The organism is Streptococcus mitis (assembly GCF_047459985.1).
Classification (GTDB): Bacteria; Bacillota; Bacilli; order Lactobacillales; family Streptococcaceae; genus Streptococcus; species Streptococcus mitis_DZ.
Genome location: NZ_JASHHD010000004.1, coordinates 1 through 57671 on the forward strand (window position 1 = coordinate 1; position 57671 = coordinate 57671).

Consider the following 57671-nt stretch of genomic DNA (forward strand, 5'->3'; position numbering starts at 1 on the left):
TATTGTATAGAAACCATATTGCTTACGGTTATAATCAGGTTTTTCTTTGTGAAACATAGGGAACACCTCACAACTTTTCTTACCTCTATTATACGACTTTACAAAAAGAAAAGCCCTTAGAAACTTGGGTTCTAAGGACTTTGTCTTCAATCTGAAAAGAACCTTTGCAAAGGTTCTTTTGTCTACTAGTTAGTGACTTGGCAACCAGCTAAGGGTGAAGGTTAGCTGTTCAGCTTTTAAGAGGTCTTGATGTTGAATGCTAGTTATAGAGGTATTATCTAGTCGGCATTCTTTGACAAAGTTGAAGTGGCTGTGGTTTTGTTTAGTATGGATATCCAGCCATTTATCTTCTTTAGCCAGATAGACTCGTAGATGGTCAAAGAGTGGAATTCCAAGGTCATAAATAGCTTTTCCTGGGCAGGTCGGGTAAAGTCCAAGGGCAGACCAGACATACCAAGCCGATAAACTACCGTTATCCTCATCTCCTGGATAAGCATCCCAGCCAGCTCGAAAGGCTTTTTGACGGAGAGTCTTGATTAAGAGACTGGTGTACTGAGGATAATTACTGTAACGGAACAGATAAGGGATGTGGAAACTTGGTTGGTTTGAAATGGCTAGTTGACCAAATGGTGCTGTTGCCATTTCGCTCATCTCGTGAATTTCATATCCATAACCCGTCGTTTCAAAGAGTGGGAGACTTTGACAAACTTTTAAGAGATAGTTGCTAAAGGCTTCTTTTCCACCCATTAGTTGACCAAGTCCAGAAATATCATGTAAGACGCCTAGGCTTGCTTGAATGGCTGAACACTCAGTGTAATCACGGCCCCAACTATAAGGAGAAAAGTCAGGACGGAAGTTGCCATCTACATCACGCGCCCTCATATATCCTGTCACAGGATCAAATAGATTCTGATAGTTTTTAGAATAGTGGGCATAGGTTTGTGCCAGCTCTTTTTGACCTAATTTTGCTGCGCAAGTAGAGATACAAAAATCACTGTAAGCATAGTCTAGGGTATGGCTGACACTTTCGTGGTGGTCTGTGGATAAATAGCCCAGTTCTTGGTATTGAGTAAGGCCGTGTCGTCCGTTGATAGCTTTTGGATCTGCCTTGGTCGCAGTTTCAATCATGGCTTTGAGAAATTCCTCCTCAAGATCAGGTGCCATGCCTTTACAAGCACTATCGACAATAAGACCATCAATCAAGGTGCCAGGCATCATGCCTCTTTCATCAGGAGCCAGCCACTTAGGGAGATACCCAGTGTCTCGATAGCTATTGAGGAAGCCTTCAAGAAACTGACGATAGCGTTTCGGAATAATCAAGGCAAAGAGTGGGAATGAAGTACGGAAGGTATCCCAAAAGCCATTGTTGGTAAAGAGTAGCCCAGGTTTGATAGTTCCTGAAGCTAGGTCTATATGGATGTTTTCACCTTGCTCATTTACCTCATAGAAGGTTTGTGGGAAAAGGAAGAGTCTGTATAGGCAGTGGTCAAAAAAGGTCCGATCAACTGGACCAGTTTCCACGACCTCAAAACGGCCTAGAAGGTCTTCCCAACTTTCTTTGGCGACTGCTTTTGTTTCTTCAAAATCCTGTTTAGGAAGATTAAAGAGGGCCTGTTCTTTGGAAATAAAAGAAGTTGCTAGTTGAACTTGAGCATCCGATTCGTCTAAGTCAATTCGCCAGTCCTGTCCCTCTTGCGTAATAGAAAGGATTTCTACAGAAAATGCGAGAGCAGTATACATGACGAGGGGACGTTTATTGGTTTCGGTTTCTCCTGCTTGTCTCAGGGCCAGAGTTCGCTTATCCACTTGTTCGACTGTCAGTTCATCTGTTGCGTGAAGATAGAGGGAGAGTTCTTTTCCCTGTGTTTGTCTTAGTTGAATAGAAGCCCCGTAGCAAGTAGGACTTAGCTGCGTTTCAATCTGGTAGCGTTCAGAAAAAATTTTTAGAAAATGAGGATTGAACGTAGCGCGCTCAAGATTATAGGAGGACTGACGATGGAAGAGAGTGTCACCTCTGATTTCTCCTGTAACAGGAGTCAGTAGCAACCAAGAATAATCGCCAATCCAAGGGCTAGGCTGGTGGGTTAGTCGAACACCCTGAAATATGGGAAGATGGGGATCAAAAAACCAAGATCCTTCCTGATCACTCGTTTGTGGAACAAAGTAATTCATCCCAAAAGGCACTCCAGTGTATGGTAGTGCATTACCTCGTGAAAAGGCATGCTTGCTAGCAGTACCAAAGCGGGTATCGATGGTTTCAAGTATCGTTTTCATAGAATATCCTTTAGTTGTTTTCTACATTATATCAGAAAAGATAGCCTTTACAAAAGGAGTTTCAAATATAACAATTTTGTAGAATAATGACTAACATTTGTGTATATATTTTCTGGACTAAAAGCTATATACTGAAAATGAAAATCTGTTTGAAAGAGGCAAAATAGTTTATGGTTTATTCAAAAGAAATTGTCAGAGAGTGGCTAGATGAGGTGGCAGAGCGTGCTAAAGATCATCCTGAATGGGTAGATGTCTTTGAGCGTTGCTATACAGACACTTTAGACAATACAGTTGAAATTTTAGAAGACGGCTCAACTTTTGTACTAACTGGGGATATCCCAGCTATGTGGCTTCGTGATTCAACTGCTCAGCTTAGACCATACCTTCATGTGGCAAAAAGAGATCCTCGTTTGCGCCAGACCATTGCTGGTTTGGTTAAACGCCAGATGACTTTGATTCTCAAGGATCCCTATGCCAACTCTTTCAATATTGAGGAGAACTGGAAAGGCCACCACGAGACAGACCATACAGACCTCAATGGCTGGATTTGGGAACGCAAGTATGAGGTGGATTCGCTTTGCTATCCTTTGCAGCTGGCTTATCTCCTTTGGAAAGAAACTGGCGAGACTAGCCAGTTTGATGAGACTTTTGTCACAGCGACTAAGGAGATCCTTCATCTTTGGACGGTAGAACAAGACCACAAGAATTCACCTTATCGCTTTGTTCGAGATACCGATCGTAAGGAAGACACTTTGGTAAATGATGGTTTTGGTCCTGACTTTGCCGTGACAGGCATGACCTGGTCAGCCTTTCGCCCGAGTGATGATTGTTGTCAGTATAGCTACTTGATTCCATCAAATATGTTTGCGGTGGTTGTCTTAGGTTATGTCCAAGAAATCTTTGCAAAATTGAATCTGGCTGATAGCGAGAGCATTATTGCTGATGCCAAACGTCTACAAGCTGAGATTCAAGAAGGAATTGAAAACTACGCCTACACCACCAACAGCAAGGGCGAAAAGATTTACGCCTTTGAAGTGGATGGTCTAGGAAATGCTAGCATCATGGATGATCCAAATGTACCAAGTCTGCTGGCTGCACCTTATCTGGGCTACTGTTCGGTCGATGATGAAGTTTATCAAGCCACTCGTCGTACCATTCTGAGCCCAGAAAATCCATACTTCTACCAAGGAGAATACGCTAGCGGTCTCGGAAGTTCTCATACCTTCTATCGCTATATCTGGCCCATCGCCCTTTCTATCCAAGGCTTGACAACGACTGATAAGGCAGAGAAGAAATTCTTGCTGGATCGGCTGGTTGCTTGTGATGGTGGGACAGGTGTTATGCACGAAAGTTTCCACGTAGACGACCCAACGCTCTACTCTCGTGAATGGTTCTCTTGGGCCAACATGATGTTCTGTGAGTTGGTCTTGGATTACCTGGATATCCGCTAAGAAGCACGCTTTCGCTCAACTGATTCTAGGAAAGAATCACAAATTTACATTTAAAACATTAACAATAAAAATTTAAATTTAGAATGAGGTTTTACTTCATGGAAAATGTTGTCGTACATATTATCTCACATAGTCACTGGGATCGTGAGTGGTACTTGCCTTTTGAAAGCCACCGTATGCAGTTGGTGGAATTATTTGACAATCTCTTTGATCTCTTTGAAAATGATCCTGAGTTCAAGAGTTTCCACTTGGATGGCCAAACCATCGTCCTTGATGATTATTTAGAAATTCGCCCTGAAAACCGTGACAAGGTGCAGCGTTATATCGACGAAGGCAAGCTTAAGATAGGTCCATTCTATATCTTGCAGGATGATTACTTGATTTCCAGTGAAGCTAATGTCCGCAATACCTTGATTGGACAAGCGGAATGTGCCAAATGGGGCAAATCAACTCAAATCGGCTACTTCCCAGATACCTTTGGAAATATGGGACAGGCTCCTCAAATCCTTCAAAAATCAGGGATTCACGTAGCAGCCTTTGGTCGCGGTGTCAAGCCAATTGGATTTGACAACCAAGTCCTTGAAGATGAACAGTTTACCTCTCAATTTTCTGAGATGTACTGGCAAGGGGCTGATGGTAGCCGTGTCCTGGGTATTCTCTTTGCTAACTGGTACAGTAACGGAAACGAAATTCCAGTGGATAAAGACGAGGCTTTGACTTTCTGGAAGCAAAAATTAGCAGACGTCCGTGACTATGCATCTACTAACCAATGGTTGATGATGAACGGTTGCGACCACCAACCAGTTCAACGAAACTTGAGTGAAGCTATTCGTGTGGCAAACGAACTCTTCCCAGACGTGACCTTTATTCACAGCTCCTTTGATGAATACGTTCAAGCAGTGGAAAGTGCACTTCCTGAACACCTATCAACAGTTACAGGGGAGTTGACTAGCCAAGAAACAGATGGTTGGTACACTCTTGCCAATACCTCTTCTTCACGTATTTACCTCAAACAAGCCTTCCAAGAAAATAGTAACTTGCTCGAGCAGATCGTGGAACCATTGACCATTCTCACAGGAGGTCATAATCATAAGGAACAATTGACCTATGCTTGGAAAACTCTTTTGCAAAATGCGCCGCATGATAGTATCTGTGGCTGTAGCGTGGACGAAGTTCACCGTGAGATGGAAACTCGTTTTGCCAAGGTCAACCAAGTAGGAAATTTTGTTAAGAGCAATCTTCTTAATGAATGGAAGGGCAAGCTAGCTACCCAACATGCGCAAAGCGAACACCTCTTCACCGTTGTCAACACAGCTTTACATGATAAGGTTGATACCGTCAGTGTTGTGGTGGATGTTGTTACCTGTGATTTCAAAGAATTGCATCCGACTGAAGGCTACAAGAAGATGGCAGCCTTGACCTTGCCAGAGTACCATGTTGAAGATTTGGATGGCCATGTCATTGAAGCGAAGATTGAAGACTTGGGGGCAAGTTTTGGCTATACTTTACCAAAGGACAAGTTCCGCCAACCTTACATTGCTCGTCAAGTACGCGTGACAATCCCAGTTCATCTTGCTCCACTTTCTTGGGCAAGCTTCCAATTGGTTGAAGGCCAAGTAGAATACCGAGATGGTATTTATCAAAATGGAGTTATTGATACACCGTTTGTAACTGTGAGTGTAGACCAAGGAATCACAGTCTATGACAAGACTACAAACGAAGCTTACGAAGATTTTATCCGCTTCGAAGACCGCGGTGATATTGGAAATGAATACATTTACTTCCAACCAAAAGGAACTGAGCCAATCTATGCTCAATTGAAAGGAAACGATGTCCTAGAAAACAATGCTCGCTATGCTAAAATCTTGCTCAAGCATGATTTGACGATTCCAGTCAGTGCAGATGAAAAATTGGATGCTGAACAAAGAGGCATTATTGAGTTTATGAAACGTGACGCAGGTCGTTCAGAAGAGTTGACAACTATTTCTCTTGAAACTGAGATGACCGTCTTTGTGGACAATCCACAGATTCGCTTCAAGACTCGCTTTACCAACACAGCCAAGGATCACCGCATCCGTCTCTTGGTGAAAACTCATAATACTCGTCCAAGCAATGCTTCTGAAAGCATCTATGAAGTTGTGACAAGACCAAATAAACCAGCAGCTTCTTGGGAAAATCCTGAAAATCCACAACACCAACAAGCCTTTGTCAGCTTGTATGATGATGTCAAAGGAGTAACCGTATCCAATAAAGGATTGCACGAGTATGAAATTCTTGGAGACGATACTATGGCTGTAACCCTTCTTCGTGCTTCAGGTGAACTCGGTGACTGGGGCTATTTCCCAACACCGGAAGCTCAGTGCTTGCGTGATATCGAAGTTGAATTTGCAGTAGAATGTCACCAAGTAGGGGAACGCTTCTCGGCCTTCCGTCGTGCAAAAGCCTTCCAGGTGCCATTTACAGCTCTTCAAGTTGCAAAACAAGAAGGTAGCGTTGCAGCAACAGGTAGTCTCTTCAACCATCCAGCGCTTAGCTTGCCACAAGTCTGCCCGACAGCCTTTAAGGTGGCTGAGAATGAAGAAGGATACGTCCTTCGTTACTACAATATGAGTCAAGAAAATGTTCGCGTGTCTGAAAAACAACAAACTATTCTTGACTTGCTGGAACGCCCATACCCAGTCCATTCAGGACTATTGGCACCACAGGAAATTCGTACAGAATTGATTCAAAAAGAAGAAATTTAATTTCAAAAAGTAAACATAAACAGAAAGGGGGAGCGAGAAAGTAAGAACCAACTGCTGATTCGCTCCTTTTTGCAGGTGAAAGCAATGACCATTGCAACGATTGATATCGGAGGAACTGGCATTAAGTTTGCTAGTCTAACTCCTGATGGAAAGATTTTATATAAGACCAGTACCCCAACTCCAGAAACTCTAGAAGATTTATTGGCTTGGTTGGACCAACGCTTGTCAGAACAGGACTATCGTGGGATTGCTATGAGTGTTCCAGGAGCGGTCAATCAAGAAACAGGAGTGATCGAGGGAATTAGTGCTATTCCTTATATCCATGGTTTTTCATGGTATGAGGTCCTTGCTCATCACCAGCTACCTGTCCATCTAGAAAATGATGCCAACTGTGTTGGACTCAGTGAACTGCTAGCTCATCCTGAGATTGAAAATGCAGCCTGTGTCGTGATTGGTACAGGAATCGGTGGGGCTATGATTATCAATGGGAAACTTCACCGAGGCCGTCATGGTTTGGGTGGAGAGTTTGGTTACATGACAACCCTTGCCCCTGCAGAAAAGCTCAACAACTGGTCGCAACTAGCGTCAACTGGAAATATGGTGCGATACGTTATTGAAAAATCTGGTCAGAGTGATTGGGATGGCCGTAAGGTTTACCAAGAGGCGACAGCAGGCAATGCCCTTTGCCAAGAAGCTATTGAACGCATGAATCGTAATCTTGCTCAAGGACTACTCAATATTCAGTATCTGATCGATCCAGATGTCATTAGCCTAGGTGGTTCTATCAGTCAGAACCCAGATTTTATAAAAGGTGTGCAAAAAGCAGTAGATGCTTTTGTCGAAAGATATGAAGAGTATACAATTGCACCAGTCATCCAAGCCTGCACCTATCACGCAGATGCCAATCTCTACGGTGCCCTTGTCAACTGGTTACAGGAGGAAAACCAATGGTAATTTTTACCGGAATTAGCAGTAAACAACAGCAAGCTTTAGAGTTGCTTCAAAATCACATTTCCCTACCAGATGTAGAGGTAGCAGTTGCTCAGTCTGACCAAGCATCTATCTCTATCAAGGGTGAGGGCGGAAAGTATCAATTGACTTATGACAAACCTCACCAACTCTACCGCGCCTTGTCAGTGCTAGCAACAGCTTTAGCAGAAGGCGATAAGGTGGAGATTGAGGAGCAGGCGGCTTATGAAGAGTTAGCCTACATGGCAGATTGTTCACGAAATGCGGTTCTAAATGTTGCATCTGCTAAGCAGATGATTGAGGTCTTGGCTCTCATGGGCTACTCAACCTTTGAACTCTACATGGAAGATACTTATCAAATCGAGGGGCAACCTTATTTTGGCTATTTTCGTGGAGCTTATTCAGCTGAAGAGTTACAGGAAATTGAAGCCTATGCCCAGCAGTTTGATATGACTTTTGTTCCTTGTATTCAGACCTTGGCCCACTTGTCAGCCTTTGTCAAATGGGGTGTCAAAGAAGTCCAGCAACTTCGTGATGTAGAGGACATCCTCCTTATCGGCGAAGAAAAAGTCTATGATCTGATTAATGGCATGTTTGCGACTCTGTCTAAACTGCAAACTCGCAAGGTCAATATCGGCATGGACGAAGCCCACTTGGTTGGTTTGGGACGCTACCTCATTCTAAATGGCGTTGTCGATCGTAGTCTCCTTATGTGCCAACATTTGGAGCGTGTGCTAGATATCGCAGATAAGTATGGTTTCCACTGTCAGATGTGGAGTGATATGTTTTTCAAGCTCATGTCAGCAGATGGCCAGTACGACCGTGATGTGGAAATTCCAGAGGAAACTCGTGTTTATTTAGACCGTCTCAAAGACCATGTGACCTTGGTTTACTGGGATTATTACCAGGATAGCGAGGAAAAATACAATCGCAACTTTCGTAACCACCACAAGATTAGTCAGGATATCGCCTTTGCAGGTGGTGCTTGGAAGTGGATTGGTTTCACACCCAACAACCATTTCAGTCGTCTCATCGCTGTTGAAGCAAATAAAGCCTGCCGTGCCAATCAGATTAAAGAAGTCATTGTGACTGGTTGGGGAGATAATGGTGGTGAAACAGCCCAATTCTCTATCTTACCGAGCTTGCAAATCTGGGCAGAACTCAGCTACCGCAACGATTTAGAGCGCTTGTCTGCTCATTTCAAGACCAATACAGGTCTATCGGTTGAGGACTTTATGCAACTTGACCTCGCCAATCTTTTGCCAGATCTACCAGGCAATCTTAGTGGGATTAACCCCAACCGCTATACCTTTTATCAGGATGTGCTTTGTCCAATTCTTGACAAGCACATGACACCTGAACAGGACAAGCCTCACTTTGCCCAAGCAGCTGAGACTCTTTCTGACATTAAAGAAAAAGCTGGCGCCTATGCTTATCTTTTCGAAGCTCAGGCTCAGTTGAATGCTATTTTAAGCAGCAAGGTTGATGTGGGACGACGCATTCGCCAAGCCTATCAAGCAGATGATAAAGACAGCTTGAAACAAATTGCCAGAGAAGAATTGCCAAAACTAAGAAGTGAGATTGAAAACTTCCACAAGCTCTTTAGCTACCAATGGCTAAAAGAAAACAAGGTCTTCGGTTTGGATACGGTCGATATCCGTATGGGTGGACTCTTGCAACGGATTAAGCGAGCAGAAAGTCGTATTGAAGACTATCTAGCTGGTTCTATCTCGCGTATCGACGAACTAGAAGTAGAGATTCTGCCATTTACTGACTTTTACGCTGACAAGGACTTTGCAGCTACGACAGCCAACCAATGGCATACTATTGCGACAGCTTCGACGATTTATACGACCTAAAACAAGAACACCTTGCCTTATGCAAAGTGTTTCTCGTGAAACATCCCTTTCTTCAAAAGTACTCCACATAAAATAATTTGTGGAGTTTTTTCTATAATTAGTAGTTTAACCTAACCTTCAAATAGGAGTATACTAATAATGTAATCGTTATCAAAAGTCTAAAAAGGAATTTTTAGATGGATATCAAAATAAAAAGGGAGGAAATTATGAATAAGTTTTCAAAAACCTTGAGAGACAACTGGATCTTTCTCTTGATGGTTTTGCCAGGGGCACTCTGGTTGATTCTATTCTTCTACATTCCAGTATTTGGGAACGTGGTTGCCTTTAAAGACTACCATATGACCAGTAATGGATTTATAGATAGTATCGTGAATAGTAAATGGGTCGGACTCGATAACTTCAGATTCTTGTTTAGTTCAAAAGACGCCTTTATTATCACACGAAATACCGTCCTCTACAATCTTGGCTTTATCTTTGTTGGCTTGATTGTATCAGTAGGGATTGCGATTATCCTCAGTGAACTCCGTTCTAAGAGAATGGTTAAAATCTTCCAAACTTCCATGTTGTTCCCTTACTTCTTGTCTTGGGTTATCATCAGTTTCTTTACAGATGCCTTCCTAAACATTGATAAAGGGGTGTTCAACCATTTCCTAGAGTCTATCGGAATGAAGGAAATCAATTTCTACGCTGACTTAGGTATCTGGCCATATCTCTTACTTTTCCTAGGTATTTGGAAAGGTTTTGGATATAGCAGTGTCATGTACTATGCGACAATCATGGGAATTGATCCAACCTACTACGAAGCAGCGACAGTGGACGGAGCCAGCAAATGGCAACGGATTCGCAATGTAACTATTCCGCAGTTGACACCATTGGTGACTGTATTGACCATCCTTGCAGTCGGAAATATCTTCCGTGCAGACTTCGGTCTCTTCTACCAAATCCCCCACAATGCTGGTCAGCTTTATAACGTAACCAATGTCTTGGACGTATATGTATATAATGGCTTGACTCAGACAGCAGATATAGGGATGGCTTCAGCGGCAGGTCTTTACCAATCAGTTGTCGGCTTGATTTTGGTTATCCTATCAAACTTACTTGCAAGACGAGTTGATCCAAACTCAGCCTTGTTCTAGAAAGGAGGAGAATATGGCAGAAAAGAAAATTAAAAAAGAAAAAATTGATAATGTCGGCATTCACTCCTTCAGTAAGAAAGCAGATATCTTCTTCAGTACCATTTCTGGTTTGATTGCCCTCTCTTGTATCCTACCCTTCGTATTCGTTATCATTATTTCGGTGACAGATGAAAAGAGTATCCTCCAAAATGGATATAGCTTCTTCCCATCCCAATTTGGATTAGACGGTTTTGAATTTTTGGCACAGTTTAAGGATAAAATCCTCCAAGCTCTCTTCATCTCAGTCTTTGTAACAGTGGTGGGGACGATCACAAACGTGTTTATCACAACAACCTATGCCTACGCCATCTCACGGACAACCTTTAAGTATCGCAGATTCTTTACGATCTTTGCCCTTCTTAGTATGTTGTTCAATGCTGGTTTGGTACCAGGCTATATCGTGGTAACTCGTTTACTTCAACTTGGTGATACAGTTTGGGCCTTGATTGTTCCAATGCTTCTCTCACCATTTAACATCATCTTGATGCGTTCCTTCTTCAAGAAGACCATTCCAGAAGCCATTCTAGAATCCGCTCGTATCGATGGTGCTAGTGAAGCCCGGATTTTCTTCCAAATCTGTTTGCCATTGTCACTACCAGGTATCGCAACCATCACGCTCTTGACAGCTCTTGGTTTCTGGAACGACTGGTTCAACGCCCTTCTTTACATTAAGAGTGACAACTTGTACCCATTGCAATATTTGCTCATGCAAATCCAGCAAAATATGGACTACATCGCAAAAGCAGTCGGCCTATCTGGTCAACTGGGAGTTGCTCTACCAAAAGAAACAGGACGTATGGCCATGGTTGTTGTTGCAACCCTTCCAATCGCGATTTTGTATCCATTCTTCCAACGCTACTTTGTAAAAGGTTTGACTATCGGTGGTGTGAAAGAATAGTGCTTATTGAGAAAAACATTTCTCGTTTCCAAACTTCCCTTGCGTGAAGTTAAGATCATTACATTGTTTATAAGTTTAAAAATAAAAAAAGGAGTTTTTGTCATGAAAAACTGGAAAAAATATGCTTTTGCATCTGCTAGTGTAGTCGCTTTGGCTGCTGGTCTCGCTGCTTGTGGAAACCTTTCAGGTAACAAGAAAGCTGCTGACTCAGCTTCAGGTGAAAAAACTGTTATCAAAATGTACCAAATTGGTGACAAACCAGATAACTTGGATGAATTGCTAGAAAATGCTAACAAAATCATCGGAGAAAAAGTTGGTGCTAAATTGGATATCCAATATCTTGGATGGGGTGACTATGATAAGAAAATGTCAGTTATCACATCATCTGGTGAAAACTATGATATCGCCTTTGCATCTAACTATGTTGTAAATGCTCAAAAAGGTGCCTATGCTGACTTGACTGACTTGTACAAGAAAGAAGGGGCAGAACTTTATAAAGCACTTGACCCAGCTTACATCAAAGGTAACAGCATTAACGGTAAAATTTACGCAGTTCCAGTTGCAGCCAACGTTGCATCATCTCAAAACTTCGCCTTCAACGGAACTCTTCTTGCTAAATACGGTATCGATATTTCAGGTGTCACTTCATACGAAACACTTGAACCAGTCTTGAAACAAATCAAAGAAAAAGCTCCAGATGTAGTGCCATTTGCGGTTACTAAGAACTTCATCCCATCTGATAACTTTGACTACCCAGTTCCAAATGGACTTCCATTCGTTATCGACCTTGAAGGAGACACTACTAAGATCGTAAACCGTTACGAAGTACCTCGTTTCAAAGAACACTTGAAGACACTACACAAATTCTATGAAGCTGGATACATTCCAAAAGACGTAGCAACAAGCGATACTTCATTTGACCTTCAACAAGATACATGGTTCGTTCGTGAAGAAACAGTAGGACCAGCTGACTACGGTAACAGCTTGCTTTCACGTGTTGCTAACAAAGATATCCAAATCAAACCAATCACTAACTTCATCAAGAAAAACCAAACAACACAAGTTGCTAACTTTGTAATCTCTAACAACTCTAAGAACAAAGAAAAATCAATGGAAGTGTTGAACCTCTTGAACACTAACGCAGAACTTTTGAACGGTCTTGTTTACGGTCCAGAAGGCAAGAACTGGGAAAAAATTGAAGGTAAAGAAAACCGTGTTCGTGTCCTTGATGGCTACAAAGGAAACACTCACATGGGTGGATGGAATACTGGTAACAACTGGATCCTTTACATCAACGAAAACGTTACAGACCAACAAATCGCAGATTCTAAGAAACAATTGGCAGAAGCTAAAGAATCTCCAGCGCTTGGATTCATCTTTAACACTGACAATGTGAAATCTGAAATCTCAGCAATCTCTAACACAATGCAACAATTTGATACAGCTATCAATACTGGTACTGTAGATCCAGACAAAGCTATTCCAGAATTGATGGAAAAATTGAAATCTGAAGGTGCCTACGAAAAAGTATTGAACGAAATGCAAAAACAATACGATGAATTCTTGAAAAACAAAAAATCATAAGAACAATTGATTTCGTGTATTCATTCCTAATTCCTAAAAATTGAATCACTGTTTTCCTCAGGTTTATCTGGGGAAGGCAGTGATTTTTTGAAACAAAAACATAGATATTTCTGTTTCCTTATTTCCCTTACTTCAATACTCAATGAAAATCAAAAAGCAAACTAGGAAACTAGATGTAAGCTGCTCAAAACACGGTTTTGAGGTTGTAGATAAGACTGACGGAGTCAGTCACATATATAATACAAGGCGAAGCTGACGTGGTTTGAAGAGATTTTCGAATAGTATAACCATTCAGGAAATCTCAAGCATCATTTATCCTTCCTATGAGGTGCATGTGATCAATAATATTGTAGCGACCCTACCATTTCTGCTGACTTTTTTACATAGGGTGTGGTAAAATACTGGCACGAGAGTAAGAATTATAATTTATCAAGTATTTCAGGAGGAAAATAAGAATGACACTATTAAAATGGTTTGCAGGAGGAAGCGAACGGCGTTGTGAAGCTCTGGCTATCATTGATTATCTACTGGAAGATATAAAGGATGCGCCTCAACTGACTCTCCTGAAAAATCAGGTAGTGATTTATAAAAGACGATTAAAGGACGATGGAACTTCGACTCCGTTTATATTGAGTCAAATGAACGTTGACATCTCACGTGTGTTGATTGATAATAAGTTGATTTTGTCAGAAAATCAATCCGAGCAGATCAAAAAATTGAGGGAATTATCGGCGATTCGCTATGGTTACTAATGAAATGTAGGGATAAGACACTTTCTACAATTTCCAGTCAAATAAATTGCATTCGTTTTCTCAAGCAGGTATACTAGTATAGTTAGATGAAAAATTCTGAAAATTTAAGAATAGAAAAGAGAACAAATCTTATGGCAAAAGATATTCGTGTCTTACTTTACTACCTCTATACTCCAATTGAAAATGCAGAACAATTTGCTGCAGACCACTTGGCTTTCTGTAAATCAATCGGCCTTAAAGGCCGTATCCTAGTCGCTGACGAAGGAATTAATGGAACAGTTTCAGGTGACTATGAAACAACTCAAAAATATATGGACTACGTTCACAGCCTTCCAGGAATGGAAGACCTCTGGTTCAAGATTGACGAAGAAAATGAACAAGCCTTCAAGAAGATGTTTGTTCGCTACAAGAAAGAAATTGTCCACCTTGGTTTAGAAGACAACGACTTTGACAATGACATCAACCCACTTGAAACAACAGGTGCCTACTTGTCTCCAAAAGAGTTCAAAGAAGCCCTTCTTGACGAAGATACCGTTGTCCTTGACACACGTAACGACTATGAGTACGACCTAGGACATTTTCGTGGGGCTATCCGCCCAGATATCCGCAACTTCCGTGAGTTGCCACAGTGGGTCCGTGATAACAAAGAAAAATTCATGGACAAGCGTGTTGTGGTTTACTGTACAGGTGGAGTTCGCTGTGAGAAATTCTCAGGCTGGATGGTCCGTGAAGGCTACAAAGATGTCGGCCAATTGCACGGAGGAATCGCAACTTACGGTAAAGATCCAGAAGTTCAAGGTGAGCTTTGGGATGGAAAAATGTACGTCTTTGACGAGCGTATCGCCGTCGATGTCAACCATGTCAACCCAACCATCGTAGGGAAAGACTGGTTTGATGGAACACCATGTGAACGTTATGTCAACTGTGGAAATCCATTCTGTAACCGTCGTATCTTGACATCAGAAGAAAATGAAGACAAGTACCTTCGTGGATGCTCACACGAGTGCCGTGTTCACCCACGTAACCGCTATGTTTCAGAAAATGAATTGACACAAGCTGAAGTTGTAGAGCGCCTAGCCGCTATCGGTGAAAGCTTGGATCAAGCAGCTACTGTATAAGATCAAACAGTCCTTAGGGGCTGTTTTTCTATGCTTTTTACTCAAAAATCTAAAGTTTGTTTCTGTATCTTTCAGGAAAATAAGGTATACTATATGTAAACGATTTCAAAGGAGTTCAGTTATGACGAAAACATTTTTTATTCCAAATAAACAGAGTATTTTAGGAGAACAGGAGATTTTGACTGCCAAGTCTATCTTGGCCTTGGTAGATGGCTTGGAGTCGCATAGTTATGATGCGGTCTATCTCCATCAGCCTCTTAACCGCCTTGAGTATATCGAGTGTGCGATAGTGGGTCAATCACAATTTCTTTTTAAGGTCAGTTATGCTGATGCTCAAAAGGCTTACCGTGTCGATCTTCCTGATCTGCTAACGCAGACAGACTGGCAGATTATCAAGTCATTTTTAGATGCTCTGCTTGCTTATACAGGAACTGAGATTGAAGGACTAGATGGTTTTGACTTTGAATCTTATTTCCAAGCAAGTATTCAAGCCTATCTGGCAGACACTGCAGCCCGTTTTACGATTTGCCAAGGAATTTTTAATCCTGTTTTCTTTAGTCATGAGGACTTGAAAAGATTTTTAGAGGAAGATGGCTTGGCACAGTTTGAAGCGCGTGTGCGTGCGGTTCAAGAGACAGATGCCTACTTTGCAAGAGTTTCCTTCTATCAGGATGGAGAAGGCCAAGTGCACGGTGTTTACCATCTAGCTCAAGGTGTCAAGACCGTTTTGTCGATAGAACCATTTGTTCCTGCAGCCTATATGGAGCAATTGGTGGGTAAGGAAGTCAAGTGGGAGATTGACTTGGTTCAAATCACAGGAGATGGCTCTAAACCAGAAAACTATGAAGCCATCGCCCGCTTGGACTATGCAAAATTCCTAGAGTCACTACCATCAGCATCTTACCACCAACTAGATGCCAATCAATTAGAAGTACAACCCATCCTAGGACAAGATTTTAAAATATTAGCACAAGAAGAGTAAAGCAGGTCAACTTCTATTTAGAGTTCGAAAGATAGTTTAGCGTAGTTAAGTTGTGCAATATGAAATTTCAAAAATTGCTTAGTTTGTTAAAAATTAGTACAATATAAAAAAATATAATATTGTTGGGTAACTAATTATCAGGAGATCGAGGATATGGATATTAAGAAAGAAGTAGGCAAAAGAATCCGAATGTTGCGAGAGATGAAACATCTCACTCGAGAAACTCTTTGTGATGATGAAAGCGAGATAACAGTACGCCAATTAGCACGGATTGAATCAGGTCAGTCTTCACCGAGTTTATCCAAGGTAGAGTATATAGCTCACAATCTAGGCTGTCCAATTTCACATATAGTAGATATGGATCATATGATTTTACCCTCAGAGTACTTGATATTAAAAGATAAACTCATTAAATTTCAAACTTATGGAGATGATGACAGAATCAAGCTTAAGGAAGAGTTGTTTGACAGAGTTTACGAACACTATTATGACAGTCTGCCTGAGGATGAGCAGATTGCAGTTGGTGCTTTACAAGCTAGTTTTGATGTCTTTGTAAGTGAAGATGCAGGTTTTGGCGATGCTTTACTTGATGAATATTTTGAACAAGTAAAGATAAAGAAAAACTATTCGGTCAATGATTTGCTTCTCATAAAATTGTACTTCACAACATGTGTAGCTAGGCCAAATGTATATGATAGAGAGGTGTTTTGGAATCTTTCCCATAAAGTTCTTAGGGTAACGAATACTTCTAGTTTGGATACAAACTATATGCTAAAACAAGTTATTATCTCGTCACTTACCATTCAATGGATGGAAAAGTCCTACTCTACTTTTGAGCCTTATGTTAAGGCAATGAATAGATTGATGATTTTATCCCAGGACTTTCAAAAGAAACCAATCGTAGATATGCTAGAAGCTATGTGTACCTTATTTCATAAACGGGATAAAGAAAAAGCCATCCGCTTATACGATAGAGCCATTATCTGCGCTCAAGCATTTGGAGACCAAGTATTAGAAGCGCGCATCTCTGGAGAGAAAGAAAGAGATTTAAAAACTTTTGAGGAAATGAAGAGCTAACATGACATTTTTGTCATGTTTTTTTCTTTTTGAAAGCGTTAAACTAGAGATGTAATGAAGGGTTAATTGAGTTATTTAGAGTAGGAGGAAGAGATGGAGAATCTTAGTATCTCGCTAGAGACTTTTACACAGACTCGCCACAGTTTGGTGTTTCGAAATAACATGACTGAGCAAAAGTTGGTAGAGATAGCGATAAATAACGAAGTCCTTCGCCTAGCTATTTTAGATGCAGGCGAAGAGCGAGTTTTAATTCTGCCTGAAGAAGTTACAGATGTTAGGAATTTTGGGATTTCAGAGGTGGAGGACAATCCATGATGCTCAAAAGATACAATGAACGGAGAGAAACTATGAATCGTGTGATTTTAAGTCTTAAAAATATCGATAAAACATATGGAAAAGAACAGGTTCTCCATAATATTTCCTTTGATATTGAGCAAGGGGAAATATGTGGTCTTATCGGTGAAAATGGTGCTGGAAAGACAACATTAATGAGAATTCTCTTAGGCCTAATTCAAGCTGATAAGGGAGAAATCAAGAGTGTTTCTCAGCATAAGATTGGCAGTATTATTGAATCACCTGCCCTTTATCCAAACTTGACTGGACGTCAACACCTGCAATATTATAAAACAAGATTTGGTTTAAAGACAGATATCACAAAAATGTTGGAATTGGTTCGTCTGCCCAAACCATCATGGGATAGAAAAGTAAAAAACTATTCCCTTGGAATGAAGCAGAGGTTATCGATTGCGATTGCGCTTTTGGATAATCCAGAGCTTATTATCTTAGATGAACCCGTGAATGGTTTAGATCCTCAAGGGATTTCAGATTTAAGAAAAATGATTTTGAATTTAAGGGATCAGTTGGGAGTTACTTTTTTAATCTCCAGCCATATCTTATCAGAGTTGGAGTTTATAACAGATAAGTATATCATCATGAAAAAAGGAAAAATTCTAAATGTGATGAGTTCAAAAGAGCTAGCAAATGATTTGTCGGAAAAGCTCTTCCTTAAGACGAGTGATAATCAGATTCTAAAAATGTTTTTAGAAGAAGAGGACATTGTTCATTTTGAGCAGGATGACTATCTGGTTGTGCCAGAAAAGGATAAATTAATGGCTATCTTGGAATATAGTGTTGCTTTAAATCTAGTGATACAGGATATTTATATTAAGAAGGAACGCTTTGAGGACTACTATTTGCGCAATATTATCTGATGATTTAAGAAAGGAGGGGAGTCATGAATTCTCTTAAAGCAGATATGTATAAATTTTACTGGGAAAAAAGAGGAGTGCTTCCTAGTTTGTTGATAGGATTATTGATTTTGTTATTCTCCTTATTTTTTAAGTCATCGAATGAAGATGAACCAGCATTTCGAGTATTGATTTCAAATGTGAGTGGTTTTATTCCTTTGCTTTTCATCTCTGCTAATTTATTTTTCTGGGGGGAAGATTATAGTTTCCGCACGATCAATATTCTGCTCACAAAAGAAAAACAACGATGGAAGTTATTTTTATATAAAACTTTGGGAACCTTTTGTTTGTCTTTCCTATATGTAACTATTTTTTATAGTTTAACAGCTCTTGTTTATTTGGAGGGAGACTTGGTGTTGATTGTTTCGACATTTTTACACCAACTACCATACTATTTGGTTATTATCAGTATCTCCTTATTGATTTTTCAAATATTTGATAAGGTTTATGAATCATGTATGATTTATACACTTTACATTTTACTATTTGATAACCTACTGGTTTATGTTCTTCCAAACTCTGGTGAGAGTGTGAGAGACTATTTACTAATGACTTTAAATTTGAAAGTATCACCAAGTTTTAGTCAATTTACCCTTACAAACGTATGCTATCCTATAGTGGCAAGTCTAGCAGTAATCATGCTTACGTTTGTTGTATTCAGTAAAAAAGAATTTAAATAGGAGGACTAGCGATGAAAAAAATAGGAATAGCAATTGGGCTGTTGTTACTGTTTGTAGTAGCTGGAATTTTATTAACCCTAAAGCGGGGAGAGACGACAATCAGTGTGAAACAATCATGGACTCTCTCTTCTAAAAGTATTAAAACGTTAGAGTTTTATGGATCAAAGCAAGCAATTGATGTTAAAGTTGTCAAGAGTGAATCAGATGAAACAAGTGTTCAAATAGAAGGAAAAGTTTCCGAAGAATCAGTGAATAACATAACTAAAAACGTTAAAATGAGTTCAGATAGTCTATATATTCCATTTTCACAACATGGCTTTAATTTGGCTTTGAGTTCACAAGGGAAAGACAAGTTATATGTAACCATTTCTTTAGGGAAAAATGCGACTTTCGAAAAAATTTTTGTAGATACACTTGTTGGAGATGTATCTATTACAGTTCCTGAAGACTTTGATGGAATCTATACTTTGCATACAAACAATACAGGAGAAATTTTAAGGGTTCCTACCACAAATCAAACTTCGAATAGCATCATTGAAGTTGATGGCTATAGTAAGATAAGTGTTGAAAAAGGAGAAAATAATGGTTAGTCACTATAAACAAGCAACTTTGCTGGATTGTGGAATGGCTTGTGTAAAGACAATCATTTCTTACTATTTCCCAAAATTAGAACATTTAGATAGTCTACAATTTGATAACGATAACCACCAAGGACTGTCTTTGTTTGATATAGAAGATATACTAAAAAACTGTGGTATTGATGCGGATTCTTATCAAATTGAGACTCCTAGTTTGTATAATATTTGGAATAACGAACTTCATAGCAACGTTATCATACTACGGAACTCTAGGAATACAACCCATCCTAGAAAAAGATTTTAAAACATTAGCACAAGAAGAGTAAAGCAGGTCAGTCGACTTGCTTTTTAACATAGAAAAAATCCTGCCATGGATGACAGGATTTAATTTTAAAGAAAGGCCAAGATACGAAGGTAATCCCCAATCAGTGCCACTTCAGCTACAAAGAAGAGGAGGATAATGACTCCGTTCACAAGGACAGATAAGAATAACTGATAGAAGGAGTCGGTTTCACTTGTTTGACTTGGTCTTGTAATGATATGGAGACTAGCAAGCAGAATGATTCCAATGCTAATCACACACAAGAGGGCTGTAAATCGCAGGCTGTCAAAGAAGGCAAAGAAACTAGCAATGGCAGTGAGAAAAATTGGAATGGCCAAGAGTTGGCTATATTGTTGAAGACCCTTTTCTAGCGTCCAGTCCTTTTCTTGGTGGATAAATCGTCTCACCACGAAACTACCCAAGAGGAATGAAAAGAAGAAGAGTGTTGTCGCTACTAGGATAGAGATGATCGAAAAGAGATTTAATGAAGCAAATTGCTCAGGGAAGTGATTATGCATAGTTGCTATATGTCCATAGTAGGCTTGTTTGATGTGGTAGACACTAAAGAAAAAGGAAGATGCAGAAAATAGAATGAGCAAGATAAAGGCCGTGTAACTATGTTTGCTACTTGTTTCAAGCTTGCTTGTTGGAGATTTGAGAGCTGCCACTAGCCAAGACCAAAAATCAAGCACTTGCTCTTTCCATCTATCCGCAGATTTTGGAGCTTGGTCGGGGATATAAGGACTTTCTAAGGATTTGCTGATAAGAAGGGGTTCTTTGGTGGTTGTTTTTTGTTGCGGAAGTGCTTCTTGGCTTTCTTCAGCTATAGTGACTTTTTCTGTTTCTTTAGAAAGGTCTGGCTCTTCTTCAGTAGAATTGGATGCCTTCTTTTCTTCTATTTCTGTTCTCGCTTCACTGTCTTCAGGAGTTTCAAATTTCTCTTCTTGCTGGCTTTTCAGTTCGGCGTCAGCTTGAGAGACTTCCTCCTCTACTTGAGTATTTTTTTCAATTGGCGTATTAAGATCGGCTATAGCTTCTTCAGCCTTGTCTGCAAGATCTTGGGGCTGTTCATCAGGCTTGTTTTTGCTTGTTGTTTTTACAAAATCATTACTTTCAAACCATTCTTGTTTCATGGTAGAACCTCCTTTTTAGTTAGATAAATATGCTTCCATAGTAGCAGATGTAAGCGCTTTTGTCAACGTCTGTTTGGTATGGATACTAGCTCAATATTATTATCAGCTCTAGCAATGAGTTGATCCTTGACATCGGTTTTTTCAGTTTTGTAAGGGTTGCTTAATTCCGTACCTCTTGATTCAGGCTCTTCTCTTGTGAATTGGTGGATAGAACCATAGTTGCTTGAGATGTCCCAGTTAATTCGTTGGTTCTCTTTCTGGTCTAGGATGATTCTGAGATACTTTTTGGCAGTCAGTTCAACCTTACCATGGACTTGGATATTTTCAGCGTGGAAGTGCTTCTCTGTTGACTCTAGCTGACTATCTGTAAGGTCTGTATCAAAAATATTGACGATATTGGGGGTTGTGAGTTTGCTGTTTTTGATTCGACTTCCTTCAATTCGGAGGAGATAACCATTTGTATTAAGGGTCGCATTTTCAAGACTAGCATTAGTAATACTAGTTTGTCTACGATTGGCTGAAATGTTGATTCCTTTTAGAGTTCTTCCTTTTGGCAGTTGGAGGATAACTTCATCAAAACGACTAGAGTAGCTACTTGCGATATGGAGAATCCCACCAATTCCAGAAGAGAGAAATGGAGTTTCAGACAGTTTCTTATCAGTGATATTCAGAGTTTTATCGTTGTGATTTGTGACAAGATCATGGTGAGCAGAAAGAGATGGATGGTAAGAAATGTGGATTTGATCATCGAAAGAGTCTGTGATGGTGAGCGCGTGTTGGTGAAGAGTGATTTCTAGGTTTTCGACTTCCTTGCCAAAGGTCAGCTCTTCCATCCGACTATCATAGACAGGCTCCTTGGACATGGCAAGTAGGCTCTTGATCCCGTCAGATTGGATACCTACAAAGAGCAGGATAAATCCGATAACGGTAGTCACAACACCAAAGATAAGAAATCCTTTTGTCAATTTACGCATGCTGGTCACCTCTCTTTCCTTTTTTTAGAACAAATTGCACCAGACGAACAATGAGTAGACCGAAGAAGCGAGCTACATAGGAAATACCTAGTAAGACTAGTGAAGAAGCACCGATAGCCAGTAAGCCAGAACCGAAAATCAAGATAAAGGCTGATTTGGCTTGGGCGAGGATACTAAAGCTCTCTACGATAAAGAGTCCGCCCAGTAGGATACCTGTCACAGAGATGGTAAAGAAGGCTAGAATGACGGAGGCAGATGCGATAAAAAGCGCAATAATGGTTAAGATAATTGCAATTCCAACAGGAATTCCGATAGGGGCTGCAAGGAGGGCTAACAAGGCGATATGCAAAATTTGTCGGTTATTCTTTTGAGCAGGCGCTTCATTGATTTTTTTATCGAGAAGATTTGCTAGAACCTCGTGGGCTGCTTCCTTAGGAGTTCCCAAACTAGCGATGAGTTCTTCCTCTCCTTCGACTCCAGCATCGTCAAAGAGTTCTCTGAAATAGTCCATGGCTTCGATGCGGTCAGCTTCAGGCAGTTTTTTGAGATAGAGTTCTAGCTGAGTCAGGTATTCAGTTCTTGTCATGGCGGATACTCCCTTCTATGATGCCATTGATGGTGTCTGTATAGAGTGTCCATTCATCTTTTAGGGTCAAGAGCTGTTCTATACCACCATTTGTCAAGGAGTAGTATTTGCGCATGCGACCTTGGAACTCTCTAGAATAGGTTGTCAGAAAGCTATTGCTTTCCAATTTTTTTAGGATAGGATAGAGTGTAGATTCTTTGATATTAGCGATCAGCTTAATGGTTTGGCTAATCTCATACCCATAAGAATCACCCTGCTCCAGTACGGCCAAGATGAGAAATTCAATCAAGGCAGAGGATGTTGGAAAGTACATGGGAAACCTCCTTTTCTAATGTATAATACTCTTCGAAAATCTCTTCAAACCACGTCAACGTCGCCTTGCCGTAGATATATGTAACTGACTTCGTCAGTCTTATCTACAACCTCAAAGCAGTGCTTTGAGCAACCTGCGGCTAGTTTCCTAGTTTGCTCTTTGATTTTCATTGAGTATAAAATTTTTATATATAATTTTTCTACATATACATTGTACATCTAAAAGAAAGCCCTGTCAAGAGAAATGTGTAAAATTTTTATATATAAAAAACTTCTAGGCAAAACTAGAAGTTTAGAGGATTTTATCGGCTCTGTCCACTTTAAAGAGGGCCACAGTCATCAGGATATCGACGAGCAAGAGGGCAGCTACAGCTGGCACCCAAGAGTGGAAAAGGTCAAAACTGTAACCAAAGAGGGTTGGCCCAAAGGCTGCTAGAATATAGCCTCCTGTTTGAGATAGGCCGGACAATTGGGCTGTCTTTTCAGGAGCGCTTGTCTTGAGTGAAAAGTTGACCATGAGATAAGGGAAGAGGGCGCTGGTTGCGGTTCCGATGAGGAGATGGATGGCAAGCCAGTAAAAGAAATTACCGACTGGGAAAAAGAGCATGGAAATGCCGACCACGCCAGCTAGTGAAACCAGAGTGAGCATGAGCTGACGATTGCGAGTAGATAAGCTGGTTGTTAGGCTTGGGATGGTCATTGAAAAAGGAATACTAATCAGAGAGAAGATAGAGGTCAGCAAGCCAGCTTCGTGACTGGATAGGCCTGCGTGGATGGCCATTGTAGGTAGCCAGGTCATAGCTGTGTAAAAGAGCAAGGATTGAAAACCTGCAAAGACAATCACTGCCCAGACCTGTTTATTACGCATGACCTTTGTTTTGCTTTTTTGTTTGGTTTGTGGAGCTAATCTGTGATTATAGCGGTGATTAGGGAGCCAGACCAAAAAAGTTGCTAGACAGAGCAGGGTAAGGAGGATGATAAGTCCTTTCCAAGAACTGGCCTGTGTAATAGGCACAGCTAGATAGGAAGCCAGAGCTGTTGCAATCCCCATAGAAGTTACATATAAGGTGGTCAGAAAACCAATCTTCTTTGGCTGATTAGCTTGGATAAGACTAGGAAGTAGAACATTGATGACTGCGATACTTGCCCCAACCATCAAGGTTCCTAGATAGAGCAGGGGCAGATTGATTAGTCTAATCAGAGAACCGATAGTCAAGAAGAAGAGGCTGTAGGTAAAGAGATGTTCTAAGCCAATTTTCTGAGCCAGTCGGGTAGAAAATAGCGAGAAGAGGGTAAACATAAGGAGGGGAAGGCTGGTTAGGACACCAAGCGAACTAACTTCTACTCCTAGACCTTGCGAAATATCTCCCAAAATAATGGGTAAAACAGTAAAAGGAGTCCGCAAGGAAACACCAATCAGGATAATTCCTGGAACAAAAAAGAGTGATTGCTTTTTCATATAATACCTCTTCTAGCTGATTTTAATAACAGCTTATTTTAAGGCTTTTTCCCTATAATGTCAAGTCAGGTTTTGGGCTTTCAAGATAAAAATAGGAAAGTCTTGAAAATTATGATAAAATAGTGGAAGGAAATCTATACATTGGAGAAAAACTGTGTCTGAAAAGCAAAAAATCAGCGTATTGATGTCGGTCTATATCAAGGAAAATCCGATATTTTTAAAGGATGCTATTGAGAGTGTTCAAAATCAGACCTTGAAACCGAGCGAATTGGTTTTGGTTGAGGATGGGCCTTTGACTCCTGAGCTCTATCAGGCATTAGACCAGCTTGAAGCTGAGTCTGATATTCCAGTGAGACGCTATCCTCTTGAGCAGAATCAAGGTTTGGGTCTGGCTCTTCGACAGGGTGTTTTGCAGTGTCAGTATGATATTATTGCCCGTATGGATACGGATGATATAGCTGTTCCAGACCGTTTTGAGAAACAGGTTCAACTAATGGAGAAGGACAACCTCGACCTATTAGGTGGACATATTGCAGAGTTTATTGATAATCCTGATGAGATTGTTTCCTACCGTCGTGTTCCGACTCAACATGCAGATATTGTGGCTTATCAAAGGATGAGAAGTGCCTTTAACCACATGACTGTCATGTTCAAGAAGGATATGGTTCTCAAGGCTGGCAATTATGAAGATGGCCTTTATATGGAGGATGACCTCCTCTGGCTCAATATGATTGCTGCAGGAGCTAGGACTGGAAATCTGGATCAAATCTTGTGTCAGGTTCGTGTCGGAGCAGGGATGTTTGAGCGTCGTGGGGGACTGCGTTATCTCAAACTCTATCGTCAAGCTCGTCAGCGGATGCTGAAGCGAGGACAAATTTCTTACATGGAGTATGCCAAGAGTGTTGCGATTCAGATGGTGGTTGCCCTTTGTCCAGGATTTGTCCGACAGTTTATTTTTATGAAACTGTTAAGAAAAAGCAAGTAAAAGATTGTAGCAAATCGTAAACTAGAGAAAAAGTGTTATAATAACAATATAACTATTCAGCTCTTTTAAGGAGGAGTAAATTTCTATGAATAAAAAACTCACAGATTATGTGATTGATCTGGTGGAAATTTTAAATAAACAACAAAAACAGGTTTTCTGGGGAATATTTGATATTTTGAGTATGGTGGTTTCCATCATTGTATCTTATATCTTATTCTATGGCTTGATTAATCCAGCACCTGTTGACTACATTATCTATACGAGTTTGGCCTTCCTGTTTTATCAACTGATGATTGCATTTTGGGGATTGAACGCTAGTATTAGTCGTTACAGCAAGATTACGGATTTCATGAAAATCTTTTTTGGTGTGACTGTTAGCAGTGTCTTGTCATATAGTATATGCTATGCCTTCTTGCCCCTCTTTTCAATCCGTTTCATCATTCTCTTTATCTTGTTGAGTACCTTCTTGATTTTATTGCCACGGATTACTTGGCAGTTAATCTACTCTAAACGCAAACAAGGAAGTGGGGATGGAGAACACCGTCGGACCTTCTTGATTGGAGCTGGCGATGGTGGAGCTCTCTTTATGAACAGCTACCAACATCCAACTAGTGAATTAGAACTTGTTGGTATTTTGGACAAGGATGCTAAGAAAAAGGGTCAAAAGCTTGGTGGTATCCCTGTTTTAGGCTCTTATGACAATCTGCCTGAATTAGCCAAACGCCATCAAATCGAGCGTGTGATCGTTGCGATTCCGTCACTTGATCCGTCAGAATATGAGCGTATCCTGCAGATGTGTAATAAACTGGGTGTCAAATGTTACAAGATGCCTAAGGTTGAAACAGTTGTTCAGGGACTTCACCAAGCAGGTACTGGGTTCCAAAAAATTGATATTACGGACCTTTTGGGTCGTCAGGAAATTCGTCTTGACGAATCGCGTCTGGGCACAGAACTTACGGGAAAAACAATCTTGGTTACAGGTGCTGGTGGTTCAATCGGTTCTGAAATCTGTCGCCAAGTTAGCCGCTTTAACCCTGAACGCATCGTTTTGCTCGGTCATGGGGAAAACTCAATCTACCTTGTTTATCATGAATTGATTCGTAAGTTCCAAGGGATTGATTATGTACCTGTGATTGCGGACATTCAAGACTATGACCGTTTGTTGCAAGTCTTTGAGCAGTACAAGCCAGCTATTGTTTATCATGCGGCTGCCCACAAGCACGTTCCTATGATGGAACGCAATCCCAAAGAAGCCTTCAAAAACAATATCCGCGGAACCTACAATGTTGCTAAGGCTGTTGATGAAGCCAAAGTACCTAAGATGGTTATGATTTCGACAGATAAGGCGGTTAATCCACCAAATGTTATGGGAGCAACCAAGCGCGTGGCGGAGTTGATTGTCACTGGCTTTAACCAACGTAGCCAATCGACCTACTGTGCAGTTCGTTTTGGGAATGTTCTGGGGAGCCGTGGTAGTGTCATTCCAGTCTTTGAACGTCAGATTGCTGAAGGTGGGCCTGTAACGGTGACAGACTTCCGCATGACCCGTTACTTTATGACTATTCCAGAAGCTAGCCGTCTGGTTATCCATGCTGGTGCTTATGCCAAGGATGGAGAAGTCTTTATCCTTGATATGGGCAAACCAGTCAAGATTTATGACTTGGCCAAGAAAATGGTTCTTCTAAGTGGGCACACCGAAAGCGAAATTCCAATCGTTGAAGTTGGAATCCGCCCAGGTGAAAAACTCTACGAAGAACTCTTGGTATCAACCGAACTCGTTGATAACCAGGTTATGGATAAGATTTTCGTTGGTAAGGTTAATGTCATGCCTCTAGAAGCCATCGATCAAAAGATTGAAGAGTTCCGAACTCTCAGTGGAGATGAATTGAAGCAAGCCATTATTGCCTTTGCCAATCAAACCACCCACGTTGAATAAAAAAGAAAAACGCATATTATCAAGTCTTGGAGAACCTTGGTAATATGCGTTTTGTTATGTAGAAACTTCTTCAGTTTCTTCTGAAATGGAGTGGTTGCCAAGTCTATGTTATACTCAATGAAAATCAAAGAGCAAACTAGGAAACTAGCCGCAGGTTGCTCAAAACACTGTTTTGAGGTTGTAGATAAGACTGACGAAGTCAGTCACATCTATACGGCAAGGCGACGTTGACGTGGTTTGAATTTGATTTTCGAAGAGTATTATTGAAAATACTCCAAAACTTCTAAGGGTTTGTGGGCCATATAATCGGGTTGATAGTTTAGCAAGTCTGCTTGCTCTCCAAATCCCCAAGTGACGGCCAATTTCTGAATACCTGTTTCTTGAGCTCCTAGCATATCAAACTTGGTATCTCCGATGATGATGGCTTGTTCTGGTGCTAGTTGATGTGCCTGTAAGGCTTGGCGAATGACATCGGCCTTATGAGGTGTTTCAGGGCTGGAACCATAAATTCCATCAAAGAAATGATAGATTCCCAAGTTTTTAGTCATATCTTGAGCGGTAGGGGTATTCTTTGTAGTGGTGATATAAAGAGGATATCTGCTTGATAACTTCTCAAGCAAGTCTACAATCTGAGGGAAGAGTTGAGCTTCATAGATGCCTTTTTCCTTATAGTAAGAACGGTATATCTGCACAGCCTCAGAAATTTGTTCTTTGGGCAGGCAGGTCGCAAAACTACTTTCAAGGGGCGGTCCCATAAAACCACGAATGGTTTTGGCATCAGGACTAGGCACCCCCAGCTCCCTAAAAGTATGGGTAAAGGCATTGTGAATCCCGATAGAACTGTCAACGAGGGTCCCATCCAGATCGAAAAAGATAGCTGTGATAGAGGTCATGATTTCTCCTATTTGATAAGCTTATTCTCCGAAAATTTCTTTTTGGAGGCGACGACCAGTAGGGGTGGCAGCGAGTCCACCTTCAGCTGTTTCACGAAAGGCAGTTGGCATGCTTGAACCAACTTGGTACATGGCATCGATAACCTCATCCACAGGGATTTTAGATTCGATACCTGCCAAGGCCATGTCTGCTGCGATGAAAGCAAAGCTGGCTCCCATGGCATTGCGTTTAACGCAGGGAACTTCGACCAAACCTGCAACAGGGTCACAGATGAGGCCCAGCATATTTTTAATGACAAAGGCAATGGCTTGACTGGCCTGATAAGGTGTCCCACCTGCAGCCAGAGTCAAGGCGGCAGCACTCATAGCAGAGGCCGAACCAACTTCGGCCTGGCAACCACCTTCAGCGCCTGAGATAGAGGCGTTATTTGCGATGACTAGTCCAAAGGCGCCCGCAGCAAAGAGGAAATCCAGCTGCTGCTCGTGGCTGAGGTCTAATTTTTCAATAGCAGCAGTGAGAACGGAAGGGAGACAGCCAGCACTTCCAGCGGTCGGAGTAGCGCAGACCAAGCCCATTTTGGCATTGTGCTCATTGACTGCAATGGCATTTCGGGCAGCAGAGAGAATCGTGTAATCTGATAGAGTTTTTCCGCTTTTGATGTAGTGATCCAATTTGGCAGCATCTCCACCTGTCAGGCCACTACGAGATTTATTTTCATTGAGGCCGAGTTGGACAGAGGCTTTCATGACTTCTAGATTTCGTTCCATGAGAAGGAGGACTTCTTCACGTTCGCGACCGGTCAATTCAAACTCTGTTGTAATCATGAGTTCTGCGACATTCCCTTGAAAGTCTAGATCTGCTTGCTCGACCAATTCTTTGATAGAATAAAACATGCTTCCTCCTATTTAAAGAAATTGACATTGTGGAGATGAGGAATTTTTCGAATATCTTCGATGGCCTCATCACAGTTGCGACTGTCAACTTCGATAATCATAATAGCTTTTTCACCAGCTTTTTCACGAGTGACATTCATCTGGGCGATATTGATATCATAGCGGGAAAGTGCCTCTGTTACGAGGGCAATCATACCTGGAATATCTTGATGAACGATGATGATAGTCGGTGTATTCATATTGAGAGAGACGGCAAAGCCATTGAGTTCGGTGACCTGAATATTCCCTCCACCGATTGAAATACCAGTCACGCTGATGGTCTTGTGAGCATTTTTGACAGTAATTTTAGTGGTGTTGGGGTGAGGGGCATTGCTGTTTTTCTGAATGGTCCAGACAATCTTAATACCACGTTTGTGGGCAATTTCCAGGCTGTTTGGGATTTCAGGATCATCTGTATCCATGCCCAAAATACCTGCGACAAGGGCTAGGTCTGTCCCGTGACCACGATAGGTCTTGGCAAATGAGTTAAAAAGTTGGAATTCGACTTCTGTTGGAGTATCATCAAAAATGGAAGAGACAATCTTCCCAATACGAACAGCACCAGCGGTATGGCTACTAGATGGGCCAATCATAACCGGTCCGATGATATCAAAGACAGATTGAAAACGAAGTGATTTCATCAGTTTCCCCTTATAAAAATTCTTATCTCTATTATATCAAAGAATGAGGCTCTTGGCTTTAATTGCGGATGAAAACCTTTCTAATACCTTAAATAGCATAAAAATAGTATCCTTTATGACAAAGAATAGCTTGTTTAGGGAAATAAAAAATAATTTTGTAATATTTCTACATAAAAGTGTCAAGAAACGGTAATATTTAAAGGGTATGATAGAACTATAGAAAGAAGGAGAATTTTCAAATATGAAATCAACAACTAAAAAGATTAAAACAACTCTTGCAGGAGTAGCTGCCTTGTTTGCAGTATTTGCTCCATCATTTGTATCTGCTCAAGAATCATCAACTTACACTGTTAAAGAAGGTGATACACTTTCAGAAATCGCTGAGACTCACAACACAACTGTTGAGAAATTGGCAGAAAACAACCACATTGATAACATTCATTTGATTTATGTTGGTCAAGAGTTGGTTATCGATGGCCCTGTGGCGCCTGTTGCAACACCAGCGCCAGCTACTTATGCAGCACCAGCTGCTCAGGATGAAACTGTTTCAGCTCCAGTAGCAGAAACTACAGAAGTAGCAGAGGAAGCAGCTCCAGTGGCAAGCGCACCTGCAGCAGAAGAAACAGTTGCTTCAACTGTAAGCGGATCTGAAGCAGAAGCTAAAGAATGGATCGCTCAAAAAGAATCAGGCGGTAGCTACACAGCTACAAACGGACGTTACATCGGACGTTACCAATTGACAGATTCATACTTGAACGGTGACTACTCAGCAGAAAACCAAGAACGTGTAGCAGATGCCTACGTTGCAGGACGTTACGGTTCATGGACAGCCGCTAAAAACTTCTGGCTTAATAACGGCTGGTATTAAGAAATAGAAAAAGAGCCTTTGATGGCTCTTTTTGTGTACTATTATTTCTATTTGATGAAAGATAATTTTTAAATATTAGTGATAGTAGGTTTATAAAGGCTCTGACAAGTTTATGGATTGTCTGCATCTGAATTAGTCGGTTGATGACTATTTGTACCGCTATCTTCAGCATTATTACTATTGGTATTAGCCTCTGCTTGATCTCCTGTATTGACAACGTTATTTCCACCACTACCAGATGAATAATGCTCAGCTGCAGGTGCTTGGGAATTATTGATGCTTCCATATAATTCAGTGTAGGTTGGAGTGTAGTTACTATCTTCTGAATTGTAGGTTTCTACTCCCTGAACGCTACTAGTCGTTTCAGTCTGGTTAGACTTTTCTTCTTTTTTAGTCAAGACTTCAACTTGCTTTTGGAATTTAGAAATCAGTTCTTGAATTGGTTTTATTTTTTCATCAATAGTGGATTGTTCGCTTGTAGAATTGACACTTTTAATGATTTCTAGTATTTTTTGTAAGGAAGTGATGGCTGTTTCAAGTGTTTGTTTATCTTCAAACTGGCTATCGGATTCCTTTATATCCATTTTTAAAGCTTTTTCGCTATAATGATTGGTGATTTTATCAGCAGTAGTAGCAAGAAAGTCTGCTAATGTTTGCTTGCCTTCGTCAGTAGTTGGTTTTAATTCTTGAATTTTTTTCCAATCCTCTATAATCGTTTCAGAATCGATATTAAAATCTTTGATGGCTTTTTTTACTTGTTCGATATCTTGTTCATTTTTTTGCCGTTTGAAGAAAGCAATATTGCCTCTTTCTGTTAAGATGTTTTCTTGATGAATGACTAAACCTATTAAAAGTCCAAGACTTGCGACAATGATAATAGTAAAAATGGTGTTTTTTGATTTTAGAATATCTTTGTAGTTTTTCACAATCGTTCTACGTACATGGATGGTAGTATCTTTAAGGGATCATGTAAGTATTCCTCCTCATTACAGTATATCATTTTTAGTTTATTTTATAAATAAGATAATAAGCAGTAGAGGGATTACGGTATAAATTACCCTCTTTTTAAACAATTATATATGTAATTACAGAGAGGTTGCAAGATTCCTAGCCTCTTTCTTGTCTTCTCCAGACAAGCGTGTTATAATGAATACTGCTCAAGCGACCTTCAATCGTGAAGCACACACGACCTTCAATCGTGAATAAACGAATAGATGGGAGATTTACCATGAGTGATAACTCTAAAACACGTGTTGTTGTGGGGATGAGTGGTGGTGTTGATTCGTCGGTGACGGCTCTTCTTCTCAAGGAGCAGGGCTACGATGTGATCGGTATCTTCATGAAGAACTGGGACGACACAGATGAAAACGGCGTCTGTACGGCGACCGAAGATTACAAGGATGTGGCTGCGGTGGCAGACCAGATCGGCATTCCCTACTACTCTGTCAATTTTGAAAAAGAGTACTGGGACCGCGTTTTTGAGTATTTCCTAGCGGAATACCGCGCAGGACGCACGCCAAATCCAGATGTCATGTGCAACAAGGAAATCAAGTTTAAGGCATTTTTGAACTATGCTATGACCTTGGGAGCAGACTATGTAGCGACTGGGCACTATGCCCGAGTGGCGCGTGATGAGGAAGGTACTGTTCACATGCTTCGCGGCGTGGACAATGGCAAGGACCAGACCTATTTCCTCAGCCAACTTTCGCAAGAACAACTCCAAAAAACCATGTTCCCACTGGGACATTTGGAAAAGCCTGAAGTTCGCAGACTAGCAGAAGAAGCAGGCCTTGCGACTGCTAAGAAGAAAGATTCAACAGGGATTTGCTTTATCGGAGAAAAGAACTTTAAAAACTTTCTCAGCAACTATCTGCCAGCTCAGCCTGGTCGCATGATGACTGTGGATGGTCGCGATATGGGTGAGCATGCAGGTCTTATGTACTATACGATTGGTCAGCGTGGTGGACTCGGTATCGGTGGTCAGCACGGCGGTGACAATGCCCCTTGGTTCGTTGTTGGAAAAGACTTAAGCAAGAACATTCTCTATGTCGGCCAAGGTTTCTACCATGATTCGCTCATGTCAACTAGCCTAGAGGCCAGTCAAGTCCACTTTACTCGTGAGACGCCAGAAGAGTTTACGCTCGAATGTACGGCTAAATTCCGCTACCGTCAGCCTGATTCTAAGGTGACCGTCCATGTCAAGGGAGACAAGGCAGAAGTCATCTTTGCGGAGCCACAGCGTGCGATTACCCCAGGACAGGCAGTTGTCTTTTACGATGGTGATGAGTGTCTCGGTGGTGGTTTGATTGATAATGCTTACCGCGATGGACAAGTTTGTCAGTACATTTAGATTGACAAATTTTCTCAATTTGCTACAATAATAAAAGCAATAGAAATGATGGTCAAAGCTCATGGATGTTGCAGGCTTTTTTGTCCTGCACTTCTTACGAGTTTTGACTGTTTTTGTGTCGTTTAAGGGAAAGGACAAGAATGACTCAACAAGACTTTCGGACAAAAGTAGAAAATACGGTTTTTGGTGTTCGGGCGACAGCCTTGATTGTCCAAAATCGTAAGCTCCTAGTCACAAAAGACAAGGACAAGTATTACACTATTGGTGGTGCTATCCAAGTCGGCGAAAGAACGGAGGACGCGGTAGTCCGTGAAGTGAGAGAAGAACTGGGTGTCAAAGCTGAGGCTAGACAGCTAGCTTTCGTGGCTGAAAATCGTTTTGAACAAGACGGTATTTCCTATCACAATATCGAGTTTCATTATTTAGTGGATTTGCTTGAAGATGCTCCATTGACCATGCAGGAAGATGAGAAGACGCAACCCTGTGAATGGATTGACTTGGATAAGCTTGAGGCTTACCAGCTAGTTCCAGCCTTTTTAAAAACAGCCTTACCCGATTGGGACGGCCAACTGCGACACATTCATCTTGAGGAATAGGAGAGAAATATGACTTATAATTTTACTGAAGAATACGATATTATTGTAATCGGTGCGGGACACGCTGGGGTTGAGGCTTCCTTGGCCGCTAGCCGTATGGGTTGTAAGGTCTTGCTTGCGACTATCAACATTGAAATGCTGGCGTTCATGCCTTGTAATCCTTCTATCGGTGGTTCTGCCAAGGGGATTGTCGTGCGTGAAGTTGATGCCCTCGGTGGTGAGATGGCTAAGACCATTGACAAGACTTACATCCAGATGAAGATGCTCAACACAGGAAAAGGTCCTGCCGTTCGTGCCCTTCGTGCGCAGGCTGATAAGGAGCTTTACTCTAAGGAGATGCGCAAGACGGTTGAAAATCAAGAAAACCTGACCCTTCGTCAGACCATGATTGATGAGATTTTGGTGGAAGATGGCAAGGTTGTCGGTGTTCGTACAGCGACCCATCAGGAATATGCTGCAAAGGCCGTTATCGTGACGACAGGGACAGCTCTCCGTGGGGAAATTATCATTGGGGACCTCAAGTATTCATCAGGGCCAAACCATAGTCTAGCTTCGATCAACCTAGCTGACAATCTCAAGGAACTGGGACTCGAAATCGGTCGGTTCAAGACAGGTACACCTCCGCGTGTCAAGGCTTCTTCTATCAACTACGATGTGACAGAGATTCAACCAGGAGATGAGATGCCCAATCACTTCTCTTATACTTCGCGCGATGAGGATTATGTCAAAGACCAAGTTCCATGCTGGTTGACCTACACCAATGGTACCAGTCATGAAATTATTCAAAACAACCTCCACCGTGCGCCTATGTTTACAGGTGTGGTCAAGGGAGTGGGACCTCGTTACTGTCCATCGATTGAAGACAAGATTGTGCGTTTTGCGGATAAGGAACGCCACCAACTCTTCCTTGAACCAGAAGGTCGTAATACAGAAGAAGTCTATGTTCAAGGCTTGTCAACCAGTCTGCCTGAGGATGTCCAGCGTGAGCTGGTTCATTCCATCAAAGGTTTGGAAAATGCTGAAATGATGCGAACTGGTTATGCCATTGAGTACGACATGGTCTTGCCTCATCAGTTGCGTGCGACTCTGGAAACCAAGAAAATCTCAGGACTTTTCACAGCTGGTCAGACCAATGGTACATCTGGTTACGAAGAGGCAGCTGGTCAAGGGATTATCGCTGGTATCAATGCGGCTCTGAAAATCCAAGGCAAGCCTGAGTTGATTTTGAAGCGCAGTGACGGTTATATCGGGGTTATGATTGATGACTTGGTGACCAAGGGAACTATTGAACCCTACCGTCTCTTGACCAGTCGTGCCGAATACCGTCTCATCCTCCGTCATGACAATGCTGATATGCGTTTGACCGAGATGGGTCGTGAGATTGGCCTTGTTGACGATGAACGCTGGGCTCGTTTTGAAATCAAGAAAAATCAGTTTGACAATGAGATGAAGCGACTAGACAGCATCAAACTCAAGCCAGTCAAGGAAACGAACGCTAAGGTTGAGGAGATGGGATTCAAGCCGTTGACAGATGCAGTGACAGCCAAGGAATTCCTTCGCCGTCCAGAAGTTTCTTACCAAGATGTGGTGGCCTTTATCGGACCAGCTGCAGAGGACTTGGATGACAAGATTATCGAATTGATTGAAACAGAAATCAAGTACGAAGGCTATATTTCAAAAGCCATGGATCAGGTTGCCAAGATGAAACGTATGGAAGAAAAACGCATTCCAGCCAATATTGACTGGGATGACATTGATTCTATCGCAACCGAAGCCCGCCAGAAGTTCAAACTGATCAATCCAGAAACCATCGGCCAAGCCAGCCGTATTTCGGGAGTAAACCCAGCAGATATTTCTATTTTGATGGTGTATTTGGAAGGTAAAAATCGTAGTATTTCTAAAACTCTTCAAAAATCAAAATAATACGTCGTCGGCGTCGGCTTACCTAACTTGAGTTATGCTTTCGCCTAGCCTTCTAGTCTGATTTTGATTTTTATTGAGTTTCAATCTCAAAAGAAAGCATAGAGAAAAACAGCTCCGAAGACGGGGCTGTTTTCTTGCTTTATTCTTCATCTGGTGTGAGAATCATTGGAATGATGATTGGTTCACGTTCAGTATTTTCGTAAAGGAATGGTCGAATGGCGTTTACGATAGCGCCATTGACAGACTGGACGCTGGCATCTTTGTTTTTCAAAGCGATACGAATAGCATTGAAAAGGATACGTTGACTTTGGCGAATCAAGTCGCCGGACTCTCTCATGTAGACAAAACCACGGCTGAGAATATCTGGTCCAGATAGAATCATCTGAGATTTGAAGTCAACGGTTGCGACAGCAAGTACAACACCATCTTCCGATAGATCGCGACGATCTTTTAGGACTGCTGCACCGATTTCACCGATACGATTACCATCGACGTAGATATCCTGAGCGTTGAAATGTCCTGCGATACGAGCAGAATCTGCAGTAAGGGCAAGCACATCGCCATTGCTCATGATAAAGATATTGTCCTTCTCAACACCAGTATCCACTGCTAGTCCAGCGTGGACTTTTTGCATGCGGTATTCACCGTGGACAGGCATGAAGTATTTTGGCTTAATCAAACGGAGCATGAGTTTTTGCTCTTGCTGACCACCGTGTCCAGATGTATGGATATTGTTAACCTTACCGTGGATAACTTCAACACCAGCTTCTGAGATGATGTTAATCAGCTTGTTGACACTAGTGGTATTTCCAGGGATAGGACTTGAAGAGAAGATGACTGTATCGCCTGGTTGGAGTTGTACCTGACGGTGGGTTCCGTTTGCGATACGAGAGAGGGCAGCCATCGGCTCACCCTGACTACCTGTACAGAGGATGAGAACCTCGCCTGCAGGGTAGTCTTTGATTTCATTTGGCTCGATAAAGGTTCCCTTAGGAGCTTTGATGTAACCAAGCTCGATTCCGTTGACAATAGCCTTTTCCATCGAACGGCCAAAGACTGCAATCTTACGTCCAGTCTTAACCGCAGCTTCTGTTGCTTGTTGGAGACGGAAGATATTTGAGGCAAAGGATGCAAAGATGATACGTCCTTCGATGCCTTGGATAATCTTCATGATGGACTGACCAACGACTTTTTCAGAGTTGGTAAAGGTTGGCACTTCTGCATTTGTTGAGTCAGACAGAAGACAAAGCACGCCTTCTTCACCAAGGGCAGCCATACGGTGTAAGTCTGCAGGTTCTCCAACTGGAGTAAAGTCAAACTTAAAGTCACCCGTACAAACGATTTTCCCTTGAGGAGTATGAATGACAATCCCCAAAGGCTCTGGGATCGAGTGAGTCGTTCTAAAGAAAGTTGCCTTGAGATTTTTAAAGGTCAACTCAGTGTTGTGGTTGATTTCGTAGAGTTTGGCGTTGCGCAAGAGGCCGTGTTCTTCGAGTTTCCCACGGATCAAAGCCAAGGCAAGCGGTCCAGCGTAGATAGGGACATTTGCTTGCTTGAGCAGGAAAGGAATCCCACCGATGTGGTCCTCGTGTCCGTGGGTAATCAGAACAGCCTTAACGCGGTCGATATTGTCTACGATGTAAGAGTAGTCAGGAATGACATAGTCGATACCCAGCAAGTCATCTTCTGGAAATTTAATCCCAGCATCAACGATGATAATCTCGTCTTGGTATTCAATCCCGTATGTATTTTTCCCGATTTCTCCCAGACCACCGATGGCAAAAACACCAACTTCTTCAGGTTTAAGAGTATAGGCCATATTAGAACTCCGTGATTTCGAAGGCGCCAGTTTCTTTTTCGTAATCTAGCAATTTGTCAGACAAGAGTTCGATGTACTCGATATTGTACTCTGGGCGATTTTCTTCGACAAGTTGGCGAGCAGCGATACGGCCCTCAAGTTCTGAGCTGGCATCGATGTCTAGGTAAAGTGCGCGTGTTGTTTCACGACGTGGGCTACGTTCTTTTGTTTCTTGATAAAAAACTTTGTAAATCATATAGTTCCTTTCTATTTACAGGTCAGCTTATTCCAAACTTTTAGCAGAGATTTGCTTGATTTCATTCCATTTTGTGTCTAGATTGACCTTGATTCGTTACAATTATTTCAATTATACCACAAAATGAAAGATTAGTAAAAGACGGAAACGAGAAAGTCATAGGGCTATTTGTTTAGTAAGCGCTTGCAATAATAAAGAAAATATGTTATTTTGATAATGGAAATGAGTTTTATCGCTGGTTACCATTTCCTATAGTTTTTAAGTCAAGGAGGTTGCCCTATGTATAACTTATTTGCTTTTGCTATCGGACTTCGCTTGGTAGCTTTTATCGTTTTTGTTGCTTGCGTTTATGGAGGGAATCTTCTGTTTACAAAACTGGAACAACGACAAAGCAAGCTCTTGTGGAAGATTACCTTTGTGACTCTCTACTCGCTTTTTCTCCTCCTCGTGACCTATGTCGTTTGGTTTGTATTTTTCTTTGGATTAAATGCTTAGATGCCCTGCTCATACTGGGGCATTTTTGTTTGGGGGTAAAGAAAATTCCCATGTGCCAGCTTTTGTAGTATAATAGTAAACAGACAAAAAGATAGGAATGTGTTATGAAAGTATTAGCTTTTGATACGTCCAGCAAGGCTCTTTCTCTCGCTATTTTAGAGGACAAGCAGGTTCTTGCCGAGACGACTATTAACATCAAGAAAAATCACAGTATTACCCTCATGCCTGCCATTGATTTTTTGATGGCGAGTTTGGATTGGACACCCAAGGATTTGGATAGAATCGTGGTGGCAGAAGGGCCAGGTAGTTATACGGGCTTGCGAATTGCGGTAGCCACTGCTAAGACGCTGGCTCATACTCTGAATATTGAGTTAGTTGGTATGTCTAGCCTCTTGGCTCTGGTGCCATACCAACAAGAAGGCTTGTTCGTTCCTTTGATGGATGCACGTCGCAATAATGTTTATGCAGGATTTTATGAAAATGCTAAACCTGTCATGCCAGAAGCGCACTTGCCCTTTGAGCGAGTTATCGAGCTAATCAAGGGTGCTAGTCAGGTTACCTTTGTCGGAGAAGTTGGCCCCTTTGTGGAGCAGATTCAAGAACACTTGCCAAGGATGAATTACAAAGAAACCTTACCAAATGCAGCCAATCTTGCTCTTTGGGCTTGGGACAAGGAAGCAGACTCTTTGCAAGATTTTGTGCCGAACTACCTCAAACGTGTTGAGGCTGAAGAAAATTGGCTCAAGAACCACACCGAATCTGGCGAGTCCTACATTAAACGCCTATGATAGAAATCAAACGAATCCAACAGCAACCTGACTTGTCTCAAGCCATCTACGCTATTATGGCAGCTGTTTATCCAGTCAGCCCTTGGACGTTGGAACAAATTCAAGCAGACCTGTCCCAAGACCAGACCTGGTATGCTCTGGCGTATGATGGGGCCGAAGTGATTGGCTTTCTAGCCGTGCAGGAGAATCTTTTTGAAGCAGAAGTCCTGCAAATCGCTATCAAAGGAGCCTATCAGGGTCAGGGAATTGCGTCAGCTTTGTTTGCTCAATTGCCGACAGACAAGGAGATTTTCCTCGAAGTTAGAAAGTCAAACCAACGAGCGCAAGCATTTTACAAGAAAGAAAAGATGGCGGTCATCGCTGAGCGAAAGGGCTACTACCATGATCCAGTCGAGGACGCCATCATCATGAAGAGAGAAATAGATGAAGGATAGATATATTTTAGCATTTGAGACTTCCTGTGATGAGACTAGTGTCGCCGTCTTGAAAAACGACGATGAGCTCTTGTCCAATGTTATTGCGAGTCAAATTGAAAGTCACAAACGTTTTGGGGGCGTAGTACCAGAAGTAGCTAGTCGACACCATGTTGAGATCATTACAGCCTGTATTGAGGAGGCGCTAGCAGAAGCAGGGATTACCGCAGAAGACGTGACAGCTGTTGCAGTTACCTATGGACCGGGTTTGGTCGGAGCCTTACTAGTTGGTTTGTCAGCTGCTAAGGCCTTTGCTTGGGCGCATGGACTTCCACTAATTCCCGTTAATCACATGGCTGGTCACCTCATGGCAGCTCAGAGTGTGGAGCCTTTGGAGTTTCCCTTGCTAGCCCTCTTGGTCAGCGGTGGACACACAGAGTTGGTTTATGTGTCTGAGGCTGGTGATTACAAGATTGTTGGGGAAACGCGAGATGATGCGGTTGGAGAGGCTTATGATAAGGTCGGCCGTGTCATGGGTTTGACCTATCCTGCAGGTCGGGAGATTGACGAGCTAGCTCATCAGGGGCAGGATATTTATGATTTTCCTCGTGCCATGATTAAGGAAGACAATCTGGAGTTTTCATTCTCAGGTTTGAAATCTGCCTTTATCAATCTTCACCACAATGCCGAACAAAAGGGGGAAAGCCTATCTACAGAGGACTTGTGTGCGTCCTTCCAAGCTGCAGTTATGGATATTCTCATGGCAAAAACCAAGAAGGCTTTGGAGAAATACCCTGTTAAAACCCTAGTCGTAGCAGGTGGCGTAGCAGCCAATAAAGGTCTCAGAGAACGCCTAGCAACCGAAATCACAGATGTCAAGGTTATCATCCCACCTCTGCGCCTCTGCGGAGATAATGCAGGTATGATTGCTTATGCCAGCGTCAGCGAGTGGAACAAAGAAAACTTTGCAAGCTTGGACCTCAATGCCAAACCAAGTCTCGCTTTTGATACTATGGAATAAAGAAGAGTCTGTCTGATTACAATCAGCAGACTTTTTTCTCTGTCCTGAATGTGTTATAATAGTCCATGCTGTGGCTGGAACTGATTCAGCCTATTTATTAAGACAATATGAGGAGAAAGATGAAAGAAAAAGGATTTTGGGAGGGGGCGCAGGCAGCCATGCCAACGGCCCTTGGTTATGTCAGTATTGGGCTGGCCTGTGGGATTATCGGTGCGCCCTATGTGACACCTGTGGAGATGGGCTTGATGAGCCTCTTTGTTTATGCTGGGAGCGCCCAGTTTGCCATGTTGGCCCTGATTGCGGTTCAAGCACCTGTAGCAGCTATTGCCATGACGGTTTTTCTAATCAATTTGCGTCTCTTTTTGTTGAGTTTACATGCATCGACTTATTTCCGTCATACCAGTCTCTGGCAAAATATCGGTATGTCTAGCCTTTTGACTGACGAGACCTATGGCGTTTTGATGGGCGAATTGGCCCATACAGACAAGGTCAATCCGATGTGGATGCACGGAAACAATCTTAACAGCTATGTGGCTTGGTTTGTGGGAACAGTAGTCGGAACGGCTCTGGGTGGCCTGCTACCAAATCCAGAAATCTTTGGGCTGGACTTTGCTTTGGTTGGGATGTTCATCGGAATTTTTGCTTCGCAATTCCAGATTATGCAAAGACGGATTCCTGTCCGCAATCTGCTCATTATCCTAGCAGTTGTTGCGGTGTCCTTCTTTTTGCTCTTGACAGTGGTGTCTCAGTCACTAGCTGTTCTGTTTGCGACGCTACTTGGTTGTACAATGGGGGTGGTTTTAGATGGTCAGTAAGTATCTTTTATTAGCAGTTCTTTTCTCTGGCTTGGTGACCTGGATTCCCCGTATGATTCCCTTCATCTTGGTCAAGTATAAGGGTTTGCCTGCAATCGTTGAGCGTTTTTTGAAGTTCTTGCCCGTTTCTATTATCTTTGCCTTGATTCTTTCAAGCGTAGTGACAGGCAAGGTTGGTAGCCTTCCTCAAATCAAATGGCTGGACTTCTTAGCAGTCTTTCCAACGGCTTGGGTAGCCTTTCGCTACCGTAATCTAGTCGGAACGGTTCTCTTCGGAGTAGTCTTGATTGCCGTCTTGCGCTTGGTCTTTTAAATTAGCCATAAAAAAAATTTATCACAGAGATAGATATCATATAATGGCGCAAATGGTCTTTTTCTGTTAAGATTATAAGGTATTCTATTTTGGAGGAAATGACATGAAAAAAATCGTTAAATACTCATCTCTTGCTGCCCTTGCTCTTGTTGCTGCAGGTGTGTTAGCAGCTTGCTCAGGTGGTGCTAAGAAAGAAGGAGAAGCAGCTAGCAAGAAAGAAATTATCGTTGCAACTAATGCTACACCAAAACCATTCAACTATGAAGAAAATGGCGAATTGACTGGTTACGAAATTGAAGTGGTTCGCGCTATCTTTAAAGACTCTGACAAGTATGATGTCAAGTTTGAGAAGACAGAGTGGTCAGGAGTCTTTGCAGGACTTGATGCCGACCGTTACAATATGGCTGTTGCCAACATCAGCTACACTAAAGAACGTGCTGAAAAATACCTTTATGCAGCTCCAACTGCTAAAAACCCTAACGTTCTTGTAGTGAAAAAAGATGACCCTAGCATCAAATCGCTTGATGATATCGGTGGAAAATCAACAGAAGTTGTTCAAGGGACAACTTCTGCTAAACAGCTAGAAGACTACAACAAACAACATTCAGATAATCCAACTGTCCTAAAGTATACTAAAGCAGACTTCCAACAAATCATGGGACGCTTGAGCGATGGCCAGTTTGACTACAAGATTTTTGATAAAATCGGTGTTGAAACAGTCATCAAGGACCAAGGTTTGGACAACTTGAAAGTGATCGAACTTCCAAGCGACCAGCAACCTTACGTTTACCCACTTCTTGCTAAAGGTCAAGATGAGTTGAAAACGTTTGTGGACAAACGCATCCAAGAACTCTACAAAGATGGAACTCTTGAAAAATTGTCTAAACAATTCTTCGGAGACACTTATTTACCAGCAGAAGCTGATATTAAATAATTTCTTGAAATCATCCATTCTGAATAAGGTGGATGATTTCTCAGTTATGTGACTATTAGTCCGTCTCGCTCCGCTAGGTGCGAGACAAAAAAAACACCCGCTATTGAACTGCACCCCAAAAGTTAGATTTTTTCTGTCTAACTTTTGGGGTGCAGTTCATTTCACGGGTGGTTATGATTTGTGGCTAACTCCCTAAAAACAGTAGAATTAGCTACTTTACTGGTTTTACAAGATAATAACAAGACCTAAACGTATAATTTATTTAGGTTTACCAATCATGACTTTAACATTTTCCAATAAGGTCTAACTCAACCGTATCCAAAGTTAAATCCTTTACTTTATTTAGTAATTCATTAACCCAAAAGCCATTTTTAAGTCCTGTTTTCTCGGATAATGCAAACACTTTTAAAGTATAGTTATGGTCTCGATCAGGTGGAGTCGGTCCAACAAACATTGTATCAATTTCAGAAAAATCACCATCTAAAAATTGACTAGAAAAACTATTTTTACCTTGAATTAATTGACCAATTCGGCTCATATTTTCTTCAATCTGAATACTATCACCATTAACTTTTAAATCAGCAACGCTCCAATGAATCCAAGGAAAAGAGCAAACAGGAATGGCATCATAATCAATAAGAGTAAAAGCGATATATTCAGTACCTTTGGGTAAATTATCAACTTCAAACGCAAAAGAACGAACCGGATTTCCTTGCATTATATCTTCCCTTTTTGCTTCCTTTCCAAACTCCTTTGGTAAAATATTATTAAATGTTGTTTTAATTTTCATTTTTACCTCACTCCTTATTTTATTAGATAAGAGCTCTTATCTTTAATAATATGGTATACTATATCAAGGTATTTTAAAATTTGAAAAAAGTTTAGAAATCATTAAGAAAAAATTTATAAATAGGAGTCACTATGAACTTAGATTGGTATTACACTTTTTTGGTATTATCAAAACATCTCAATTATCGTAAAGCCAGCGAAGAGCTATTTCTTACCGAACCAACGCTACATCAACAAATTAAGAAATTAGAAAAGCACCTTCAAGTTCAACTTTTCGAAACAGTGGGAAGAAACTTGACACTAACTGCTGTTGGAAGAGAATTTATAGAGATTGCTGAAAATCTTATACAAACCTATGAGCAAAGTATTCAAAAGATTAGGCTACAAAATAAAAAACAACAATTTCATATAGAAATAGCCGTATCTCCTTACATTGCCACATACCTTTTACCACAATTTTTACAGGAATTCTTTCAGCGCTATCCAGATATTGATATCTCTGTATCCGTGCTAAATAGCCATATTGAACAAGCTATTGAAACGAATACATTCGATATTGGTATTGATAGAGAAGTTCCATATAGTAAAAAAATCATATCCGAACAAATTTGTGAAGGAAAGATTGCCCTCTTTTATCCCAAAACAACAGTCAAATGCGACGAATTACAATTATTTAAAAACTATAAAATATTATCCGATAACCACCCCGTCTATTGGGAAAATCTAAAAAAAGAAATCATTGAGCTAGTCCCAGAAGCCGATTTCACTACTATCAATGATATTACAGTAACTGCCAAACTAATAGAAATGAATCAAGGCATTTCCTTTCTGCCCCTTTACTTAAAAAAGACTTTTACAGATAAGATTGCTCATCTTGAAACCACTACAGTAACAACCCCCGTTTCTTTTACTTACTTAATGAGCAGAAAAGCTTCTAAAGCTATCACTATTTTCAATAATGCGTTTAAAGACTTTATTTTAAAGGAGCAAAATTCAATTTAAGAATCAAAGGTCACTGATACTATTAGTGATTTTTGATTTACATCTTAATCAATGGATTAATGAATGAAATGGAAAATAGTTAATGAGAATAGTTTCTTAAAAGAATTTAGATTTATCCTTATTTTTATGCGTTAACTTTATACTTGTGATATGATTTTAATCTCTACATTTTTTAGGGAATGCTAATAAAACCTGCTATCATGATGTTGAAGTGCAGTAGTTAATTTTTACAGAACTAAATTATTCCCCTATTTAAAAAATATTGATTCATATTTTTAGAAATTAATAAGTAGATTTAGTTCTGAAAAACCTTGATATTACGCTGTTTTTATTTTTAGATATATAGTTTTAAACTATATATCTGACTATCTAATAACAATTTGTGAAATCAAATAAATTGTGAGATACTAGTACGGTATTATTTTTAAAGGAGATAGAATCATGAAAATCAAAAAATGGTTAGGTGTAGCAGCCCTTGCTACAGTCGCAGGTTTGGCTCTTGCAGCTTGCGGAAACTCAGAAAAGAAAGCAGACAATGCAACAACTATCAAAATCGCAACGGTTAACCGTAGCGGTTCTGAAGAAAAACGTTGGGACAAAATCCAAGAATTGGTTAAAAAAGACGGCATTACCTTGGAATTTACAGAGTTCACAGACTACTCACAACCAAACAAGGCAACTGCTGATGGCGAAGTAGACTTGAATGCTTTCCAACACTATAACTTCTTGAACAACTGGAACAAAGAAAACGGGAAAGACCTTGTAGCGATTGCTGATACTTACATCTCTCCAATCCGTCTTTACTCAGGTTTGAATGGAAGTGACAACAAGTACACTAAAGTAGAAGACATCCCAGCAAACGGAGAAATTGCTGTACCAAACGACGCTACAAACGAAAGCCGTGCGCTTTACTTGCTTCAATCAGCTGGCTTGATTAAATTGGATGTTTCTGGAACTGCCCTTGCAACAGTTGCTAACATCAAAGAAAATCCAAAGAACTTGAAAATCACTGAATTGGACGCTAGCCAAACAGCTCGTTCATTGTCATCAGTTGACGCTGCCGTTGTAAACAATACCTTCGTTACAGAAGCAAAATTGGACTACAAGAAAGCACTCTTCAAAGAACAAGCTGATGAAAACTCAAAACAATGGTACAACATCATCGTTGCGAAAAAAGATTGGGAAACATCACCTAAGGCTGATGCTATCAAGAAAGTTGTTGCGGCTTACCACACAGATGAAGTGAAAAAAGTTATCGAAGAAACATCAGACGGTTTGGATCAACCAGTTTGGTAATAAGAAACAGGGAGGTGGGAGAGAAAATTCCACCTCTTGCTTTTGTATAGAGCATGGATTGTCAGGAAGAGTAGTTCATAGAAAGGTAGAGAGAGTATGGTTTTTCCTAGTGAACAAGAACAAATTGAAAAATTTGAAAAGGATCATGTAGCCCAACATTATTTTGAGGTTTTGCGTACCTTGATTTCTAAGAAATCGGTCTTTGCCCAGCAGGTTGGACTTAAGGAAGTCGCAACTTATCTGGGTGAGATTTTCAGACGTGTTGGCGCTGAAGTGGAGATTGATGAGAGCTATACGGCGCCCTTTGTTATGGCGCATTTCAAGAGCTCGCGTCCAGATGCTAAGACCTTGATTTTCTATAACCACTATGACACTGTGCCAGCGGATGGGGATCAGGTCTGGACAGAGGATCCCTTTACTCTTTCGGTGCGTGATGGTTTCATGTATGGGCGTGGGGTTGATGACGACAAGGGTCATATCACGGCTCGTTTGAGTGCTTTGAGAAAATATATGCAGCACCATGATGATCTTCCTGTCAACATCAGTTTTATCATGGAGGGAGCGGAGGAATCTGCCTCGACAGACCTAGATAAGTATCTGGAAAAACATGCGGATAAACTTCGTGGTGCGGATTTATTGGTCTGGGAACAAGGAACCAAGAATGCCTTGGAACAACTGGAAATTTCTGGTGGAAATAAGGGGATTGTGACCTTTGATGCCAGGGTAAAAAGCGCTGATGTGGATATCCACTCTAGTTATGGTGGAGTTGTGGAATCAGCTCCTTGGTACCTCCTTCAAGCCTTACAGTCTCTTCGCGCTGCAGATGGTCGTATCTTGGTTGAAGGCTTATACGAAGAAGTTCAAGAGCCAAATGAACGAGAATTAGCCTTGGTGGACACCTACGCCCAACGAAATTCAGGGGAAATCAGCCAGATTTATGGTTTGGAATTACCTCTCTTACAAGAGGACCGTGCAGCCTTTCTAAAACGATTCTTTTTTGAGCCAGCCCTTAATATCGAAGGTATTCAGTCAGGTTATCAAGGACAAGGAGTTAAAACGATTTTGCCAGCAGAAGCCAGTGCTAAGCTAGAAGTTCGTTTGGTTCCTGGTCTAGAACCGCATGATGTTCTGGAAAAAATTCGGAAACAGCTAGACAAAAATGGCTTTGATAAGGTAGAATTATACTATACCTTGGGAGAGATGAGCTATCGAAGCGATATGAGCGCGCCAGCTATTCTCAATGTAATCGAGTTGGCTAAGAAATTCTATCCACAGGGCGTTTCAGTCTTGCCGACTACAGCTGGGACAGGGCCTATGCATACGGTCTTTGATGTCCTAGAGGTGCCAATGGTGGCCTTCGGTCTAGGAAATGCCAATAGTCGAGACCACGGTGGAGATGAGAACGTGAGAATCGCCGATTACTACACCCATATTGAATTAGTAGAGGAGCTGATTAGAAGCTATGAGTAGAGATATTATCAAGTTGGATCAGATCGATGTGACTTTTCATCAAAAGAAGAGAACCATCACAGCGGTCAAGGATGTGACCATTCACATCCAAGAAGGGGATATCTACGGAATCGTTGGATATTCTGGAGCAGGGAAATCAACCCTTGTACGGGTGATTAACCTCTTGCAAAAGCCATCTGCAGGGAAAATCACCATTGACGACGATGTGATTTTTGATGGCAAAGTGACCTTGACGGCTGAGCAGTTACGTCGTAAACGTCAAGATATTGGAATGATTTTCCAGCATTTTAACCTCATGAGTCAAAAGACAGCAGAGGAGAATGTAGCCTTTGCTCTTAAACACTCTGGACTCAGCAAGGAAGAAAAGAAAACTAAAGTAGCCAAGTTGTTGGATTTGGTTGGCTTGGCAGACCGTGCTGAAAACTATCCTTCACAACTATCTGGAGGGCAAAAACAGCGTGTGGCCATTGCGCGTGCTTTGGCAAATGATCCAAAAATCTTGATTTCAGATGAGTCAACTTCTGCCCTTGATCCGAAGACAACCAAGCAGATTTTGGCCTTGTTGCAAGATTTGAACCAAAAATTAGGTTTGACTGTTGTCTTGATTACGCATGAAATGCAGATTGTCAAAGACATTGCTAATCGTGTGGCAGTCATGCAGGATGGGCATTTGATTGAAGAGGGTAGTGTCCTTGAAATCTTCTCAGACCCTAAACAACCTTTGACTCAAGACTTTATCTCAACTGCGACAGGTATTGACGAAGCTATGGTTAAGATTGAGAAGCAAGAAATCGTGGAACATTTGTCTGACAATAGCATTCTGGTGCAACTCAAATATGCAGGAACATCTACAGATGAGCCACTTTTGAATGAATTGTACAAGCACTACCAAGTAACGGCCAATATTCTCTATGGGAATATTGAAATTTTGGATGGCACTCCAGTGGGTGAACTTGTGGTTGTTTTATCTGGAGAAAAAGAAGCGCTGGCGAACGCTCAAGATGCCATTCGTCAAGCAGGTGTGCAACTAAAAGTATTGAAGGGAGGACAGTGAGATGGCAGACTTGATTCAAACATATTTACCAAACGTCTACAAGATGGGTTGGTCTGGTCAGGCTGGCTGGGGAACAGCTATCTACTTGACTCTTTATATGACGGTTCTTTCCTTTATCATCGGAGGATTTTTGGGGCTAGTTGCAGGGCTTTTCCTTGTCTTGACAGCGCCAGGTGGTGTCTTGGAAAATAAGGTCGTTTTCTGGATTTTAGACAAGATTACTTCTATTTTCCGTGCGGTTCCATTTATCATTCTCTTGGCAGTTTTGTCACCTTTTTCACACCTGCTCGTAGGAACAAGTATCGGACCAAACGCCGCTATTGTACCGTTATCTTTTGCAGTATTTGCCTTCTTTGCCCGTCAGGTGCAGGTTGTCTTGGCTGAGTTAGATGGCGGTGTCATTGAGGCGGCTCAAGCGAGCGGAGCGACCTTCTGGGATATCGTGGGTGTTTACCTATCAGAAGGTCTTCCAGATTTGATCCGTGTGACGACTGTGACCTTGATTTCCCTTGTTGGGGAAACAGCTATGGCGGGGGCAGTTGGAGCTGGTGGTATCGGTAACGTAGCCATCGCTTATGGATTTAACCGTTACAATCACGATGTGACCATCTTGGCAACCATCATTATCATTTTGATTATCTTTACAATCCAGTTCTTGGGAGACTTCTTGACCAAGAAATTGAGCCATAAATAAAAAGAGCCGTGTGGCTCTTTTTATTTATCAAATTTTCTGCGCAAATTTTTTACTTAAGACTTGTCCAATCAAGGCACCAACTAGGGCTCCGATGACAATACTTGCGATAAAAAGAAGGATAGTTCCAGGATTTGGTGCAACCATGATACGATCGATATATTCTTGAGATTTTCCTCTTGCGAGAAGGGTTGCCATATAGGCTTTGGGGGCAATCCACATAAGTAAGATTGGACCAGTTGAGCTAAAGGCGAAAATAACGAAAGAAAGGAAGTTCTTAGTTTGGTCCTTGTATTTGCCTAAATGAGCTACTCCATCTGCTAGGAGACCACAGATAATTCCAGGAAGGAAGGCACCGGCGCCGTGTTTAGTTCCCAAGAAAAAGAGGGCGATGACAATGCCGATAGTGGTAATGGCTCCAAAGCGCGGAACTTTTGCGACCAGGATCATATAGACGCTACCGCCGACAAGGGCAGTAAAGGCAGGTGCATAAAACATGTTTCCAGTTTGGTCGAGGAGATTGCCCAAAAGGACACCAATCCCCATGCAGAGGAAGTAAAGAACTGCAAAAAGCAGTGTAGTTAAGATAGATTTTTTCATGAATTGTCTCCTGATAATTTTCTCACAATTCTCATTGTACCACGGTTTGGTGGGATTGTAAATGGATAGTCTATGTTTTTGAAAACGCTTGAAATATGATATAATAGTTTCATAGTTATTTTTAGGGGGATATCATGGGTAGATTTTTAGACTTTGTCTTTAATCGTTTCTTTTTAGGGATGATTGCGACAGCCTTCTTTTGGCTATTAACCTTGGCAGGAGGGATTATTCTTGGTCTAGCGCCAGCTAGTGCCACCTTGATGAGCCTATATGCAGAACATGGTTATAGCTTTCGGGAATATAGTTTGAAGGAAGCTTGGTCTCTTTATAAGCAAAATTTTATCTCAAGCAACCTGATTTTCTATAGCTTTTTAGGGGTGGATCTAGTTTTAATCTATGGCTTGTATCTCTTGGTGCAATTGCCTCATCAGACCATCGTTCATTTGATTGCCACCTTTTTGAATGTCCTAGTAGTCGCACTGATCTTTTTAGCCTATACAGTGTCTTTGAAACTACAAGTTTATTTTGACTTGTCCTATCGAAATAGTCTCAAACTATCCTTGATTGGCATCTTTATGAGCCTAGCAGCTGTGGCAAAGGTTTTTCTTGGGACAGTGCTACTTGTGGCAATTGGTTACTATATGCCTGCTCTTCTCTTTTTTGTAGGAATTGGGATGTGGCATTTCTTTATCAGTGATATGTTGGAACCGGTCTATGAAAGTATCCATGAAAAATTGGCGACAAAATAGAATGAAGCAGTTTTGGCTACATACGCTTCTGAGAACCTACAGTTCAGTTATGATGATTATTATTGCGAGTTTTGCAATCTTACTTTCGTACGCTGACTGGGATTCACGGGAAAAGGAAGCCCAGAGAGTAGCCCAGCGTGTAACCACTCGAACAGTCGATGAGGTAGAGTATTATTATCGGGAGTCAGCTCAGCTAGCACAAGAGTTAGTAGCCAATCAAGACCGTATACAAGGGATTTATAAGTACTTTAGCCTGTCAACTTCTGAGTATTTTTATTGGCTGTTGGAGCATCAAGCAGCTTCGTCAACTTCTATTTCTCTGTATGAAAATATTGATGATCTGTATGTTCAAAATGACTCTATAACGGGTGTTGCAATCGTCTTGCAGGATTTTAAAGAAGTTTATGTTTCAACAAGGGATAAAAGAAGTGGTCATGTCTTGCCTGCTGAAGCCTTTAAACCGGAGGCCAATAGTTTTGGAATTCCTGTTCTGGATCCAGCAACGGATCAATCTATAGGAGTGATATACATCTCCTTGGATCCAGAAGTTTTATATCATGCCATTGACAATACCCGAGGTCATATCCCGATGGCCGTTACTGTGACATCGCCTTTTGATACGGAGATTTTTCATATTGGTGAGAGGCTCAATAGGGAACATGAGAACTGGTTTGTTGGTATGACATCTCATGGCTATCAGGTTCAGGTGGCAGTTCCTAAAAACTTTGTTTTACAAGGAACAGTGACTAGCTCTGCTTTGATTGTGGGCTTGAGCCTTCTCTTTATTGTTATTCTTTATCTGACTTTGAGGCAGACCTTTGCTAATTACCAAAAGCAGGTAGTGGATTTGGTGGATTCCATTCAAGCTATTGCTCAAGGACAAGAAGGTCTTCGCATTGATACGCTTGAGAAGGATCAGGAATTGCTCCTAATCGCAGAGACGACCAATGATATGTTGGATCGATTAGAAAAGAATATCCATGATATTTACCAGTTAGAACTTAGTCAAAAAGATGCCAACATGCGAGCCTTACAGGCGCAAATCAATCCTCATTTTATGTATAATACGCTGGAGTTCTTGCGCATGTATGCAGTTATGCAGAGTCAAGACGAGTTGGCAGATATCATTTATGAGTTTAGTAGTCTCTTGCGTAATAATATTTCTGACGAAAGAGAAACCCTTCTCAAACAGGAATTAGAATTTTGTCGTAAATACAGTTATCTCTGCATGGTTCGCTATCCTAAATCCATTGCCTATGGTTTCAAGATAGATCCAGGGTTAGAAAATATGAAGATTCCTAAGTTTACCTTGCAACCGCTAGTAGAAAATTATTTCGCGCATGGTGTTGACCATAGACGGACAGATAATGTGATAAGCATCAAGGCTCTTAAACGAGATGGTTTAGTGGAAATTTTGGTGGTCGATAATGGCCGTGGTATGTCGGCTGAAAAGCTGGCAAAACTCCGAGAAAAATTAAGTCAGAGACAGTTTGAACACCAAGCCAGCTACAGTGGTCAAAAACAGTCTATCGGGATTGCCAATGTACACGAGCGTTTTGTGCTCTATTTTGGGGACCGCTATGGCATTACTATAGAGTCTGCAGAGCAAGCAGGTGTTCAGTATCGTATTACAATTCAAGATGAGTAGAAAGGGAGAAAATGTATAAAGTATTTTTAGTAGATGACGAGTACATGGTGACAGAAGGTCTGAAACGTTTGATTCCCTTTGATAAGTGGGATATGGAGGTCGTCGCAACAGCCAGTCATGCCGATGAAGCCCTAGAATATGTTCAGGAAAATCCCGTCGATGTCATCATTTCAGATGTCAATATGCCCGACAAAACAGGGCTTGATATGATTCGGGAGATGAAAGAGATTTTACCAGATGCTGCCTATATCCTGCTGTCAGGTTATCAGGAGTTTGATTACGTAAAAAGAGCTATGAACCTTAGTGTGGTGGACTATTTGGTCAAGCCTGTTGATAAGGTAGAGTTGGGAAATCTGCTGGAAAAGATTGCAGGTCAGCTCGGCGAGAGAGGAAAGAAAAGTCAGACCCTCAGTCAAGATTTAGACGAGGCTGGATTTGTTAGTTATCTGGGAGGTAAGGAGAATTGGTGGATAGGTCTATCCAAGGAAAAACAAGGCTCCTTCACCATTCCCTACTATGTCTTGGGTCAAGACTGGCAGATTTTCATTTCTGACCAACCCCTAGATGGGTTAGTCGTTACAGCTTTTGAAGCTCCTTATCAAGAACACTTTGAACGCTGGAAGCTGAATGCTGAGAAAGCCCTCTTTTACGGCTCTGTAAATCTAAAACAGTCTGAGAGTCTCTTTGCCTATTACGAACCGATTTATAGGGTCATCATTCAGGGAAATCTCAATCAAATCGTAGAAGAGTTGAATCTCTTGGAGAAGGTAGTTCTTGAAAATACACCTCGTGTTCCGATTACCAAACAGCTTTTTATTCAGTTTGTCATGGATGTTTTTCACTTGTTTGAACATCTCAAAGCTGATGACCTGACCGATATCGTCAAAAAGATTCATGCTATTCAATCCTTCGATGAATTGGTTCCTTATATCAAGGAAACTCTGACTCGATTCTTTGGACAATATCGTATGAATGAAAATGTGGTCAGTGTGCTAGAAGTTATTGGGCGTGATTATCAGAAAGAACTTTCTCTCAAGGATATCAGTAAGGATCTCTTTATCAATCCTGTCTATCTGGGGCAGTTGATTAAGCGTGAAACCGATTCGACCTTTGCAGAGCTTTTAAACAAACAACGCATTAAGGCTGCCCAGCAGCTCTTGCTTTCAACTAGTGACAGTATCGAAGATATTTGTTATGCTGTTGGGTACAGTAATGTGGGATATTTCTATAAAGTGTTCCGAAAATTGTGCGGAAAATCGCCAAAAGCCTACCGAAAACAGGTAGAAACTACACTATAAAATTTGTATTCCTTTACAAAAGGTGCTATAATATAAACAATATTATCAGGAGGTTCTATCATGAAAAAGAAACCGATTTATCTATGGGTCTTGCTAATCTTATCTGCTCTTATTTCAGCTATGTCTCTGTTTGGAATTTTGAGTCCCTTGCCTAGCAAAGAAGCCTTTCGTACGAGTCACCCACAAGCTGGGGGTGTCAATGCTCAGCAATTAGAAGATACCATTAATTATAGCTATAAAGTGGCAGAAGCATCTCATTCTATTTTTAATGTTGCTTTGGTTGTGCTATCTGCTATTTTAGTTGTAGTAGCGATTGTCTTCCTTGTTCGTAAGAATTTGCAATATGCAAATTATACTTATGTTGGCTATGTTTTGTTAGCTATTATTGGTTCAATTTATAGCTATGTGACTTTGCAAGATGCTTTACAATTGGTTCAAGATGAGACTATGCGTTTAGGCATAAGTGTTGGTTCAAAAGCTGTTAGCATTTTCTATATCGTCATCAATGTTCTTTTCCTAGCCCTGGTCTTCTATAAGATGTGGCGTCAGCAGAAAGCCTTGGCTGAAGAAGAGGAAACAGAAGATCTTGCCTAAGTATTGACAAAAAATAACTATCAAGATACAATCTTGGTAGTTATTTTTCGATTATAGATAAAATCATGGAGGTAAATATGAAGACAATTTCTTTAGTTTATATCAGTCTGAGCGGCAATACTGAGAGTTTTGTGACCCGCTTGAAAGATTATCTCTTGTCCCAGTACGAGGGAATTGAGGTTCAAAAGATTCATATCAAGGATTTGGTTAAGGAAGACCAAGACTTTTATGAGATGGACCATCCTTATGTCGCTTTTTTGCCGACTTATCTCGAAGGCGGGAATGGCGTGGATAACGGAGATGTTGAGATTTTGACAACACCAGTAGGAGATTTTATCGCCTATGGTGACAATGCTAGTAAGTGTTTTGGTGTGGTTGGTTCAGGAAATCGTAACTTTAATAACCAATACTGTCTGACAGCCAAGCAATACAGTCAACGCTTTGGCTTCCCTGTATTGGCTGACTTTGAAATGCGAGGCATGCTGGGAGATATCAAACGTGTCGCAGCGATTATTGCAGATTTGTATGAGTTGGAAAGTTAAGCTTCGGCTTGACTTTTTATTTATCCCAGGTAGTTCCTATTTTCTATGCTCCAAGAGTTGATTGATATGGTCGACTTTTTTTGATGCTCTTTTATAGAGAATAGTCCAAATGATGAGGTAGACAATCGCAAACTCGATAATGAGCTGGAGGTAGAAAGTCCAGTGGAAGGGGAACCAACCTGCCAGAGTTGCTAGTGGGATAAAGCCGACTAACATGAGGAAAAAATGAGTCAGAGTGGCACGAAGCAAACTCCAGTCACGGTTGAATAATCGTTTCCCAAAGTTGAAGAGAATACCGATGGCTGCCCAAATAAGTGTGCAGTAGAGCAAGACCAGGGCACCGTGAACCTGATGTTGAGCCATCACTTGGCCGATGAGAGATTCAGGACTCAGTGGGGCATAGGTATTTGGGGCATAAATGAGTGAAAAGATAATAGATAGGATGAGGCCGATAAGAACACCGGCAGTTGCATCGTGAAAGATTTGTTTTTTCATAGTTCTAATTTCTCCTTGATGGTTTTTAGGTAACGGCGTGAAGAGTAGGTGAAACTTTCATTTTTTAGAAAGATTTCTACCAGACCGTTGGGAGTTAGCTTGAGATGAGAGATGGAGTTGCTATTGATGATTTCTGATTGGGAAATTTGGATAAAATTGGTTGGCAGAATTTCAAGGACCTGATAGAGTCGCAAATCAATACTGTAGGTCTGATTCGCCGTTTCTGCTAGAACCTTGCGATTCTCGATATAGAAGCGCTGAATCTTGCCAATCTCAACGAGATAGACCTGATTATCGATTTTCCCTTTGATTTTTTCTCTTTGGTCCAGATTTTCTGCAAATTCGATGACTTTCTGAACTTTTTTGGTTTCTTGAGGTGCTTGAACAATCAGCTTTTCTTCCTCGTAAGTCTCGCTAATCTGTAGTTCTACTTTCATAAACGTCTCTCCTTGTTTTTCGTACAAAATTGTGATCACTTCTTGTACACCTTTATTAAACACTATTTTAGGAGAACTGGCAAGGGTCTTTGTCTATGTGGAGGGATTTGGTTCCTATGTGGTGCTGACTTTTTCGGTCCTATCTGAAATATGGTATAATAGCACTAATCAATTTCTAGGAAAAAAGATACGGAAAGGGGCTGAAAGATGTCTCATATTATTGAATTGCCAGAGGTGCTGGCAAACCAGATTGCAGCTGGAGAGGTTATCGAGCGTCCAGCTAGCGTTGTTAAGGAGCTGGTAGAAAACGCCATTGACGCGGGTTCTAGTCAGATTATCATTGAGATTGAGGAAGCAGGTCTCAAGAAAATTCAAATTACAGATAATGGTCATGGAATTGCCCACGATGAGGTGGAATTGGCCCTTCGTCGCCATGCGACCAGTAAAATAAAAAATCAAGCAGACCTCTTTCGGATTCGCACGCTTGGTTTTCGTGGAGAAGCCCTGCCTTCTATAGCGTCTGTCAGTGTTTTGACTCTTTTGACTGCGGTTGAAGGTACCAGTCATGGGACCAAGTTAGTGGCTCGTGGGGGTCAAGTCGAAGAAATCACTCCTGCGACTAGTCCTGTTGGGACCAAGGTTTGTGTGGAGGACCTCTTTTTCAACACACCTGCCCGCCTCAAGTATATGAAGAGTCAGCAGGCAGAGTTGTCTCATATCATTGATATTGTTAATCGTCTAGGGTTGGCCCATCCTGAGATTTCCTTTAGTTTGATTAGTGATGGCAAGGAAATGACACGAACAGCTGGGACGGGTCAACTGCGCCAAGCCATTGCTGGAATTTATGGTTTAGCCAGTGCCAAGAAGATGGTTGAAATTGAGAATGCTGACCTAGATTTCGAAATTTCAGGTTTTGTCTCATTGCCGGAATTAACACGTGCTAATCGCAACTATATCAGTCTTTTTATCAATGGCCGTTATATCAAAAATTTCCTGCTCAATCGTGCCATTTTAGATGGTTACGGTAGCAAGCTCATGGTGGGGCGTTTCCCTCTGGCTGTTATTCATATCCATATTGATCCATATCTAGCAGACGTCAATGTGCATCCAACCAAGCAAGAAGTGCGGATTTCCAAGGAAAGAGAGCTGATGGCGCTGGTTTCAGAAGCTATCGCAAAGAGTCTCAAGGAACAGACCTTGATTCCAGACGCCTTGGAAAATCTTGCCAAATCTACCGTTCGCAATCGTGAAAAAGTAGAGCAAACGACTTTGCCGCTGAGAGAAAATACGCTCTACTATGAGCAAACTGAGCCGACAAGACCTACTCAAGCTGAGGTGGCAGACCATCAGGTGAACCTGACTGAAGAGAAACAGGATTTGAACCTCTTTGCTAAGGAAACATTGGATCAGTTGACCAAGCCAGCTAAACTGCATTTTGCAGAGAGAAAATCGGTCAGCTACGACCAACTGGATCATCCAGAGTTAGATCTAGCTAGTTTGGATAAGGCTTATGATAAGCTGGAAAGGGAAGAGTCGTCTAGCTTCCCAGAGTTGGAATTTTTCGGTCAGATGCACGGAACCTACCTCTTTGCCCAAGGTCGAGATGGGCTCTACATCATAGATCAGCACGCGGCTCAGGAACGGGTTAAGTATGAGGAGTATCGCGAAAGTATTGGCAATGTTGACCAGAGCCAGCAGCAGCTCCTAGTGCCTTACATCTTCGAATTTCCAGCGGATGATGCCCTTCGTCTCAAGGAAAGAATGCCTCTTTTAGAGGAAGTGGGAGTCTTTCTAGCAGAATATGGTGAGAATCAATTCATCCTTCGGGAACATCCTATTTGGATGGCAGAAGAGGAAATCGAGTCTGGTATCTATGAGATGTGTGATATGCTCCTTTTGACAAAGGAAGTTTCTATCAAGAAATACCGAGCAGAGCTGGCCATTATGATGTCCTGCAAACGGTCAATCAAGGCCAACCATCGTATCGATGACCACTCAGCCAGACAGCTTCTCTATCAACTCTCTCAATGCGACAACCCATACAATTGTCCCCACGGACGTCCTGTTTTGGTCCACTTTACCAAGTCAGATATGGAAAAGATGTTCCGTCGCATTCAAGAAAATCATACTAGCCTACGAGAACTAGGAAAATACTAATACTCTTCGAAAATCTCTTTAAACTGCGTCAGCCTTACCTTGCCTAACTCAAGTTATGCCTACGGTTAGCTTCCTAGTTTACTCTTTGATTTTCATTGAGTATAAATTGAAGGGAAAATTATGTACGAATATCTAAAGGGTATTATTACCAAAATTACTGCTAAATACATCGTCCTAGAAGCAAATGGTATCGGTTATATCCTGCATGTGGCCAACCCCTATGCTTACTCAGGACAAGTCAACCAAGAAGCGCAAATCTATGTGCATCAAGTCGTTCGCGAAGATGCTCACCTGCTTTACGGTTTCCGTTCGGAAGACGAGAAAAAACTCTTTCTCAGTTTGATTTCGGTGTCGGGCATTGGTCCTGTATCAGCTCTTGCCATTATTGCAGCTGATGACAATGCAGGCCTTGTCCAAGCTATCGAAAGCAAGAACATCACTTACTTGACCAAGTTTCCGAAGATCGGCAAGAAAACAGCCCAACAGATGGTTTTGGACCTAGAAGGTAAGGTGGTTGTGGCAGGTGATGACTTCCCTGCTAAGACTGCTATTCCATCTAGCAACGACAACCAAGAATTGGAAGAAGCCATGGAAGCCATGTTGGCCTTGGGCTACAAGGCGGCTGAGCTTAAGAAAATCAAGAAATTCTTTGAAGGAACGACAGATACAGCAGAAAATTACATTAAATCTGCTCTCAAGATGTTGGTGAAATAGGAG

At 41.4% G+C, this 57671-nt stretch carries 57 protein-coding genes; 41 read left to right on the forward strand and 16 right to left on the reverse strand.

What is annotated here, in order from left to right; translation table 11 throughout:
* Positions 1–189 precede the first annotated feature (189 nt).
* Positions 190–2274, reverse strand: a complete 2085-nt coding sequence (locus QM959_RS03720; protein ID WP_414371518.1) for a GH92 family glycosyl hydrolase — start codon at positions 2272–2274, stop codon at positions 190–192.
* Between the two features lie 170 nt (positions 2275–2444).
* Between QM959_RS03720 and QM959_RS03725 the strand changes: the two genes are divergently transcribed.
* The 16 genes from QM959_RS03725 (at position 2445) to QM959_RS03800 (ending at position 19692) form a co-directional block, all read left to right on the forward strand.
* Positions 2445–3725 (forward strand): glycoside hydrolase family 125 protein, encoded by a 1281-nt coding sequence (locus QM959_RS03725; protein ID WP_414371520.1) that lies wholly within the window; start codon positions 2445–2447, stop codon positions 3723–3725.
* Positions 3726–3823: 98 nt separating this feature from the next.
* Entirely contained in the window at positions 3824–6469 is a 2646-nt protein-coding gene (locus QM959_RS03730; RefSeq protein WP_414371522.1) for an alpha-mannosidase, read from the forward strand.
* 84 nt (positions 6470–6553) lie between these two features.
* Positions 6554–7423 (forward strand): ROK family protein, encoded by an 870-nt coding sequence (locus QM959_RS03735; RefSeq protein ID WP_414371523.1) that lies wholly within the window; start codon positions 6554–6556, stop codon positions 7421–7423.
* Positions 7417–9297, forward strand: coding sequence for a beta-N-acetylhexosaminidase (locus tag QM959_RS03740; protein WP_414371525.1), 1881 nt, complete (start codon positions 7417–7419; stop codon positions 9295–9297). Before QM959_RS03735 ends, QM959_RS03740 begins: the two co-directional genes overlap by 7 nt.
* Before the next feature lie 206 nt (positions 9298–9503).
* Positions 9504–10433 carry a sugar ABC transporter permease gene (locus tag QM959_RS03745; RefSeq protein WP_261061218.1) on the forward strand — a complete coding sequence of 310 codons (930 nt, stop codon included), beginning with the start codon at positions 9504–9506 and terminating at the stop codon, positions 10431–10433.
* A gap of 13 nt (positions 10434–10446) precedes the next feature.
* The gene (locus QM959_RS03750; protein WP_261061221.1) at positions 10447–11370 is read left to right on the forward strand and encodes a carbohydrate ABC transporter permease; all 924 of its coding nucleotides are present in this window, start codon (positions 10447–10449) and stop codon (positions 11368–11370) included.
* Between the two features lie 102 nt (positions 11371–11472).
* Positions 11473–12954 (forward strand): ABC transporter substrate-binding protein, encoded by a 1482-nt coding sequence (locus tag QM959_RS03755; RefSeq protein ID WP_414371527.1) that lies wholly within the window; start codon positions 11473–11475, stop codon positions 12952–12954.
* 455 nt (positions 12955–13409) lie between these two features.
* A complete protein-coding gene (locus QM959_RS03760) occupies positions 13410–13706 on the forward strand; it encodes a bacteriocin immunity protein (protein WP_414371529.1) in 297 nt (98 codons plus the stop codon).
* A 131-nt stretch (positions 13707–13837) separates the two neighbouring features.
* On the forward strand, positions 13838–14824 hold the full coding sequence (locus QM959_RS03765; protein ID WP_020902652.1) for a rhodanese-related sulfurtransferase: 987 nt from the start codon (positions 13838–13840) through the stop codon (positions 14822–14824).
* Between the two features lie 121 nt (positions 14825–14945).
* The gene (locus QM959_RS03770; protein ID WP_414371531.1) at positions 14946–15806 is read left to right on the forward strand and encodes a DUF4299 family protein; all 861 of its coding nucleotides are present in this window, start codon (positions 14946–14948) and stop codon (positions 15804–15806) included.
* A gap of 153 nt (positions 15807–15959) precedes the next feature.
* The gene (locus QM959_RS03775) at positions 15960–16883 is read left to right on the forward strand and encodes a helix-turn-helix domain-containing protein (RefSeq protein WP_414371533.1); all 924 of its coding nucleotides are present in this window, start codon (positions 15960–15962) and stop codon (positions 16881–16883) included.
* Between the two features lie 93 nt (positions 16884–16976).
* Positions 16977–17198, forward strand: a complete 222-nt coding sequence (locus QM959_RS03780; protein WP_414371535.1) for a hypothetical protein — start codon at positions 16977–16979, stop codon at positions 17196–17198.
* A 32-nt stretch (positions 17199–17230) separates the two neighbouring features.
* Positions 17231–18094, forward strand: a complete 864-nt coding sequence (locus tag QM959_RS03785; RefSeq protein ID WP_414371537.1) for an ATP-binding cassette domain-containing protein — start codon at positions 17231–17233, stop codon at positions 18092–18094.
* Positions 18095–18117: 23 nt separating this feature from the next.
* Positions 18118–18810: an ABC transporter permease gene (locus tag QM959_RS03790; protein ID WP_414371539.1), complete on the forward strand. Its 693-nt coding sequence runs from the start codon at positions 18118–18120 to the stop codon at positions 18808–18810.
* Positions 18811–18821: 11 nt separating this feature from the next.
* A complete protein-coding gene (locus QM959_RS03795) occupies positions 18822–19400 on the forward strand; it encodes a hypothetical protein (RefSeq protein WP_414371541.1) in 579 nt (192 codons plus the stop codon).
* Entirely contained in the window at positions 19393–19692 is a 300-nt protein-coding gene (locus QM959_RS03800) for a cysteine peptidase family C39 domain-containing protein (RefSeq protein ID WP_414371543.1), read from the forward strand. Before QM959_RS03795 ends, QM959_RS03800 begins: the two co-directional genes overlap by 8 nt.
* Positions 19693–19778: 86 nt before the next feature.
* Here the strand turns inward: QM959_RS03800 and QM959_RS03805 are convergent, their stop codons facing one another.
* The 5 genes from QM959_RS03805 to QM959_RS03825 all read right to left on the reverse strand — a co-directional run bounded on the left by QM959_RS03805 (position 19779) and on the right by QM959_RS03825 (position 24174).
* The gene (locus QM959_RS03805; RefSeq protein WP_414371545.1) at positions 19779–20843 is read right to left on the reverse strand and encodes a DUF6574 domain-containing protein; all 1065 of its coding nucleotides are present in this window, start codon (positions 20841–20843) and stop codon (positions 19779–19781) included.
* 62 nt (positions 20844–20905) lie between these two features.
* Positions 20906–21817 (reverse strand): DUF4097 domain-containing protein, encoded by a 912-nt coding sequence (locus tag QM959_RS03810; protein WP_247935207.1) that lies wholly within the window; start codon positions 21815–21817, stop codon positions 20906–20908.
* Positions 21810–22403, reverse strand: a complete 594-nt coding sequence (locus tag QM959_RS03815; RefSeq protein WP_414371547.1) for a DUF1700 domain-containing protein — start codon at positions 22401–22403, stop codon at positions 21810–21812. Before QM959_RS03815 ends, QM959_RS03810 begins: the two co-directional genes overlap by 8 nt.
* Positions 22390–22716, reverse strand: coding sequence for a PadR family transcriptional regulator (locus tag QM959_RS03820; protein ID WP_138701588.1), 327 nt, complete (start codon positions 22714–22716; stop codon positions 22390–22392). The genes QM959_RS03815 and QM959_RS03820 overlap by 14 nt, the downstream gene beginning before the upstream one ends.
* A gap of 291 nt (positions 22717–23007) precedes the next feature.
* Positions 23008–24174 carry a CynX/NimT family MFS transporter gene (locus QM959_RS03825; protein WP_414371549.1) on the reverse strand — a complete coding sequence of 389 codons (1167 nt, stop codon included), beginning with the start codon at positions 24172–24174 and terminating at the stop codon, positions 23008–23010.
* Positions 24175–24328: 154 nt separating this feature from the next.
* On the opposite strand from QM959_RS03825, the gene QM959_RS03830 reads away from it, so the two are divergent.
* Both QM959_RS03830 and QM959_RS03835 read left to right on the forward strand, forming a co-directional pair.
* Complete coding sequence (locus QM959_RS03830) at positions 24329–25159, forward strand: glycosyltransferase (protein ID WP_247935210.1); 831 nt, start codon at positions 24329–24331, stop codon at positions 25157–25159.
* Positions 25160–25244: 85 nt separating this feature from the next.
* Positions 25245–27095, forward strand: a complete 1851-nt coding sequence (locus QM959_RS03835) for a polysaccharide biosynthesis protein (protein WP_414371551.1) — start codon at positions 25245–25247, stop codon at positions 27093–27095.
* A 260-nt stretch (positions 27096–27355) separates the two neighbouring features.
* Here QM959_RS03835 and QM959_RS03840 read toward each other — a convergent pair whose 3' ends face one another.
* From QM959_RS03840 to sdaAB, 3 genes are read right to left on the reverse strand one after another with little or no spacing between them, the layout of a single operon-like run.
* On the reverse strand, positions 27356–27988 hold the full coding sequence (locus QM959_RS03840) for an HAD family hydrolase (RefSeq protein ID WP_414371552.1): 633 nt from the start codon (positions 27986–27988) through the stop codon (positions 27356–27358).
* A gap of 21 nt (positions 27989–28009) precedes the next feature.
* Entirely contained in the window at positions 28010–28882 is an 873-nt protein-coding gene (sdaAA, locus tag QM959_RS03845) for an L-serine ammonia-lyase, iron-sulfur-dependent, subunit alpha (RefSeq protein WP_414371553.1), read from the reverse strand.
* 8 nt (positions 28883–28890) lie between these two features.
* Complete coding sequence (gene sdaAB, locus QM959_RS03850) at positions 28891–29562, reverse strand: L-serine ammonia-lyase, iron-sulfur-dependent subunit beta (RefSeq protein WP_414371555.1); 672 nt, start codon at positions 29560–29562, stop codon at positions 28891–28893.
* A 241-nt stretch (positions 29563–29803) separates the two neighbouring features.
* On the opposite strand from sdaAB, the gene QM959_RS03855 reads away from it, so the two are divergent.
* A complete protein-coding gene (locus QM959_RS03855; RefSeq protein WP_414371557.1) occupies positions 29804–30430 on the forward strand; it encodes a LysM peptidoglycan-binding domain-containing protein in 627 nt (208 codons plus the stop codon).
* A 110-nt stretch (positions 30431–30540) separates the two neighbouring features.
* Here QM959_RS03855 and QM959_RS03860 read toward each other — a convergent pair whose 3' ends face one another.
* Complete coding sequence (locus QM959_RS03860; protein WP_414371559.1) at positions 30541–31356, reverse strand: hypothetical protein; 816 nt, start codon at positions 31354–31356, stop codon at positions 30541–30543.
* A gap of 302 nt (positions 31357–31658) precedes the next feature.
* Between QM959_RS03860 and mnmA the strand changes: the two genes are divergently transcribed.
* The 3 genes from mnmA (at position 31659) to mnmG (ending at position 35299) form a co-directional block, all read left to right on the forward strand.
* A complete protein-coding gene (gene mnmA, locus QM959_RS03865; protein ID WP_414371561.1) occupies positions 31659–32780 on the forward strand; it encodes a tRNA 2-thiouridine(34) synthase MnmA in 1122 nt (373 codons plus the stop codon).
* Positions 32781–32920: 140 nt separating this feature from the next.
* Positions 32921–33376 carry an NUDIX hydrolase gene (locus tag QM959_RS03870; RefSeq protein ID WP_414371563.1) on the forward strand — a complete coding sequence of 152 codons (456 nt, stop codon included), beginning with the start codon at positions 32921–32923 and terminating at the stop codon, positions 33374–33376.
* Between the two features lie 9 nt (positions 33377–33385).
* On the forward strand, positions 33386–35299 hold the full coding sequence (gene mnmG / locus QM959_RS03875) for a tRNA uridine-5-carboxymethylaminomethyl(34) synthesis enzyme MnmG (protein WP_414371565.1): 1914 nt from the start codon (positions 33386–33388) through the stop codon (positions 35297–35299).
* 139 nt (positions 35300–35438) lie between these two features.
* Here mnmG and rnjA read toward each other — a convergent pair whose 3' ends face one another.
* Complete coding sequence (gene rnjA / locus QM959_RS03880; RefSeq protein ID WP_000331986.1) at positions 35439–37118, reverse strand: ribonuclease J1; 1680 nt, start codon at positions 37116–37118, stop codon at positions 35439–35441.
* Between the two features lies 1 nt (position 37119).
* Positions 37120–37353 (reverse strand): DNA-dependent RNA polymerase subunit epsilon, encoded by a 234-nt coding sequence (locus QM959_RS03885; protein ID WP_000639572.1) that lies wholly within the window; start codon positions 37351–37353, stop codon positions 37120–37122.
* A gap of 279 nt (positions 37354–37632) precedes the next feature.
* Here QM959_RS03885 and QM959_RS03890 point away from each other — a divergent pair, with 279 nt between their 5' ends.
* The 7 genes from QM959_RS03890 (at position 37633) to QM959_RS03920 (ending at position 42132) form a co-directional block, all read left to right on the forward strand.
* Positions 37633–37848, forward strand: a complete 216-nt coding sequence (locus tag QM959_RS03890) for a hypothetical protein (RefSeq protein WP_247935275.1) — start codon at positions 37633–37635, stop codon at positions 37846–37848.
* A 104-nt stretch (positions 37849–37952) separates the two neighbouring features.
* Positions 37953–38636: a tRNA (adenosine(37)-N6)-threonylcarbamoyltransferase complex dimerization subunit type 1 TsaB gene (tsaB, locus tag QM959_RS03895; RefSeq protein ID WP_414371567.1), complete on the forward strand. Its 684-nt coding sequence runs from the start codon at positions 37953–37955 to the stop codon at positions 38634–38636.
* A complete protein-coding gene (rimI, locus tag QM959_RS03900) occupies positions 38633–39070 on the forward strand; it encodes a ribosomal protein S18-alanine N-acetyltransferase (protein WP_414371569.1) in 438 nt (145 codons plus the stop codon). The genes tsaB and rimI overlap by 4 nt, the downstream gene beginning before the upstream one ends.
* On the forward strand, positions 39060–40070 hold the full coding sequence (gene tsaD / locus QM959_RS03905) for a tRNA (adenosine(37)-N6)-threonylcarbamoyltransferase complex transferase subunit TsaD (RefSeq protein WP_414371571.1): 1011 nt from the start codon (positions 39060–39062) through the stop codon (positions 40068–40070). Before rimI ends, tsaD begins: the two co-directional genes overlap by 11 nt.
* Positions 40071–40189: 119 nt before the next feature.
* Positions 40190–40885 (forward strand): AzlC family ABC transporter permease, encoded by a 696-nt coding sequence (locus QM959_RS03910; protein ID WP_000659743.1) that lies wholly within the window; start codon positions 40190–40192, stop codon positions 40883–40885.
* The gene (locus QM959_RS03915; protein WP_000253948.1) at positions 40875–41198 is read left to right on the forward strand and encodes an AzlD domain-containing protein; all 324 of its coding nucleotides are present in this window, start codon (positions 40875–40877) and stop codon (positions 41196–41198) included. Before QM959_RS03910 ends, QM959_RS03915 begins: the two co-directional genes overlap by 11 nt.
* Before the next feature lie 103 nt (positions 41199–41301).
* Positions 41302–42132: an amino acid ABC transporter substrate-binding protein gene (locus tag QM959_RS03920; RefSeq protein ID WP_371508286.1), complete on the forward strand. Its 831-nt coding sequence runs from the start codon at positions 41302–41304 to the stop codon at positions 42130–42132.
* 283 nt (positions 42133–42415) lie between these two features.
* On the opposite strand, the gene QM959_RS03925 is transcribed toward QM959_RS03920, so the two are convergent.
* The gene (locus QM959_RS03925) at positions 42416–42922 is read right to left on the reverse strand and encodes a YbhB/YbcL family Raf kinase inhibitor-like protein (RefSeq protein WP_414371573.1); all 507 of its coding nucleotides are present in this window, start codon (positions 42920–42922) and stop codon (positions 42416–42418) included.
* A gap of 131 nt (positions 42923–43053) precedes the next feature.
* Between QM959_RS03925 and QM959_RS03930 the strand changes: the two genes are divergently transcribed.
* From QM959_RS03930 to QM959_RS03950, 5 genes are all read left to right on the forward strand, one after another.
* Positions 43054–43923 (forward strand): LysR family transcriptional regulator, encoded by an 870-nt coding sequence (locus QM959_RS03930; protein ID WP_033680329.1) that lies wholly within the window; start codon positions 43054–43056, stop codon positions 43921–43923.
* A 441-nt stretch (positions 43924–44364) separates the two neighbouring features.
* A complete protein-coding gene (locus tag QM959_RS03935; protein ID WP_000694524.1) occupies positions 44365–45219 on the forward strand; it encodes a MetQ/NlpA family ABC transporter substrate-binding protein in 855 nt (284 codons plus the stop codon).
* Positions 45220–45315: 96 nt separating this feature from the next.
* Positions 45316–46689, forward strand: coding sequence for a M20 family metallopeptidase (locus QM959_RS03940; RefSeq protein WP_414371576.1), 1374 nt, complete (start codon positions 45316–45318; stop codon positions 46687–46689).
* Positions 46682–47743, forward strand: a complete 1062-nt coding sequence (locus QM959_RS03945) for a methionine ABC transporter ATP-binding protein (RefSeq protein WP_414371578.1) — start codon at positions 46682–46684, stop codon at positions 47741–47743. The genes QM959_RS03940 and QM959_RS03945 overlap by 8 nt, the downstream gene beginning before the upstream one ends.
* A 1-nt stretch (position 47744) precedes the next feature.
* Positions 47745–48437 carry a methionine ABC transporter permease gene (locus QM959_RS03950; protein WP_414371580.1) on the forward strand — a complete coding sequence of 231 codons (693 nt, stop codon included), beginning with the start codon at positions 47745–47747 and terminating at the stop codon, positions 48435–48437.
* 27 nt (positions 48438–48464) lie between these two features.
* Here QM959_RS03950 and QM959_RS03955 read toward each other — a convergent pair whose 3' ends face one another.
* Positions 48465–49034: an MptD family putative ECF transporter S component gene (locus QM959_RS03955; RefSeq protein ID WP_414371582.1), complete on the reverse strand. Its 570-nt coding sequence runs from the start codon at positions 49032–49034 to the stop codon at positions 48465–48467.
* Between the two features lie 134 nt (positions 49035–49168).
* On the opposite strand from QM959_RS03955, the gene QM959_RS03960 reads away from it, so the two are divergent.
* The 5 genes from QM959_RS03960 to nrdI all read left to right on the forward strand — a co-directional run bounded on the left by QM959_RS03960 (position 49169) and on the right by nrdI (position 53865).
* On the forward strand, positions 49169–49783 hold the full coding sequence (locus QM959_RS03960; protein ID WP_414371583.1) for a YesL family protein: 615 nt from the start codon (positions 49169–49171) through the stop codon (positions 49781–49783).
* The gene (locus QM959_RS03965) at positions 49761–51431 is read left to right on the forward strand and encodes a sensor histidine kinase (protein WP_414371584.1); all 1671 of its coding nucleotides are present in this window, start codon (positions 49761–49763) and stop codon (positions 51429–51431) included. The genes QM959_RS03960 and QM959_RS03965 overlap by 23 nt, the downstream gene beginning before the upstream one ends.
* Before the next feature lie 11 nt (positions 51432–51442).
* Entirely contained in the window at positions 51443–52729 is a 1287-nt protein-coding gene (locus QM959_RS03970) for a response regulator (RefSeq protein WP_414371586.1), read from the forward strand.
* A gap of 60 nt (positions 52730–52789) precedes the next feature.
* On the forward strand, positions 52790–53323 hold the full coding sequence (locus QM959_RS03975) for an ABC transporter permease (RefSeq protein ID WP_414371588.1): 534 nt from the start codon (positions 52790–52792) through the stop codon (positions 53321–53323).
* Positions 53324–53400: 77 nt separating this feature from the next.
* Positions 53401–53865 carry a class Ib ribonucleoside-diphosphate reductase assembly flavoprotein NrdI gene (gene nrdI / locus QM959_RS03980; RefSeq protein ID WP_414371589.1) on the forward strand — a complete coding sequence of 155 codons (465 nt, stop codon included), beginning with the start codon at positions 53401–53403 and terminating at the stop codon, positions 53863–53865.
* Between the two features lie 36 nt (positions 53866–53901).
* On the opposite strand, the gene QM959_RS03985 is transcribed toward nrdI, so the two are convergent.
* Together QM959_RS03985 and QM959_RS03990 are read right to left on the reverse strand one after the other, a co-directional pair.
* The gene (locus QM959_RS03985) at positions 53902–54360 is read right to left on the reverse strand and encodes a DUF3021 domain-containing protein (protein WP_414371591.1); all 459 of its coding nucleotides are present in this window, start codon (positions 54358–54360) and stop codon (positions 53902–53904) included.
* Positions 54357–54797 carry a LytTR family DNA-binding domain-containing protein gene (locus tag QM959_RS03990; RefSeq protein ID WP_414371593.1) on the reverse strand — a complete coding sequence of 147 codons (441 nt, stop codon included), beginning with the start codon at positions 54795–54797 and terminating at the stop codon, positions 54357–54359. Before QM959_RS03990 ends, QM959_RS03985 begins: the two co-directional genes overlap by 4 nt.
* Positions 54798–55004: 207 nt before the next feature.
* On the opposite strand from QM959_RS03990, the gene mutL reads away from it, so the two are divergent.
* Positions 55005–56954: a DNA mismatch repair endonuclease MutL gene (gene mutL, locus QM959_RS03995; protein WP_414371595.1), complete on the forward strand. Its 1950-nt coding sequence runs from the start codon at positions 55005–55007 to the stop codon at positions 56952–56954.
* Positions 56955–57074: 120 nt separating this feature from the next.
* Complete coding sequence (gene ruvA / locus QM959_RS04000) at positions 57075–57668, forward strand: Holliday junction branch migration protein RuvA (RefSeq protein ID WP_247913165.1); 594 nt, start codon at positions 57075–57077, stop codon at positions 57666–57668.
* Positions 57669–57671 lie beyond the last annotated feature (3 nt).

Bases quoted from the DNA above. Each gene is read 5' to 3' on its own strand.
- QM959_RS03815 (WP_414371547.1), bottom strand. From the start codon at position 22,403: ATGACAAGAACTGAATACCTGACTCAGCTAGAACTCTATCTCAAAAAA.
- nrdI (WP_414371589.1), top strand. From the start codon at position 53,401: ATGAAGACAATTTCTTTAGTTTATATCAGTCTGAGCGGCAATACTGAG.
- QM959_RS03755 (WP_414371527.1), top strand. From the start codon at position 11,473: ATGAAAAACTGGAAAAAATATGCTTTTGCATCTGCTAGTGTAGTCGCT.
- mutL (WP_414371595.1), top strand. From the start codon at position 55,005: ATGTCTCATATTATTGAATTGCCAGAGGTGCTGGCAAACCAGATTGCA.
- mnmG (WP_414371565.1), top strand. From the start codon at position 33,386: ATGACTTATAATTTTACTGAAGAATACGATATTATTGTAATCGGTGCG.
- QM959_RS03970 (WP_414371586.1), top strand. From the start codon at position 51,443: ATGTATAAAGTATTTTTAGTAGATGACGAGTACATGGTGACAGAAGGT.
- tsaB (WP_414371567.1), top strand. From the start codon at position 37,953: ATGAAAGTATTAGCTTTTGATACGTCCAGCAAGGCTCTTTCTCTCGCT.
- QM959_RS03945 (WP_414371578.1), top strand. From the start codon at position 46,682: ATGAGTAGAGATATTATCAAGTTGGATCAGATCGATGTGACTTTTCAT.
- QM959_RS03740 (WP_414371525.1), top strand. From the start codon at position 7,417: ATGGTAATTTTTACCGGAATTAGCAGTAAACAACAGCAAGCTTTAGAG.
- rimI (WP_414371569.1), top strand. From the start codon at position 38,633: ATGATAGAAATCAAACGAATCCAACAGCAACCTGACTTGTCTCAAGCC.
- QM959_RS03925 (WP_414371573.1), bottom strand. From the start codon at position 42,922: ATGAAAATTAAAACAACATTTAATAATATTTTACCAAAGGAGTTTGGA.
- QM959_RS03870 (WP_414371563.1), top strand. From the start codon at position 32,921: ATGACTCAACAAGACTTTCGGACAAAAGTAGAAAATACGGTTTTTGGT.
- QM959_RS03930 (WP_033680329.1), top strand. From the start codon at position 43,054: ATGAACTTAGATTGGTATTACACTTTTTTGGTATTATCAAAACATCTC.
- QM959_RS03800 (WP_414371543.1), top strand. From the start codon at position 19,393: ATGGTTAGTCACTATAAACAAGCAACTTTGCTGGATTGTGGAATGGCT.
- QM959_RS03890 (WP_247935275.1), top strand. From the start codon at position 37,633: ATGTATAACTTATTTGCTTTTGCTATCGGACTTCGCTTGGTAGCTTTT.
- rnjA (WP_000331986.1), bottom strand. From the start codon at position 37,118: ATGGCCTATACTCTTAAACCTGAAGAAGTTGGTGTTTTTGCCATCGGT.
- QM959_RS03730 (WP_414371522.1), top strand. From the start codon at position 3,824: ATGGAAAATGTTGTCGTACATATTATCTCACATAGTCACTGGGATCGT.
- QM959_RS03770 (WP_414371531.1), top strand. From the start codon at position 14,946: ATGACGAAAACATTTTTTATTCCAAATAAACAGAGTATTTTAGGAGAA.
- QM959_RS03950 (WP_414371580.1), top strand. From the start codon at position 47,745: ATGGCAGACTTGATTCAAACATATTTACCAAACGTCTACAAGATGGGT.
- QM959_RS03940 (WP_414371576.1), top strand. From the start codon at position 45,316: ATGGTTTTTCCTAGTGAACAAGAACAAATTGAAAAATTTGAAAAGGAT.
- QM959_RS03805 (WP_414371545.1), bottom strand. From the start codon at position 20,843: ATGAAACAAGAATGGTTTGAAAGTAATGATTTTGTAAAAACAACAAGC.
- QM959_RS03785 (WP_414371537.1), top strand. From the start codon at position 17,231: ATGAATCGTGTGATTTTAAGTCTTAAAAATATCGATAAAACATATGGA.
- QM959_RS03915 (WP_000253948.1), top strand. From the start codon at position 40,875: ATGGTCAGTAAGTATCTTTTATTAGCAGTTCTTTTCTCTGGCTTGGTG.
- QM959_RS03795 (WP_414371541.1), top strand. From the start codon at position 18,822: ATGAAAAAAATAGGAATAGCAATTGGGCTGTTGTTACTGTTTGTAGTA.
- QM959_RS03965 (WP_414371584.1), top strand. From the start codon at position 49,761: ATGAAAAATTGGCGACAAAATAGAATGAAGCAGTTTTGGCTACATACG.
- QM959_RS03955 (WP_414371582.1), bottom strand. From the start codon at position 49,034: ATGAAAAAATCTATCTTAACTACACTGCTTTTTGCAGTTCTTTACTTC.
- QM959_RS03775 (WP_414371533.1), top strand. From the start codon at position 15,960: ATGGATATTAAGAAAGAAGTAGGCAAAAGAATCCGAATGTTGCGAGAG.
- QM959_RS03780 (WP_414371535.1), top strand. From the start codon at position 16,977: ATGGAGAATCTTAGTATCTCGCTAGAGACTTTTACACAGACTCGCCAC.
- QM959_RS03825 (WP_414371549.1), bottom strand. From the start codon at position 24,174: ATGAAAAAGCAATCACTCTTTTTTGTTCCAGGAATTATCCTGATTGGT.
- mnmA (WP_414371561.1), top strand. From the start codon at position 31,659: ATGAGTGATAACTCTAAAACACGTGTTGTTGTGGGGATGAGTGGTGGT.
- ruvA (WP_247913165.1), top strand. From the start codon at position 57,075: ATGTACGAATATCTAAAGGGTATTATTACCAAAATTACTGCTAAATAC.
- QM959_RS03975 (WP_414371588.1), top strand. From the start codon at position 52,790: ATGAAAAAGAAACCGATTTATCTATGGGTCTTGCTAATCTTATCTGCT.
- QM959_RS03855 (WP_414371557.1), top strand. From the start codon at position 29,804: ATGAAATCAACAACTAAAAAGATTAAAACAACTCTTGCAGGAGTAGCT.
- QM959_RS03935 (WP_000694524.1), top strand. From the start codon at position 44,365: ATGAAAATCAAAAAATGGTTAGGTGTAGCAGCCCTTGCTACAGTCGCA.
- QM959_RS03985 (WP_414371591.1), bottom strand. From the start codon at position 54,360: ATGAAAAAACAAATCTTTCACGATGCAACTGCCGGTGTTCTTATCGGC.
- QM959_RS03820 (WP_138701588.1), bottom strand. From the start codon at position 22,716: ATGTACTTTCCAACATCCTCTGCCTTGATTGAATTTCTCATCTTGGCC.
- QM959_RS03750 (WP_261061221.1), top strand. From the start codon at position 10,447: ATGGCAGAAAAGAAAATTAAAAAAGAAAAAATTGATAATGTCGGCATT.
- QM959_RS03885 (WP_000639572.1), bottom strand. From the start codon at position 37,353: ATGATTTACAAAGTTTTTTATCAAGAAACAAAAGAACGTAGCCCACGT.
- sdaAA (WP_414371553.1), bottom strand. From the start codon at position 28,882: ATGTTTTATTCTATCAAAGAATTGGTCGAGCAAGCAGATCTAGACTTT.
- QM959_RS03840 (WP_414371552.1), bottom strand. From the start codon at position 27,988: ATGACCTCTATCACAGCTATCTTTTTCGATCTGGATGGGACCCTCGTT.
- QM959_RS03920 (WP_371508286.1), top strand. From the start codon at position 41,302: ATGAAAAAAATCGTTAAATACTCATCTCTTGCTGCCCTTGCTCTTGTT.
- QM959_RS03725 (WP_414371520.1), top strand. From the start codon at position 2,445: ATGGTTTATTCAAAAGAAATTGTCAGAGAGTGGCTAGATGAGGTGGCA.
- tsaD (WP_414371571.1), top strand. From the start codon at position 39,060: ATGAAGGATAGATATATTTTAGCATTTGAGACTTCCTGTGATGAGACT.
- QM959_RS03910 (WP_000659743.1), top strand. From the start codon at position 40,190: ATGAAAGAAAAAGGATTTTGGGAGGGGGCGCAGGCAGCCATGCCAACG.
- QM959_RS03745 (WP_261061218.1), top strand. From the start codon at position 9,504: ATGAATAAGTTTTCAAAAACCTTGAGAGACAACTGGATCTTTCTCTTG.
- QM959_RS03960 (WP_414371583.1), top strand. From the start codon at position 49,169: ATGGGTAGATTTTTAGACTTTGTCTTTAATCGTTTCTTTTTAGGGATG.
- QM959_RS03810 (WP_247935207.1), bottom strand. From the start codon at position 21,817: ATGCGTAAATTGACAAAAGGATTTCTTATCTTTGGTGTTGTGACTACC.
- QM959_RS03760 (WP_414371529.1), top strand. From the start codon at position 13,410: ATGACACTATTAAAATGGTTTGCAGGAGGAAGCGAACGGCGTTGTGAA.
- QM959_RS03990 (WP_414371593.1), bottom strand. From the start codon at position 54,797: ATGAAAGTAGAACTACAGATTAGCGAGACTTACGAGGAAGAAAAGCTG.
- QM959_RS03835 (WP_414371551.1), top strand. From the start codon at position 25,245: ATGAATAAAAAACTCACAGATTATGTGATTGATCTGGTGGAAATTTTA.
- sdaAB (WP_414371555.1), bottom strand. From the start codon at position 29,562: ATGAAATCACTTCGTTTTCAATCTGTCTTTGATATCATCGGACCGGTT.
- QM959_RS03765 (WP_020902652.1), top strand. From the start codon at position 13,838: ATGGCAAAAGATATTCGTGTCTTACTTTACTACCTCTATACTCCAATT.
- QM959_RS03720 (WP_414371518.1), bottom strand. From the start codon at position 2,274: ATGAAAACGATACTTGAAACCATCGATACCCGCTTTGGTACTGCTAGC.
- QM959_RS03790 (WP_414371539.1), top strand. From the start codon at position 18,118: ATGAATTCTCTTAAAGCAGATATGTATAAATTTTACTGGGAAAAAAGA.
- QM959_RS03735 (WP_414371523.1), top strand. From the start codon at position 6,554: ATGACCATTGCAACGATTGATATCGGAGGAACTGGCATTAAGTTTGCT.